The sequence below is a fragment of the Stenotrophomonas sp. YJH_SMC_101-4 genome (assembly GCF_059370395.1).
This window is the reverse complement of record NZ_JCAFTP010000001.1, coordinates 225,541-281,239: the sequence shown is the minus strand read 5'-3', so window position 1 is coordinate 281,239 and position 55,699 is coordinate 225,541. Positions and strand designations below refer to the sequence as shown.

The window sequence follows — 55,699 nt, the reverse complement described above, 5'->3', positions numbered from 1 at the left end:
GAGAATGCGGAAGGCAACTTCGGCATCGCCAACGCGCTGTTCGAGCACTTCAGCGCGAAGCTGCCGATCAGCCGCTGGCAGCGTGACCTGACCGATTCCACCGTGCTGCGTGCACTGGGCACCGCGTTCGGCCACAGCCAGGTGGCGCTGGATTCGCTGGCCAAGGGCCTGGGCAAGCTGGAAGTGAACCCGCAGCGCCTGGACGCGGATCTGGACGCGGCCTGGGAAGTGCTGGCCGAAGCCGTGCAGACGGTGATGCGCCGCCATGGCCTGCCGAATCCGTACGAGCAGCTGAAGGCGCTGACCCGTGGCCAGGGCATCACCGCCGAGTCGATGCGTGCGTTCGTGCAGGGGCTGGAGCTGCCGACGGATGCGAAGCAGCGCCTGCTGGAGATGACCCCGGGCAGCTACACCGGTCTGGCGGAATCGCTGGCGAAGAAGATCTAAGGGGTTTCCTTTGCGGCGGCGGCCGCGGGCGCTGCCTGCGGCAGGCAACGGCAACAGCAACATAAACGTCAAGAGCGGCTCTGGATTGCTGCTAGCTGGGCGGGTCGGGATGGGCCAGCGGGACACGCCGTGAACCCGTCCCTGGGGGCTCGATGGCGCCATCCATGGCGCCAACGGTCCCGCTGGCCCATCCCGACCCGCCTCTGACAGATTCCCGGTGACGGATCGAAGAGCACTGGGTTGTCGGGACGGAATTTGAGAGGGACGCGGCTTCGCCGCGTCCCTCTTTGTCTTGGGATAGCTGTAGAGCCGAGCCCACGCTCGGCTGCCTTTCGCAATGGCAACGGCAAGCCGAGCGTGGGCTCGGCTCTACACGAGCAAGCGCAGCGCGCGACCCGCTTTTGCCTTTGATTTTCCTCTTCCATTCCGTGGCGGGCCGCGCAGGAAATTGTCAGGGGCCGGGCGGGTGGGCTGCGCGGGGGTGTCCGCCGCATGGATGCGGCGGCCAAGCTTACAGGGACGTACTTGCAGCGTCCCCCGCGCAGCCCACCCGCCCGGCCAAACCCGGCTTTTGCTTTCAGCGACCCACCCAGCCCCCGCCACGAGGGGCTCAGCCGTTGGCCGGACACCCCGCGACAAACCACCGCACGTGCGCAATCCCAACGAACGTCGGACAATGGAGACCTTGGCGGCCCGCCGCGCCGCCCCTCCCGCTTTCCGCTGCAAGGATTCCCCCATGGCCGCCCGCAAGTCCTCCGCCCCCCTCATCGAAGTCACCGCCCGTCCCGGCCAGCCGCTGGGCATGGCGCCGGCCACCTTCCTGCGCGATTTCTGGCAGAAGCGCCCGCTGCTGATCCGTAACGCCTTCCCGGACTTCCAGACCCCGGTGCAGCCGGAAGACCTGGCCGGGCTGGCCTGCGAGGAAGGTGTACTGGCGCGCCTGATCGAGCACGACAAGGCCCAGGACGGCTGGCGCGTGCGCACTGGCCCATTCCAGGAAGACGTGTTCCCCGCCCTGCCCGACCACGACTGGACCCTGCTGGTGCAGGACGTGGACAAGTGGGACCCGGACGTGCGCGCCCTGATCGAGCACTTCAGCTTCCTGCCGCGCTGGCGCATGGATGACGTGATGATCAGCTTCGCCGCTACCGGTGGCTCGGTCGGCGCCCATGTCGACCAGTACGACGTATTCCTGCTGCAGGCCCACGGCCACCGCCGCTGGCAGATCGATGCCAGCGAATCGATCAAGGGCAAGCAGCCGCCGCTGGGCTTCCGCCCGGACGTGGAGCTGAAGCTGCTGAAGGTGTTCAAGCCGACCCACGACTGGGTGCTGGCACCAGGCGACATGCTGTATCTGCCGCCGAACGTGCCGCACCACGGCGTGGCCGAAGACCCCTGCCTGACCTTCTCGTTCGGCATGCGTGCGCCGTCCTCGGCCGAGCTGATCAGCGACTATCTGGACACCCTGATCGCCGATGCCGACGAGAACATCCGCTACCAGGATGCCGACCTGAAGGTGCCGGCCGACCCGAACGAAATCGACACAGTGGCGATGGCGCGGGTGATCACCGCGCTCAATGCCATCCGCATGAACGACCCGGACAAGCTGGGCGACTGGTTCGGCCGCTTCATCACCACCTACCGTGCAGCGGGCGAAGTGATGGCCCACCAGGCCGCACCGGCACCGGAGGAAGTGGCCCAGGCGCTGGCCTCGGGCCTGCTGCTGCAGCGCCACCCGTGGGCGCGACTGGCCTGGCGCCGGGCCAAGCGTGGCGCCAGCCTGTATGTCAGCGGCCAGGACTTCGCGTTGCCGGTGAAGGACGCACAGCGCCTGGCCGGTGCCGAGCAGCTCGACGCCACCGCCTATCGCGGCCTGTCCGACAAAGGCCGCGCGGTGGTCCAGCAGCTGCTGGTTGGTGGCGTGTTCCAGTTGATCGATCCGAACGAGGTGTATGACGCCGAAGACGAGGACGACGGCGAAGACGCCGTGGTGCTCGGCGAAGTGGTCGAAGGCCGTGACCGCGTGGATGCGATAGACGCCGATGCGGTGTCCGACGATGTCCACTCCGTGACCGTGCACGACGACGGCATCGAGGTCATCGTCAACTTCGAGGACGACGAGGAAGACGACAGCGACGCCGGCCGCGTCTGAGCCGCCGCCATGATCCGGGTCCAGCAGGTCAGCCACGCCGACGCCCACGTCGCCATCCACGACGTGCGCCAACGCGTGTTCGTGCAGGAACAGGGCATCGCCGCCGAACTGGAACGCGATGCGCTGGACCCGGTCAGTGCCCATGTGCTGGCGCTGGACAGTGACAACCAGCCGGTCGGCACCGGCCGACTGGCCCCGGACGGCCGCATCGGCCGCATGTCGGTGCTGGCCAGCCATCGCAGCCAGGGGGTCGGCGAGGCCCTGCTGGAGGCACTGGTCGAGGCCGGGCGCCGCCTCGGCCTGGCCGAACTGCACCTGCACGCCCAGCTGCCCGCCCGTGACTTCTATGCCCGCCAGGGCTTCCTGCCCGAGGGCGAGGTGTTCGAGGAAGCCGGCATCGGCCACCAGCAGATGCGTCGCCGGCTGGGCGCGGCCAGCGCCATCGACGGCCGCGCCGAGGCGGTGGCGATCACCACCGCCATCATCCACCGCGCCCGCCGCCAGCTGTGGCTGCACAGCCGCCAGCTGGACCCCGGCCTGCTTGACACACCGCCGGTGCAGGCCGCCCTGCGCCGCTTCGTCACCGCCCGCCACGACAAGCAGCTGCGGGTGATCGTGCACGATGCGGCTGCCGTTGCCTCTGCCGGGGCACCGCTGCTGGCGTTGGCCCAGCGCCTGCCAAGCGTGATCCAGTTCCGCGAGGTCACCGACCCGGTCGACCGTGCGTTGGCCTCGGCCTGCCTGCTCAACGATGCGGGCGACTTCTACTTTCGTCTGATCGGGCATCGCCTCGACGGCGAGGCCGGCATCGCGCTGCCGGCACGTTCGCAGCCGTTCGAGCAGCAATTGCAGCGTGTCTGGGACCGTTCGCGCGATTGCAGCGAACTGCGCGCGCTCGGCATCTGAGCGCGGGCCACCGCGCCAACCTGTCTGGAAGCGGCACCGGGGGACGCGCGATGCCTCTGGTGGTGCCCCTTCGTGTCCGGTTGGGGGTACAATTTGGCTGTTTGAACGCGCCCGTGCATGGCTATTCATCTTCGTGCCGGGTCCTTCTGAAGCCATACCCCACAAAGCGAATCAGCACCCTCCATCGTGGACAATCAACTGAAGCAGTTTGCGCAATCTTCGCAACTCGCCGGCGGCAACGCCTCCTATGTCGAGGACCTGTACGAGCAGTACCTGGTCTCCCCGGATAGTGTCGATCCCAAATGGAAAACCTACTTCGACGGCTTCAAGGGCCGCGAAGCAGGTGACATCCCGCACTCGGCTGTCATCTCCCACATCGCGGACGCGGCCAAGGATGCGCTGAAAGCCGGCACCGGTAGCGGTGCGGGCGACGAGCGTGAGCGCAATGTCGGTCGCCTGATCACCGCCTACCGCTCGCGTGGTCACCTGGACGCGCGCCTTGATCCGCTGGGGCTGGCCGCACCGGTCAACACCCCGGACCTGGGCCTGCCGTTCCACAGCCTGTCCGATGCCGACCTCAACAGCGAGTTCAGCACCGGCGGCGTCGGCGGCCAGCCGCGCATGAAGCTGCGCGACCTGCTTGCACGCCTGAAGGCGACCTACACCGGCTCGATCGGTGCGGAGTTCATGCACATCTCCGAGGTCGAGCAGCGCCAGTGGATCTACAAGAAGCTGGAAGCGGCCGGTGGCAACTACCAGCTGGACGCTGACACCCAGCGCCGCACCCTGGAGCGCCTGACCGCGGCTGAAGGCCTGGAGCGCTACCTGCACACCAAGTACGTCGGCCAGAAGCGCTTCTCGCTGGAAGGCGGCGACTCGCTGATCCCGATGATGGACACCATCATCCGCAGCGCCGGCAAGGATGGCGTCAAGGACGTGGTGATCGGCATGGCCCACCGCGGCCGCCTGAACGTGCTGGTCAACACCTTGGGCAAGAACCCGCGCAAGCTGTTCGACGAGTTCGAAGGCAAGTTCGAGCACGACGAGCACGCCTCGGCCGGTGACGTGAAGTACCACATGGGCTTCTCGGCCGACGTCGCCACCGAAGGCGGCCCGGTGCACCTGGCGCTGGCGTTCAACCCGTCGCACCTGGAAATCGCCGACCCGGTCGTGGCCGGTTCCGTGCGTTCGCGCCAGGAGCGCCGCAAGGACACCGCCCGCAAGCAGGTCATGCCGATCCTGATCCACGGCGACGCGGCCTTCTCCGGCCAGGGCGTGGTCATGGAGCTGTTCCAGATGTCGCAGGCCCGCGGCTTCGCCGTCGGCGGCACCGTGCACATCGTGGTCAACAACCAGGTCGGCTTCACCACCTCCAACCCGCTGGATACGCGTTCCACGCGCTACGCCACCGACGTGGCGAAGATGATCGCCGCCCCGGTGCTGCACGTGAACGGCGATGATCCGGAAGCGGTGGTGTTCGCCGCGCAGCTGGCCTTCGAGTTCCGCCAGAAGTTCGCCAAGGACGTGGTCATCGACCTGATGTGCTACCGCCGCTGGGGCCACAACGAGGCCGACGAACCGGCGATCACCCAGCCGCTGATGTACCAGGTGATCCGCAAGCACGCCACCACCCGCGAGATGTACGCCGAGCAGTTGGAAAAGGCGGGCGTGATCGCCGCCGGCGCCGGCAAGGCGATGGTCGATGCCTACCGCGAGAAGCTGGACGCCGGTGAAGTGACCACCGAGCTGGCCAAGGTCGAGAAGACTCCGCCGACCAGCCCGCTGTTCGTCGATTGGCCGAAGCTGCTGGAAGGCAAGCTGTCCGATCCGATCTCGACCAAGGTCGAGAAGAACAAGCTGGTCGAGCTGGCCAAGCTGATCAACACCATTCCCGAAGACGTGCAGCTGCACTCGCGCGTGGCCAAGGTCTACGACGACCGCCGCAAGATGGCCGCCGGCGAGATCCCGGGCGACTGGGGCTTTGCCGAGAACCTGGCCTACGCCACCCTGCTCGATGAAGGCCATGCACTGCGCCTGGTCGGCCAGGACGTGGGCCGCGGTACGTTCACGCACCGCCACGCGATCCTGCACGACCAGAAGACCGACAACTACTACATGCCGCTGCGGCAGCTGGTGGATTCGCCGGAGAAGGCCACCGTCATCGATTCGCTGCTGAGCGAAGAAGCGGTGATGGCCTACGAGTACGGCTTCTCCACCACCGATCCGAACACGCTGTGCATCTGGGAAGGCCAGTTCGGCGACTTCGCCAACGGCGCCCAGGTGGTGATCGACCAGTTCATCGCCGCCGGTGAAGCCAAGTGGGGCCGTATTTCCGGCCTGACCCTGCTGCTGCCGCATGGCTATGAAGGGCAGGGCCCGGAACACAGCTCGGCGCGCCTGGAGCGCTTCCTGCAGCTGTGCGCGCTGGAGAACATGCTGGTTGTCGTGCCGTCGACCCCGGCGCAGGCCTTCCACATGCTGCGTCGCCAGCTGCACATGACCACCCGCAAGCCGCTGGTGGTGATGTCGCCGAAGTCACTGCTGCGCCACAAGCTGGCCGTGTCGACCCTGGACGAGCTGGCCAATGGCGAGTTCCAGCACCTGATCGGCGACGCCAGCGCGGACGCCAAGAAAGTCAAGCGCGTGGTGCTGTGCTCGGGCAAGGTCTACTACGACCTGCTGGAAGACCAGACCAAGCGTGGCCAGGACGACGTGGCGATCATCCGCGTGGAGCAGCTGTATCCGTTCCCACGTGCACTGCTGGCTGCCGAACTGAAGAAGTACGGCAAGGCCACCGACGTGGTGTGGACGCAGGAAGAACCGCAGAACCAGGGTGCGTGGTACCAGATCCGCCACCACCTGCAGTTCTGCCTGGCCGATGGCCAGAACCTGCACTACGCCGGTCGCGCACGTTCGGCTTCGCCGGCTGCCGGTCACATGGCTGACCACGTCCGCGAACAGCAGCAGCTGGTCGCCGACGCACTGGTCAACCCGTTCAACGACACGTTCGCTGAATAATCCTCCCCCTATTTAGAAGACAAACCAGGAAGCTCCCGCAATGGCCACCGAAGTCAAAGCCCCGGTACTGCCCGAATCCGTCGCCGACGGCACCATCGCCACCTGGCACAAGAAGGTGGGCGACGCCGTCAAGCGCGACGAAAACCTGCTTGACCTGGAAACCGACAAGGTCGTCCTGGAAGTGCCGTCGCCGGTCGACGGCGTGCTCAAGGAAATCAAGTTCAAGGAAGGCGATACCGTGACCTCCAGCCAGGTCGTGGCGATCATCGAAGAAGGCGCCGTGGCTGCTGCCCCGGCTCCGGCTGCTGAAGCCGCTCCGGCGGCTGCCGCTGCCCCGGCCGCCGCTGCTCCGGCCGCAGCCGCCGCTCCGGCCCCGGCTGCCAAGTCGGCCGCCGACGCCCTGCCGCCGGGCGCCCGCTTCACCGCCATCACCGAAGGCGTGAACCCGGCCGACGTCGACGGCACCGGCCGTCGCGGCGCGGTGACCAAGGAAGACATCGTCAACTTCGCCCGCAACGGCGGCGCCGGCAAGGCCGGTGGCGCACGTCCGGAAGAACGCGTGCCGATGACCCGCATCCGCAAGCGCATCGCCGAGCGCCTGATGGAGTCGAAGAACTCCACCGCCATGCTGACCACCTTCAACGAAGTCGACCTGTCCAAGGTCTCGGCGGCGCGCAAGGAACTGCAGGACGAGTTCGTCAAGGCACACGGCATCAAGCTGGGCTTCATGAGCTTCTTCGTGAAGGCCGCGGCCAATGCCCTGCAGCGCTTCCCGCTGGTCAACGCCTCGATCGACGGCGACGACATCATCTATCACGGCTACTCGGACATCTCGATCGCCGTGTCGACCGAGAAGGGCCTGGTCACGCCGGTGCTGCGCAACGTCGAGCGCATGTCGTTCGCCGACATCGAGAAGACCATCGCCGACTACGCCAAGAAGGCCCGTGACGGCAAGCTGAGCCTGGAAGAACTGCAGGGCGGCACCTTCACCGTGACCAACGGCGGCACCTTCGGTTCGCTGCTGTCGACCCCGATCATCAACCCGCCGCAGAGCGCCATCCTGGGCATGCACGCCATCAAGGAGCGTCCGATCGCCCAGAACGGCCAGGTCGTGATCGCGCCGATGATGTACCTGGCGCTGTCGTACGACCACCGCATCATCGACGGCAAGGATTCGGTGCAGTTCCTGGTGGACATCAAGAACCAGCTGGAAAACCCGGGCCGCATGCTGTTCGGCCTGTAAGACACCTCCCGCCCCTCCGCGCCTGCGCGGAGGGGTTCTGGTAATGCATCAAGGAATAATTCAATGGCTGAACAATTCGACGTCGTCGTCATCGGTGCCGGCCCGGCCGGTTACCACGCTGCCATCCGCGCGGCCCAGCTGGGCCTGAAGACCGCCTGCATCGACGCAGCGCTGGGCAAGGACGGCAAGCCGGCCCTCGGCGGCACCTGCCTGCGCGTGGGCTGCATCCCGTCCAAGGCGCTGCTGGATTCCTCGCGCCAGTTCTGGAACATGGGCCACATCTTTGGCGACCACGGCATCAGCTTCAAGGATGCCAAGATCGACGTCGAGGCGATGATTGGCCGCAAGGACAAGATCGTCAAGCAGTTCACCGGCGGCATCGGCATGCTGTTCAAGGCCAACAAGGTCGCCGCCTATTACGGCTTCGGAGAGCTGCAGCCGGGCAACGTGGTCAAGGTCACCCAGCATGACGGTTCCATCGTCGAGCTGAAGGGTACCAACGTCATCATCGCGGCCGGTTCGGATTCGATCGAACTGCCGTTCGCCAAGTTCGACGGCGAGACCATCGTCGACAACGTCGGCGGCCTGGACTTCACCGAAGTGCCGAACCGCCTGGCGGTGATCGGCGCCGGCGTGATCGGCCTGGAACTGGGCAGCGTGTGGAAGCGCCTGGGCGCTGAAGTCACCATCCTGGAAGCACTGCCGGAGTTCCTGGCCGTGGCCGACGCCGAAGTGGCCAAGACCGCTGCCAAGGAATTCAAGAAGCAGGGCCTGGACATCCGCCTCGGTGCCAAGGTCTCCAAGACCGAGATCACCGGCAAGGGCAAGAAGAAGGAAGTCGTTGTCACCTACACCGACAGCGAAGGCGAGAAGACCCTGACCGTGGACAAGCTGCTGGTGGCCGTCGGCCGTCGCGCCGCCACCAAGGGCCTGCTGGCTGAAGGCACCGGCGTCAAGATCAACGAGCGCGGCCAGATTGAAGTCGACGCGCACTGCCACACCGGCGTCAACGGCGTGTGGGCAGTCGGCGACTGCGTGCGCGGCCCGATGCTGGCGCACAAGGGCTTCGAGGAAGGCATCGCGGTGGCTGAGCTGATCGCCGGCCTGCCGGGCCACGTCAACTTCGACACCATCCCGTGGGTCATCTACACCGAGCCGGAACTGGCGTGGGTCGGCAAGACCGAGGCCCAGCTGAAGGCCGAAGGCATTCCGTACAAGGCCGGCAGCTTCCCGTTCGCCGCCAACGGCCGTGCGGTGGCGATGATCGAGCCGGCAGGCTTCGTGAAGATCCTGGCCCATGCCGAAACCGATCGCATCCTCGGCATGCACCTGGTCGGCGCCAACGTCTCCGAGCTGGTGCACGAAGGTGTGCTGACCATGGAGTTCAGCGGCTCGGCCGATGACCTGGCCCGCATCTGCCACGCCCACCCGTCGCTGTCGGAAGTGATCCACGACGCGGCGATGGCGGTCAGCAAGCGCGCCATCCATAAGGCGAACTGATCTGCATCCAGGTAGGTGCCGACCGTTGGTCGGCACGCGCCTGCAAACGAAAAACCCCGCCTCGGCGGGGTTTTTTGTTGCCCTTCTTCATGTAGAGCCGAGCCCACGCTCGGCTGCGCACTTGGCGGTCCGAGAAGGCCCAGCCGAGCATGGGCTCGGCGCTACACCTTTTCAGCTGGCTTCTTCGGCGGATCGTCACAGACCCTGTGCTGCACCACCGTCTCGCCAACCTTCCATTCCTTCGTGACCCGGCAGTGCGCCTTGGCCTCCGGCACCTTCGAAGCCGTCGCCCCCGCAGCATTCGCCTCGTCGGCACCGGCTGCCTGCTGGCGCTCCAGCCACGCCGATGGCGGCGCGGGCGGTGTGGCCAGCACCGGGCCTGACAACAGGACCAGGCCCATCAGCAACACGGCCCTCATGCCGCCACCGCCCGGCCGCCGAGCAACCGTGCCGGCAACATGAACAGCGCACGCAGGAACGCAAACAGCGCCGAGAAGGTGATGCCGACCAGTCGGAACGGCAGGCTCAGCAGCCAGACGAACGGCCAGGCGATCAGGGCGAGGATCGCCAGCGGCCAGCACAGCACGAACAGCAGGCACCACACACCGAGCGCGAACAGGGTCTTCATCACGGTCTCCTTGTGGCGGCACCTTGCCGCCTGCGGACACCTTGGCGCCCTGCCCTTGCCACGCACAAACGGTTTGCGACGAAACCGGGCTGGGGGCGATGAAACCGGTCCACCGCCGTTGTAGAGCCGAGCCTGCGCTCGGCTTTCCAGAAGCAGCCGAGCGTGGGCTCGGCTCTACAGGAGCTGCGATGCGCCCGGGCGGCCGTGGGTCACCTGGAAGCGCGCCGCGGTGCGCACTGCGGCATCCGCACGCAGCACGCTGTCGGCGAAGCGCAGCTCCGCCTCAACGGTCTGCCGGTTCAGCTGCAGCTTCCACCAGCCACGGCGGTCGCCATCGAAATAGCGGATATGCGGGTTCTGCGGTATCGATGGCCCGTAATACGGACCATACGGCGTATCGTCGCCGCCGCTGCTGATCGCCGGGGCGATGAATTCGGTCGCCACGACCGGCGCACTGGCCGCGTCGAAATCCAGTTTCAGGTCGTTGACGAAGGTGGAATGCCAGTCACCGCCCAGCACAATGGCATTGCCCTGCCCGCCCGCCTGCAGGGCCTGCAGCAGGCGGTTGCGTGCGGTGGGATAGCCATCCCAGGCGTCGTTCCAGAAGCGCTCGCGCGGTGTGCCACCGTCCAGCCGCAGCTGCGCCATCAGCAGCTGCTGTACCACCACGTTCCAGCGCGTGCCCCGCGCGACGGCCATCGACTGCGCGAACCACGCCTCCTGGCCCGTGCCGAGCATGCTCATGCGTGGATCCAGCGCCGCCTCGCAGCGCGGTGACTCACCCACACCGCAGGGATTGGCCGGGCGGAACTGGCGGCAGTCGAGCAGCGTCAGCTGTGCAAGATCGCCGTAACGCAGGCGCCGATGCACGCGCAGGCCACCGTTGCCCGCAGGCGTGCTGCGCATCGGCAGGTGCTCGTAGAACGCACGATACGCGGCCGCGCGGCGGATGATGAAATCCTCCATTGAGACGCCGGGCTTCTCCGGGTGGATGCCGGAGTAATCGTTCTGCACTTCGTGGTCATCCCAGATCACCGCGAACGCGTGTGCGGCGTGCGCGGCCTGCAGATCGGGATCGAGTTTGTACAGCGCGTACTGGTCACGGTAACGTTCCAGGCTCACCGTCTCGCCACTGAACCGCGCCGCATCCAGCGTGCTGTCGCGCGCGTTCTGCAGCGGGCTGTATTCATACAGGTAGTCGCCGGCATGCAGCACCAGGTCGACATCACTCTGCGCGATGTCACGCAGCACCGGGTAGTAGCCGCTGTTCCACGCCTGGCAGGTACACAGCGCCAACCGCAACTGCTGCAACTGCGTGTCCAGCAGCGGCGCGGTGCGGAAGTGGCCGACCACGCTTTCCTCATCGCCGTCGCAGGCGAAACGATAGTAATAATCGCGGCCGGGACGCAGGCCGTTGACCTCCACATGTACCGAATGGGCCAGCTCCGGCACAGCCGCAGCAACGCCCCGCTGCACCAGCCGGCGCATGCCGGGGTCTTCGGCCACGAACCAGCGCACGGGCACCGCCCGCGACGGCATGCCGCCGCCGTTGAGTGGGTCCGGCGCGAGCCGCGTCCACAGCACTGCCCCCTGCGGATCCGGATCACCGGCGGCGACACCGAGGGTGAACGGATCACGCCCCAGCCGCGGCCGTGGGCCGGCCGTGGCCAGCCCCGGCATCGCCGCCAGTGCGATCGCCGCCCCCGCGCCCTGCCACGCCATGCGCAACAGGCGACGACGGCTTTCCGGATCGACAGGCCCGCGCATCAGAAGTGCACGGTGGCAGTGGCCATCACCTGCCGCGGCGCGCCGACCTGCATGGTCGCCAAGCTGCGGGTCGGGTCGGCGGCGTAGGTGCCGTTGGTGTTGATCGAAGACAGGTAACGCTTGTCGGTCAGGTTGGTCAGGTTAAGCGCCACGGTCAGGTTCTGTGCCGGGCCGAGCGTGCCGAAGTCATAGGCCACCGACGCATTGACCAGCCAGTAGCTCGGCACCGACACATCGTTGGTATAGGTCACGTAACGCTTGCCGACATGGTTGGCGGCCAGTCGCAGGTCCCACGGGCCCGGGGTCCAGGCCAGGGTGCTGGCGAACATCCACTCCGGTGTGTCGACGGTCGTCTTGCCGCGGGTCGGCACCACGCCGTTGTTCACGTAGTCGTTGTCGTAGGTACTGTCATTCCACGACAGCGCATTGGACCAGATCAGGTCCTGCATCGGCTTCAACTGCAGGGTCGCCTCGGCACCGCGGCTGGTCACCGAACCGACGTTGGAGAACAGCGCCGGGCAACCGAGGATGCCCACGCACTGCGCGATGGCCAGCAGGCGGTTGTCGAACTTCACGTCATACACCGCCACCGAGGCTTCATAGCCCTGGCCGTAGCCGCGCCAGCCCAGTTCGAGGGTGCGCGACTGTTCCGGCTTCAGGCTCTTCGCGCTGGCATCGAACGCGGCCTGCGGCACGTTGAACGGGCTGCCCACGCCCAGCGCGTACGCGGCCACGTTCTTGGCGAACGAACCGAAGATCTCGTTGCCTTCGTTGAGCTTGAAGTTGAAGCCGGCCTGCGGCAGGAAGCCCTTCTTCGAGGTCAGGCTGCTGTTGTTGGCATAGCTGCCCAGCGGTGTGCGCACGCGGGTGCGGGTGTGCGGCGACTTCGCACCGATGTCGATGGTCAGACGGTCATCGAACAGGCGGAAACGGTCCTGCACGTAGAACTGGCGGGTGATGGTGGTGTAGCGCTGGTGCCACACGCGCTGGTCCGGATTGCGCAGGAAGAAATCGTCGGTGATCGGGCCGTCGATGTAATAGAAGTTGCGCTGCACGCTGTGGCCGTTGTCCTCGTACCACAGGCCCGCTTCCAGCTCGTGGCCCGCCACGCTCCAGGTGAACGCCGAGGTCACACCGGTGCGGTCGATCGCGTACTCGGTGGTGCGGATCGAGATCGGGATCTCGCGGCTGGTACCCGGGTTGGACGGATTGGACGGGCTGAACCAGTGGCCCTGGCCGCGGTTGCTGTGGTTGTAGACGTTGACCTTCAACCGCATCGACTCGTTCAGGCCGAAATCGCCGGCGATGCTGGACAGGTCGTCGTTGCGCAGGCCGTGGCCGGAGTAGTACGCATCCCACGGGCTGTTGACGCCGCCGCTGAACGTGCCGCGTGCAGCGGCCACGGCACGGTTCCAGTCCGGCGCGTAGTTGTCCCAGTCCCAGCCGAGACGATCGATCATCTCCAGCGACAGGTCCTGGTAATCGGCCTCGACGCGGCGCGAGGCGTTGAACAGCGCGGTAATCCTGCTGTCCGTTCCGAAGTTGTAGGTGGCCTTGCCGTTGAACTGCTTCAGCTCCTGCGAGCCCTTGCCCTTCCACTTGTCGCCTTCCGAGTATGCGCCGGACAGGTAGGCCGCGAAGCCCTGATGTTCACCAGTCTCCAGGCGCGCATAGCTGCGGCGCGCGTTGTCGCTGCCGAAGCTCTGTGCCAGCACTACCCCGTATTCGGTGGACGGGTCGATCGAATAGAACTGGAACACGCCGCCAAGGTTGCTGGTGGACGGCGTACCCAGCGCGCCAATGCCGGTGGAAACCTCCGCGCCGCCCAGGTTCTCGCTGATCACCGCGCGGCTGATGTGCAGGCCGTTGCTGTTGCCGTAGGCCATGTTGCCCAGCGGGATGCCATCAAGGGTGTAGCCCAGGCGGTTCTGGTTGAAACCACGCAGGCTGATGCTGGTGGACCATTCGTAGGCGCCGGTGGCATCGGCCGATTCGAAGTGCACGCCCGGCTTGCTGGCCAGCAGCTTCAGCGGGTTGGCACCCGGCGGCAGGATCTTCATGTCCTCGGCGGTCACACGCTGCACCTGGCGGGCTTCGCCGCGGCCGATCACCGAGATCGAATCGAGGGTGGTGGCCGACGGCGCGTCGGTCGTGGGGGCGGTTTCAGCGACAGCCAGCGACGGCAGCGAAGCACAGACCAGCAGGGCCAGCAGATTGCGGCGGAGCGGAGCGTGGGACGGCATGGGGGCGGATTCCTTGGGCACGCTGGACGCCGAAGGGCGGCGTCGAAGGGCAGCAGCGGCGGAATCGTAGAAGCGTCGCGTTACATGTCATTTACACGCCACATACGGACGTTTGGTGTTTGGAATGGTTTGCCGGCCAGGAGGAGATTGCCGGCCAGCGGCCGGCACGCCTGTTACTCGAACGAGCCGACCGAATCGTGGGCCAGGTTGTCGAAGCGGGTGTATTCGCCGAAGAACTTCAGCTTGCACGAACCGGTCGGGCCACCACGGTGCTTGCCGATGATGATCTCGGCCAGGCCCTTGTCCGGCGAATTTTCCTTGTTGTAGTAATCGTCGCGGTAGATGAAGACGATCATGTCCGCATCCTGCTCGATTGCGCCCGATTCGCGAAGGTCGGCCATCACCGGGCGCTTGTCGGTGCGTGTTTCCAGCGAGCGGTTGAGCTGCGACAGCGCGATCACCGGCACGTGCAGTTCCTTGGCCAGGCCCTTCAGCGAACGCGAGATCTCCGAGATTTCGGTCGCGCGGTTTTCACTGTTGCCCGGCACGCTCATCAGCTGCAGGTAGTCGATCACCACCAGGCCCAGGTCATGCTCGCGCTTGAGGCGGCGGCACTTGGAACGCAGCACCTCCGGCGACACGCCCGGCGTATCGTCGATGAAGATCTTGGTTTCCTTCAGCATCTTGATCGCGCTGGTGACGCGGCTCCAGTCCTCGTCCTCCAGCTGGCCGGTACGCAGGCGCTGCGCGTTGATGCGGCCATTGGAGGAAATCAGGCGCATCGCCAGCTGCGATGCCGACATTTCCATCGAGAACACCGCCACGCCCTTCTTCGACTTGATCGCCGCGTACTCGGCGATGTTCAGCGCGAAGGTGGTCTTGCCCATGGCCGGGCGCGCAGCCAGGATGATCAGGTCGGTCGGCTGCAGGCCGGAGGTCATCGCATCGAAATCGTTGTAGCCGGTCGGCAGGCCGGTGATGTTGCCGCCGTTCTCGAAGCGGCTGCGCAGCTCTTCGAAGGCATCCTTCAGTGCACCGGGCATCGCCACAAAATCGGTACGGCCGCGTGCGCCCTGTTCGGCGATGGCGAACACGCTCTTTTCCGCCGATGCCAGCAGCTCGCTGCTCTCACGGCCCTCGGGCTGGAAACCATCGTTGACGATGTCCGTGCCCACCTGGATCAGCTGCCGCAGCACTGCCTTGTCACGCACGATCTCGGCGTAGGCCACGATGTTGGCCGCCGACGGCGTGGTACTGGCCAGCTCGATCAGATAGGCACCATCGCCCACCAGTTCCATCTTGCCCTGCGATTCGAACCACTCGCCCAGGGTCACCGCATCGAACGGCCGCTCGCGCTCGGACAGCTCACGGATCGCGCGGTAGATCATCTGGTGGTCGCGGCGGTAGAAATCGCCTTCGGTCAGCTGGTCATTGACCCGGTCATAGGCCTCCGGAGCCAGCATCAGGCCACCCAGCACCGCCTGCTCGGCTTCCACCGAATGGGGCGGTACCCGCAACTGGTCGATGCGCGATTCGTCGCGATCGCGATCGAAGCCATCACCGCGCTCTCTGCGGTTGGAACGGAAGCCGGGGCGAGCGGACATGCTGCGGTGTTTCCTGCAAAAGTGGGCCGGACGAGTGTAGGCATGCGCCGACCCCGGCGGCCATGGACAAGCCTGTGGATAAGCCGTGGAGAAACGGGGGATATCCGCCGGTGCCTGGCCAGATTGGCGTGGGGGCGTCGCACTGCCTGCGACGGGCGCCGTTGCGGCACCCGAGCGGGCATTATCGCAGATGGGGGTGGCAACCGCTGGCGTCAATCGCCTTTGACGTGAACCGCGATCAGCGCCAGGAACCGGTCCACATAGCCTTGCAGGAACTTCTGCGTGCCTTCGTTGTGGACCGTGCCGTCGGCATCGATCAGGCCGTCCTTGAAATGGATGAACGCCTCGGGTTGGCCGAGCACGTGCATGTCCAGGAAGGCCAGGCTGTTGCGAAGGTGCTGCTGGGCCACGGCGGTACCGATCTGGCCGATGGAGGCGCCGATCACCGCCGCCGGCTTGCCGGCAAACGCGCTGTCACCGTAGGGGCGCGAGCCGATGTCGATGGCGTTCTTCAGCACGCCCGGCACCGACCGGTTGTACTCGGGGGTCACGAACAGCACCGCGTCGGCGGCGCGCACCTGATCCTTCAGCCGGGTGCCCTGCGGCGGGTACTGGCCATCGAAATCCTGGTCGTACAGCGGCAGATCACCGATCTGCACGTACTGGAAGCGTGCACGGTCGCCGGCGATCTTCTCCAGCGCATGGGCCAGCCTGCGGTTGCAGGACTCCTTGCGCAGGCTGCCGACGAACACGGCGATGGTGGGGACGGACATCGGGACATACTCCTCATGGTGCGGGAGACCCAGCCTAGTCGCCGGGCCCTTGCAGACCGGTGAAGATCAGCCGCCCGTGACGCCCGCGCGCACCTGCCGCCAATGTGCCTGCCAGGCCTGGAACATCAGCACGTTCCACAGATGGGTATGCCACTTGCGCTGGCCGCCGAGGAACTGCTGCCACAGCGGCTGTACCGCGGCCGCTGACAGCACGCCCTCCCGCTCCAGCCGCGCCGGCTGCAGCAGGTCTTCGGCCCATGGCCGCAGGTCGCCCTTCAGCCAGTCACTGACCGGCGCGCCAAAGCCACGCTTGGGCCGGTGCACCATCGACTGCGGCACATAACGACCCAGCACGCGCTTGAGCAGCACCTTGCTGGTGGTTTCGCTGCGCTTGAAGCCCAGCGGCAGCGACCAGGCGAACTCGGCCACGCGCCAGTCCAGCAGCGGCGCGCGTGCCTCCAGGCTGACTGCCATCGAGGTGCGGTCGACCTTGCACAGCAGGTCATCCGGCAGGTAGGTCACGTAATCGGCCAGCATCATCGCGTCGGCCGGTGTGCCGGCGCCGTGCAACGGATCGGCCAGGTCGTAGAAGCTGCCGGCAGCCTGTGCGCCCGGCACTGCCGCCGTCGGGTCGCGCCAGCGCGAGATGCGGTTGCGGTACACGTCACCGATGCCACGCGCGCCGGACTCGGCCAACAGCGCGGCCAGGCCGCCGGTACGCGAGGCCTCGCCCTGCTGCTGGGAGCGCGCGCCCATCCAGCGCCGCAGCGGCCCCGGCACGCGGCCCAGCATCTGCCAGTTGCGCAGCGCTCGCACATAGCGGGTATAGCCGAAGAACAGCTCGTCACCACCATCGCCGGACAGCGCGACGGTTACGCCCTGCCGCGCCAAGCGGGCGACCAGCGCGGTCGGCACCTGCGAGGCATCAGCGAAGGGTTCGTCGAACATCGCCGGCAACTGCGGCACCACCGCCAGTGCATCGGCACCGCTGACGTAGAGTTCGGTGTGGTCACAGCCCAGATGCGCGGCCAGTTCCTTGGCCAGCGGCGCCTCGTCGTGGCCCGAACCGGTGAAGCCGATACTGAAGCTGTGCACCGGCTGACCGCTCTGTGCCTGCATCAGCGCGGCCACCAGCGATGAATCGGTGCCGCCGGACAGGAACACGCCCACCGGCACGTCGGCCACCATGCGCAGCGCCACTGCGTCGCGCAGCAGCCCGTCCAGCTGTTCCTCGGCCTCCTCGATGCGGCCCTGGAACGGCGCAGCCAGCGCCGCCTGCATGCGTGCTCGCGCATCCCAGTAGGGGCGCTGCGCCTGCTCCGGGCGGTGCGCCGATGCCCCCGCCGCGACGGCTTCGGCATCCAGGCGCAGCACGCGCCCCGGCATCAGCTTGTAGCAGCGCTGGTGGATGCTGTGCGGGGCCGGAATGTAGTCCAACCGCAGCAACAGGGTCAGTGCGTCGCGATCGATGTCGTTGTCGAAGGCCGGGTGCTGCCACAGCGCCTTCAGTTCGGAACCGAACACCAGGGTGTCACCGGCCCAGCCGTAGTACAGCGGCTTCTTGCCAACACGATCGCGGGCCAGCCACAGGCACTGCTGCTGGCGGTCCCACAGCGCGATGGCGAACATGCCGTTGCAGCGCTGCAGGGTGTCCTCGATGCCCCACTGCAGGATCGCTGCCAGCAGCACCTCGGTGTCGGAGTGGCCACGGAAGGCATACCCCAGCGGCTCCAGTTCGGCACGCAGGGCGGCGAAGTTGTAGACCTCGCCGTTGTAGGCCATCACGTAGCGACCATCGGATGAGGCCATCGGCTGGTGGCCCAGCGGCGACAGGTCGAGAATGCTCAGCCGACGGTGCGCCAGCGCGATGCCTGCCCCGGCATCGGCCCAGCTGCCGCCATCATCCGGCCCGCGGTGGTGAAGCGCCTCGCCCATGGCCAGAACCTGCGCCTGCAGCACTTCGGCCGACGCCACAGGCGCCGGCAACAACATTCCCGCCAATCCACACATGCATCAAGGTTCCTGCGCCAGTTCAAGGGCGGCGCCAATCACCGCATTGTCGCTTGGAAGCCCGAACATTGCTGCCCCCGCCAGCGGGGTATAGGTATCGGCACCGCAGACCCGGCGCAGCGGCAGGTGGCCGAAACCGGCCTCGACCAGTGCCGTGACCACGCCCTCGCCCACCCCGCCACTGTGGCGGCCCTCGTCCAGCACCAGTACCCGCCGTGCACTGGCGGCCTGGCTGGCGATGAAGCCGGCATCCAGCGGCACCAGCCAGCGCAGGTCGACCACCCGCACCTGCCAGCCCAGCTGCTGCTCGATCGCCCGCGCCGCGCGCAGCGCCATCGGCACGCCGTTGCCATAGGTGTAGACCACCAGGTCGCCTGCCTCCGGCGCATAGACCCGGCCTTCACCCGGTACCAGCGCCTGGCCCTGGTCCGGGTAGTCGAACAGCCACTGGCCATCGCCCGGCTCATGCAGGTCCTTGCTCATGTACAGTGCAATGGGCTCCAGGAACACCGCCACACGTCCATCCACCCGGGCCAGCGCCGCCAGCGTGCGCAGCATCATCACCGCATCGTCGCCACGCGACGGGCAACCGACCACCAGGCCGGGAATGTCGCGCAGCGCCGTGATTGAATTGTCGTTGTGGAAGTGGCCACCGAAGCCCTTCTGGTAGCCCAGCCCGGCCACCCGCACCAGCATCGGATTGCGGTACTGGTCATTGGAGAAGAACTGCAACGAACACGCTTCGCCGCGCACCTGGTCGATGGCGTTGTGCAGGTAGGCCAGGTACTGGATCTCCGGAATCGGCAGCATGCCCATGTTGGCCAGGCCCTGCGCCATGCCCAGGATCATGGTCTCGTCCAGCAGGGTGTTGAACACCCGGCGTGGGCCGAAGCGGCGCAGCAGATCCTTGGTGACGGTGTAGACACCGCCCTTCTGCGCGACGTCCTCGCCGAACAACAGGCTCTGCGGATACTTCGCCAGCAGTTCCTGCAGGCCGTGGTTGATCTGGATGGCGAGGTGCCGTGGCGCCTGCCGCTCAGGCAGGGTCTCCGCACCGCCATACAGCGCTTCGCGCATCTCGGCGGGCACCTCGCGCCGCGCTTCAGCCTGCACCGCCGCCGGTGTGTACGGCGCCAGCGGCGCCATCACGTCCTGCAGCGACTGCAGCGTCGGGTGGCCTTCGGCGTCGGCGGCCGCCGCCATGCAGCGCGCGCGCATCGTTTCGTAGGCCACTTCGATGGCGGCTGCATCCATCCAGCCCGATTCCATCGCGATCTGCGCCGAGCGCAGCAGCGGATCCTGCGCCTCGGCCGCGCACAGCTCCGGCAGCGCGCGCCATTCCACTTCAAAGTCGGTGCCGGCATGGCCCATCAGGCGCGTGGTACGCAGATGCAGGAAGGTCGGCCGCCGCGTGCGCCGGCAATGTTCCACCGCGGCCTGCACCTGGGCATGCCCGGTGGCCAGGTCCAGGCCATCGGCGAAGAAATAGTCGAGCCCCGGCTGCCGGCTGAAGCGCTCGGCAATCCAGCCGTCCGGCGTCTTCACCGAAATGCCCAGCCCGTTGTCCTCGCAGACGAACAGGATCGGCGCCGGCAGCTTCTGGTAGGCCGACCACATCGCGGTATTGAACGCGGTCTGCGCGGTGGCATGGTTGGCCGAGGCATCCCCGAACGAGCACAGCACGATGCTATCGGTGGGAACCGGCAGCGCCTGCCCCAACCGCTTGCCGCTCTCGATGGCCAGCGCGGTGCCCAGCGCCTTCGGCAGGTGCGAAGCAATCGTCGAGGTCTGCGGCAGCACCCACAATGGCTTGCTGCCCCACACCTTGTGGCGGCCACCGCTGGCCGGATCATCCGCGCTGGCGGCGAAGGACAGCGCGGCATCGCGCAGCGGGTCGATACCCGGCACCTGGCGTGAACGCTCGGCCATGAAGGCACCGGAGCGATAGTGCAGGAAGGCGGGATCGGTATGCCGGCAGGCCCGCGCCAGCAGCGCATTGCCTTCATGGCCGGAGGAACCGATGGTGTAGAAGACCTTGTTCTGCACGCGCAGCACGCGTGCCATCAGGTCCAGCTGGCGGCTGGCCAGCTGCGAGTCGAACAGCTCGCCGAAAGCAGCGGCGGTGAGCGTGCTGCCCGACAGGATCGGCGCATCCGGTGCCGGGCGCGGACGCGGGGTGCCGCGCCAGCCACGCACCGCATCGAGGAAGTTGACGTCGCACACTTCGGCGCGGTTGAGCACGCGCATGCGTGCGGGAATTGGATCTGGAACCACAGCGAACATCGAACACCCTCCGTGTCGTTGTTGCATTCGGCCGGGCATGGCCCGGCGCTACCCTGTGGGAGTCACCCTGGTGAGAGTCACGCGGCCTCGAATCGCGAGCGCACTTCGGCGGTCACCGCCGGCATCGGCAGGAAGCGCGGCTGCTCACGCACGCGCTGCAGCCAGGCGCGAACTTCCGGGAACGGCTCCAGGCTGATACCGCCCTCGCCCGCCACATCGGTATAGGCAAACAGGGCGATATCGGCGATGCCGTATCCGCTGCCGGTGAACCATTGCGCCTGGCGCAGGTGCTGCTCCATCACCGCCAGCGCGGTGGCGGCGCGCTCGTGCAGGCGTGGCAGTTCGGCGCGGCGCGGCGATTCGGGCGCGGTCCAGCCGCGGATGAAGCGCGCCACTGCCACGCACGGCTCGTGCGTGTACTGCTCGAAGAACATCCAGCTCAACGCCTGCGCGCGCTCCCAGCCATCAGTGGGCAGGTACGGCGTGCCTTCGGCCAGCCAGAACAGGATCGCGTTGGATTCGGTCAGCACGCGGCCATCGTCGCGGACGATCAGCGGCACCTTGGCATTCGGGTTGAGCGCCAGGAATTCCGGGGTATGGGTCTGGCCGTGGGCACTGTCCACTTCCACCCAGCGGTAACGGCTGCCGAGCTGCTCCAGCAGCAGGCGGACCTTGTGGCAATTGCCCGAGACCGACATGCCATGCACCGTCAGCGGGACGCGCTCTTCCACCATTGCCTGCTCCATCACGTCCGGCCGGCGGCCGGCTGCGTGCAGTCTGGCAAGCACGCCGGTGAATGCCAAGCGCGGGTGCAGCATGCGGACAATCTGTAGAGCCGAGCCCATGCTCGGCTGCATTTGGCGAACGGCAGCCGAGCGTGGGCTCGGCTCTACAACCGTTAACGGCGCTGCCGCCACTGCTCGCGCGACTGGCCCCAGATCTGCATCGGCTTGTCGTTGTACGGCGCTGGCAGCTCCCCCATGCGCAGCATCGTGCTGCCGAGCTTGCGCGCGACCGCCCGCGAGTTGTCGTTGTTCTCGGCGATGGTGTGGATCACCTCATCCCACCCGAGCGTGTCGAACGCCCAGTCGATCGCGGCGACCGCAGCTTCCGGCGCATAGCCCCTGCCCCAGCTGGCATGGCGGATGCCCCAGCCGACCTCGGTACCGGGCCAGTCCTGCGGTTGCCAGGGACCCATGCGCCCGATCCAGTCGCCGCTGGATTTCTCGATCACGCTGAACATCGAGAAGCCGAACAGCTGCCAGGCGCCAGCCAGGCTGCAGAAGCCACGCCAGGCCACCGAAGGCGGCTGCACGCCACCGAGGGTGCGCATCGTTTCCTCGTCGGCGCAGAACGCCAGGTAAGGTTCGTAGTCCTCGCGCAGCAGCGGGCGCAGGATCAGGCGCTCTGTTTCGATGCGCAGGTCGAAGATGCTCATGCCGACTCCATGTCGAAGGGGCCACCATGATGGTGGATTCCGCGTCCACACGGATGAATGCCCGCGCTCACAAAAGAACGGGCCGGCATGAGCCGGCCCGTCGGGTACAGCAGGGTGTTCTGGATTACTGGCGCGTGGCCGCAGTGGCGCCGGCAGCAGCGGTCTGCGTGACCAGCTGGCCATCGACCACCGGCAGGCGATCGCTGGCCGGCTTGTTGTCCATGCGCACGGTCTTCTCGGCGCCGTCGTAGCGGTAGGTCACGTTGTAGCCCTTCACCACGTCGTTGGTGCCCATGGCAATGCGGTTGCCCGGCTTGCTGGCCATGCGCATGGTGCCGGTGGTGCCGTCCTCGTTGCGGTAGGTCACGTTATAGCCGGTGACGCGGCTCGACTCGGAGGTCGCGGTCTCGGTGTGGCACTGGCGCTCGGTGCGGTTGACCACGCGGCCACCCACATGGCGCTTGTCGATCTGGTTGCCGATGAAGCCACCGGCCACGGCACCGGCCGCGGTCGCGGCCTTCTTGCCGTTACCACCGCCAACCTGGTTGCCGAGCAGGCCGCCGACCACCGCGCCGACCACGGTGCCGCCGACGTTGCCGTCACGCTCCGGCAGGCGCTCCTGCACGGTCACGTCCTGGCAGACTTCATGCGGGGTCTGGGTCGTGGAGGTCTCGCGCACCGCATCGGTGCCGATCACGGTGGCGTAGGCCTTCTGCTTTTCGGTGATCGGGTCGACCTTCAGCACATCGGCATATTCCAGCCCACGCGGTGCCGACGGGTCGAGCGTGTCACCACGCGCGCCATCGTCAGTGGCGTTGCCATCGACCAGGCGCGATTCGCCATTGGGGGTTCCGGCGCTGATGGAATCAGGCGACGTGTCGCCGCTCTTCATGAAGGCGGCGGTGGCGATACCACCGACCAGCAGCGCGCCCGCTGCGACCAGGACAGTTGTAGTTGTGCTTTTCATGACCTGCTCCTTGCGGACCATCCGCAACGTTCTCGGACCAGATTGCAGCATGCGCTGCCTGAACGGAATCTCCACATTTCCTGCTCATTCCCGTAACCCATTCAGCATCGGGAAATGCTGGGCCCGTGGTAGCGTTTGCATATTCCCCAGGAGGACCCCCGCCATGGCCAACCCGATGCTGCTGCCGGTACTGCAATGGGCGCGCCGGCTACGCTACCCCACCCTGTTCAAGCTCACCGCAGGCCTGTTCGTGCTGACCCTGTTCATCCCCGACCCGATCCCGTTCGTCGATGAACTGGTGCTCGGCTTCGGCACCCTGCTGCTGGCCAACTGGAAAAGCCGCAACACCGCCACGGCGCCGCCGTCGCTGGAACAGCGTTGAGCCTGCTGGTCGACAGCCACTGCCACCTCGATGCCGGCGAGTTCGACAGTGACCGCGCCGCCGTGATCGCACGCGCGCAGGCCGCTGGCGTGCGCCTGCAGGTGGTGCCGGCGGTGACCGCGGCCAGCTGGCCGAAGCTGCGCGAGGTCTGCCAGCAGGCGCCGGGGCTGTACCCGGCCTACGGCCTGCACCCGATGTTCCTGTCCGAGCACCGGCCCGGCCACCTGCCGCTGCTGCGCGAGTGGATCGAGCGCGAACGCCCCTGCGCGATCGGCGAATGCGGCCTGGACTTCTTTGTCGAAGGCCTGGATGCCGAGACGCAGCAGGCGTACTTCATCGGCCAGCTGCAACTGGCCCGTGAGTTCGAGCTGCCGGTGATCGTGCATGCGCGGCGCGCGGTGGACGTGGTGATCGCCGCGATCCGTCGCATCGGCGGCCTGCGCGGCGTGGTGCACAGCTTTTCCGGCAGTCCGGAACAGGCGGCACAACTGCACCGGCAGGGCTTCCTGCTCGGGCTCGGCGGCCCGTTGACCTACGAACGCGCGCAGCGCCTGCAGCGGCTGGTGCGCGACATGCCGCTGGAACAGCTGCTGCTGGAGACCGACGCGCCCGACCAGCCTGACGCCGGCATCCGCGGCCAGCGCAACGAACCGGCACGGCTGGGGGTCATCGCCCGCCACGTGGCCACGCTGCGCGGGATGGAGCTGGACGCAGTGGCCCAGGCCACGACGGAGAATGCACGACGCCTGTTCGCGCTGCCGGCAATGTAACGGTAGGTGCCGGCCGCTGGCCGGCACGATCCATCACACCTCGCTGGCCTCTACCGCTTCGGCCTTCACTTTCTTCGGCTCCAGCAGCATTTCCAGCGCCTTGCCCACCGCCGCGAACGCGAACGCGCCAGTGATATGGGTCGCCGCACCCAGGCCGGCGCCGCAGTCCAGCTTCAACGCCGCATCGGCGCCGAGGTTCGGGCGGATGCCACAGACGCTGCCATCAGCCTGCGGATACTTCACGTTCTCCAGCGAATACACTGCCGGCACACCGAAATAGCGCTTGGCGTTCTTCGGGAAATTGAACTCGCTGCGCAGCTTCTTGCGGATCAGCGCCAGCATGGCGTCGTGCTCGGTGCGCGAGACGTCGCGGATGCGCACCAGGGTCGGGTCGGTACGGCCACCGGCGGCACCGACGGTCAGCAGCGGCAGCTTGCGGCGACGGCACCAGGCAATCGTCTCGACCTTGACCCGGAAGCTGTCGCAGGCATCGATCACCAGATCGAAGCCACGGTCCAGCAGCTCCGCCATGTTCGACACGGTCAGGAACGCCTGCACGGCATCGACCTCGATGTCCGGATTGATCGCGCGGCAGCGCTCGGCCATCGCCTCGGCCTTGTTGCGGCCGTAGTTGCCTTCCATCGCCGGCAGCTGCCGGTTGGTGTTGGAGACGCAGATGTCATCGGCATCGATCAGGGTCAGGTGGCCCACCGCCGAGCGGGCCAGCGCTTCCACCACCCATGAGCCGACGCCGCCCATGCCCACCACCGCCACGCGGCTACCCTGCAGGCGCTCGAGCGCACCCACGCCATACAGCCGTTCGATGCCGGCGAAGCGTTGTTTGACCTGTTCATTCATCCCGCTATTTTAACGTGCAGGCGCCAGCGCCTGCAGCGCGCCGGCATCGAACCCACCGTTGCACGCCCGGAGAGCCCGCCATGAACGCCAGCCCACCCCGCCGCCCGTCCACCGCCTACCGCTATCTGTTCGTGCTCGGCCTGGGACTGTTGATCGGCCTGATCGCCACGGTGATGGTGGGCCGCGCCCTGCAGGCGCGCCGCGACCCGTTCCCGGACAGCCTGATGCAGGTGATGCAACGGCAATCGCAGCTGCTGCAGCAGGCCCAGCAGCAGAACCGCTGCAGCCTGGCCGACAGCGTGCCGCGCCTGCAGGCCCTGCGCCTGCTGTCCAACGACCTCGATCTGGCCTTTCCCGGGCTGAAGGACAACGCGCAGTTCCAGCAGCACGCCAGCCAGCTGCGTGGCAACCTCAACGCCGCCCTGGCCGCGCCGCCCAGCGACTGCACGGCCCTCGCCCAAGTGGTGGAAACCGTGCAGGCCGACTGCCGCGCCTGCCACCAGGACTTCCGCTGAGCCGCATTCATCCTGCAGCCGGGCAAGGCACGCACGGTTGGCGCGTCGTTCACGTTCGAAAGGAGACGATTCGTCCACCCTGCTGCATGACGCAGTACCACCCCAGACACCCGCCTTCACGGCCAGGAGACGCCCCATGAAGATCCAGCTCATTGCCGCCAGCGCCATCGCTACCCTCGCCCTGGCAGGCTGTGCCACCTCGCCTGGCTACGGCGGTGGTGGTTACAACAACGGCTACAACAATGGCGGCTACGGCAACAACGGCGGTTACAACCAGGGCCGCTGCGCTGACTGCGGCATCGTCACCCGCATCAATACCGTGCAGTCCGGCCGTACCGCCCCCAGCGCGACCGGCGCGATCCTGGGCGGCATCGTCGGCGCCGTGGCCGGCCACGAGATCTCCGACCACACCGGTGGCAGCCGTGGCAACAAGAACATCGCCGCCGCTGCGGGCGCAGTCGGTGGCGCGCTGGCCGGCAACCAGATCCAGAAGAACGTGACCAGCGACACCTACGACATCAGCGTGCGCATGGACGATGGCCGCACCATCGTGGTCAACCAGCGTGACCTCGGCGGCATCCGCGAAAACACCTACGTGCGCGTGGTCAACGGCAAGGTCATCCTGCGCTGACCCGCACCGGGCCATGCGCAACGAAAAAGGCCCGCTTGCGCGGGCCTTTTTCATGCCGACAGGCGGCGGGCATTACACCGGCTGCACCTTGTCAGCCTGCAGACCCTTCTGGCCCTGCACGACTTCGAAGCTCACAGTCTGGCCTTCCTTGAGGCTCTTGAAGCCCTGGGTCTCGATGGCGCGGAAGTGCACGAACACGTCCTCGCCATTCTGCCGGCTGATGAAGCCGAAGCCCTTCGCATCATTGAACCACTTTACGGTACCGGTCTCGCGATCAGCCATCTCACTAACTCCCTTTGACTCTCTCTTGTTGTTGGAAACGCCTGGTGGGCGGCTGACAAGCAAGGGGGAAGCGAGGTGCATCGATGCAGCGGATCGGGAAGATCTTGCTTCATCAGGCCACGATCCACGGTGACCTTGCCAAGCTCAGCGACTGCAACTTAACCCGCCCAAAACGAAAAAGCAACTGGCAAAATCTTTCACTGTCAACCCCAAAACGGCCACCATACGGGACAGCATGGGACTCTCATTCATCTTATATCTGCTAGCGGTCATTTTTGTCCTCCTCGGCGTCGCCGGGATCATCCTGCCAGCCCTCCCCGGCATCCCGCTGGTATTCATCGGACTGCTGCTGGCGGCCTGGGCCGACGGCTTCGCCCATGTGGGCTGGCCAACCCTGGTCGCACTGGGTGTACTGACCGTGCTCTCGCTGCTGGCGGACGTGCTGGCCACAGTGGTGGGCGCACAACGGGTGGGCGCCAGCCGGAAGGCGCTATGGGGCACGTTCCTCGGCAGCATCGTCGGCCTGTTCTTCATGCCGATCGGCCTGTTCGCCGGCCCGTTGATCGGCGCCCTGCTCGGCGAGTACTGGCACACCCGCGAGCTGGGCCGCTCGACCAAGGTCGGCCTGGCCACCTGGCTCGGCATCCTGCTCGGCCTGGCGCTGAAGCTGGCGGTGGTGATCGCGATGCTGGGGCTGTTCGCCTTCGCCTGGTTCCTGTGACCGGTGCAGCCTTCACGCTACACGCACGCAGTGGCCGTGCATAAACCGTAGGGGCTGGCCGCGATCCGGTACAGCCGCCACACTGTGCGATTCCCGTATTCACCGAAGGGCCTGCTGGAATGACCCTCCCCCCGCTGCTTCCCCGCCTCGCTCCGCTGGCGCTGGCCCTGGCCAGTGCGCCGCTGGCCGCGCAGGAATTCGTGCCCAGCACCGACACTTCGCCGGCGGCGTGTGCCGCCATCACCACCGACGCCGCGCGCCTGGCCTGCTATGACCGCCTGTTCGCGCACACCCCGCAGGCCACGGCGGCTGCCGACGCCGCTGCCGAGGCGGCCGCGCAGGCCCGTCGCGAAGAGCGCCAGACCGCACGCGTGAGCCAGGGCGAAGAGAAACTGCGCGAACGGGTCAGCGACCTGTTCCGTCCGGCAGCACCGGACAGCGCGCTGGCCAACGCCGGACGCGGTTCGCTGCTGGACAGCCGCTGGGAGCTGGCCGAGGACTCCAAGCTGGGCCCGTTCCAGCTGCGTGCCTACAAGCCGGTATACCTGCTGCCGGCGTTCTGGACCAGCGACCGCAACACCACGCCGCATTCGCCGAACCCGGCCAACACGGTCACCACCCCGCAGGTGCTCGACAGTGCCGAACTGAAGTTCCAGATCAGCTTCAAGACCAAGATCGCCGAGAACCTGTTCGGCGACAACGGCGATATCTGGGCCGGCTACACCCAGAGCTCGCGCTGGCAGGCCTACAACGGCGAGGATTCGCGCCCGTTCCGCGAAACCAATTACGAGCCGGAAGTGATGATGGTATTCCGCAACGGCTACTCGATCGGTGGCTGGCGCGGGCGCATGACCGGCATCGCACTGAACCATCAGTCCAACGGCCGCGCTGATCCGCTGTCGCGCAGCTGGAACCGGGTGATGCTCAACATCGGCCTGGACCGTGAGAACTGGGCACTGGTGCTGCGTCCGTGGTACCGCATTCCCGAGACCCGCAGCGACGACAACAATCCGGACATCGAGGACTACATGGGCCGCGGTGACGCGACCCTGACCTGGAACCGCAACGGCCATGAAGTCTCGCTGATGGCGCGTCATTCGCTGCGCACCGGCAGCCGCTCGCACGGCGCCCTGCAGCTGGATTACGGCTTCCCGATCAGCAACCTGCTGCGCGGCCATGTGCAGATCTTCGACGGCTACGGCGAAAGCCTGATCGACTACAACCACAAAGCCACCTACGTGGGTGTGGGCGTGTCGCTGCTGGAGTGGTTCTGATGGACGTGACGATCTGGCATAACCCGGCCTGCAGCAATTCGCGCGGCGCCCTGAAGCTGATCCGCGATGCGGGCTTCGAGCCGGAGGTGATCGAGTACCTCGGCAATCCCCCCGATGTGGCCACACTGCGCCAGGTGCTGGCCGAATCCGGATTGAGCGCGCGTGATCTGGTGCGCAGCAAGGAATCGCAGTTCGCCGAACTGGGCCTGGAAGATGCGGACGAGGCCACGCTGCTGGCCTCGATGGCCGAACACCCGCGCCTGATCAACCGCCCCGTGGTGCGCACGCCCAAGGGCACACGGCTGTGCCGCCCGCCGGAAACGGTGCTGGAGATCCTCTAGCCCGAAAAAGGGGACGGAGGGAATTAAGTCGTTTGTGCACAAACGACTTAATTCCCTCCGTCCCCTTTTTTGGTTATCGCCAGTCGGTGATGCCCTCGCGGCGATACACCTCGGCGAACGCCGGGCGCGCCTTCATCGACGTGGCATGCGCCTTCAGCACCGGCCAGGTGTCGCTGGGCTTCGGCATGCCGCGCGACCAGCGCATCAGCATCACCAGCATGTAGTCGACCACGCAGGGCGTGGCGCCCAGCAGGTAGGGACCATGCACCTGCAGGTGCGTGGCGACATGCTGCCAGGCCGCTTCAAGGCGCTGACGGGCCATCTCGCGGCTCGCCTCGATATTCGCCTCCCCCGCCATTTCATGCGGGTAGAACCAGGCGCGATAGGCGGGCTGCAGCGTATTGGCACACCAGAACATCCATCGGTAGGCCTCGGCACGCTGTGGCGTACCCACCGGGGGCAGCAGGTTGGCGTCCGGATGGCGATCAGCCAGGTACAACGCAATGGCCGCCGCTTCGGTCAGTACCAAGCCATCGATCAGCAGCGTCGGCACCACACCGGCCGGATTCAGCGCCAGGTACTCCGCCGACTTGTGCTCGCGCGCGTCGAAATCCAGCAGCACCAACTCGTGCTCGATGCCCAGCTCGATCAACAGCCAATGCACCACGAGGGCGGCAGTACTGGTCGAACCATACAGCGTGGTGCTCATGCGGAAGATCCTGTGCAGGTGGATCCGCCGATTATGCGCCCGCGCGCGCGATCGTTGCTCAGCCGCAGCTGCTCATGCAGGAATCCCGGCGTTCGCCACAGGACATCATCGGCGCGCGCATCGTGCAGTCATGCGCCTTCAGTTCGCAGGCACGGCGCAGTTCGGGGTTGGCAACGTCCTTGCAGCGCTTGTCCGGCGCAGGCACCGCCTGCTGCTCGCAGCTGAAGGCACTGTTGCCGGTGCTGCCCCGCGCCATGCAGCTGCGATAGTCGGCCTGGCACTGCATGCGGCACTGCGAGGAGGCGGAGAAATCCGCACCTTCATAGGATGACATTGTGCTGCAGCCGGCCAGGACCAGCAGGAACACAGCCGCGACGGATCGATGCAGGCGCATGGGCACATCCAGTGCAGGGGAGTGCCGACCCTAGCAGACTACGGTTACTCGTGCAGGCACCTACGCGTGCCGCGATCAGTACACGGGAATACCGGTGTCGGTGCGGACGTCATTCACGGTACCGCCGCAGGAGAGCAGGCACTGGGCGTACGGGGCACTGCATGAAGGAAGCGCCGGGGGACCGCAGTAGTTGCCGGCACCGTTGCCCCCTTCGCAGTTGTGCCGCTGCTTGTCGTCGGCGATACCACTGCAACGGCTGATGATCCGGCTCTTCTCGCTTTCGCAGCTCCGCTGATCCGATTCGGCACGGGCGCGGTTGTGGAAGTCGCACGTCGCCTTCTGGCTCTCGCAGACCGACGCGCAGATCTTCCCCGCTTCGTGGGTGGGTGGCTCGACGAAATAACGTGGCCCGCAGGCGCTGCACGCCAGCGTAGCGACCAGCAACACGAAAACACGCGACCACTGCAGCACGATGGACTCCCTTCCAGTACGCCGGCCAGTACGTTGGCAGAGCAGGCCGCGCGCGGGCAGGCTGCACACAACAACGGCGCCACGCGGGCGCCGTTGCCTGAAACGGAAGCGGAAGACTTACTCCACCACCACCGGAATCTTGCCGATGCGGGCCTGCCATTCGCGCGGGCCGGTCTTGTGTACCGATTCGCCAGTGGAATCCACTGCCACGGTCACCGGCATGTCCTGCACGGTGAACTCGTAGATCGCTTCCATGCCCAGATCAGCGAAACCGACCACCTTGGCCGCCTTGATCGCCTTGGACACGAGGTAGGCCGAACCGCCGACCGCCATCAGGTAGGCCGACTTGTGCTTCTTGATCGCCTCGATGGCGGCCGGGCCGCGCTCGGCCTTGCCGACCATACCCAGCAGGCCGGTCTGCGCCAGCACCTGCTCGGTGAACTTGTCCATACGGGTCGCCGTGGTCGGGCCGGCCGGGCCCACCACTTCGTCGCGCACCGGATCAACCGGGCCCACGTAGTAGATGAAACGCCCCTTCAGGTCGACCGGCAGTTCCTCGCCCTTGTTGAGCATGTCGACCATGCGCTTGTGCGCGGCGTCACGGCCGGTCAGCAGCTTGCCGTTGAGCAGCAGGGTCTGGCCCGGCTTCCAGCTGGCCACGTCCTCCGGCGTGATCGTGTCCAGGTCCACGCGGGTGCCCTTGGACGAATCGTAGGTCAGCTTCGGCCAGTCTTCCAGCGACGGCGGGTCCAGCATCACCGGGCCGCTGCCGTCCAGGGTGAAGTGCGCGTGGCGGGTGGCCGCGCAGTTCGGGATCATCGCCACCGGCAGGTTGGCCGCATGGGTCGGATAGTCGTTGATCTTGATGTCCAGCACAGTGGTCAGGCCGCCCAGGCCCTGCGCGCCGATGCCCAGCGCATTGACCTTCTCATACAACTCCAGGCGCAGCTCCTCGATGCGGTTGGAGGCACCACGGGCCTGCAACTCGGTGATGTCGATCGGCTCCATCAGCGCTTCCTTGGCCAGCAGCATCGCCTTTTCGGCGGTGCCACCGATGCCGATGCCGAGCATGCCCGGCGGGCACCAGCCGGCGCCCATGGTCGGCACGGTCTTCAGCACCCAGTCGACGATGGAGTCGGACGGGTTGAGCATGGCGAACTTGGTCTTCGCTTCCGAACCACCGCCTTTGGCGGCAACGATGACGTCGACCTTGTTGCCCGGCACCACCTTGACGTTGACCACGCCCGGGGTGTTGTCCTTGGTATTGATCCGCTTGCCGGCCGGATCAGCCAGCACCGAGGCGCGCAGCTTGTTGTCCGGGTGCATGTAGGCGCGGCGAACGCCTTCATTGGCCATGTCTTCCACGCCCATGGTGGCGTCATCCCAACGCACGTCCATGCCGATTTCCAGGAACACGGTGACGATGCCGGTGTCCTGGCAGATCGGACGGTGGCCTTCGGCGCACATGCGCGAATTGATCAGGATCTGCGCCATCGCCTCCTTCGCGGCCGGCGACTCCTCGCGCTCGTAGGCGGCGGCAAGGTTCTTGATGTAGTCGACCGGGTGGTAGTACGAGATGTACTGCAGCGCGTCGGCGATGGACTGGATGAGGTCTTCCTGCTTGATCGATGTCACGTCTTGCTCGCTTGCTCGAGGCTGGCGGGGGTAATCCGCCCATTTTACCCCCTCCCCCGGCCGCGGGGTGGTAGTGCCGGCCGCCGGCCGGCACTATCCGCGCAAGCCCTCTGTCACGCCATGCGCCACTGCGGCGTCCTTGCCCACATGAACGCTGAAACCGCTTTCCAGACCCACCGCCCGCGCCTGATGGCCCTGGCCTACCGCCTGCTCGGCAGCCGCGCCGACGCCGAAGACGTCGTCCAGGATGCCTGGCTGCGCTGGTCCGGCGTCGACCCGGCGGCCGTCCGCGACCCCGAAGCCTGGCTGGTCACCACCACCACCCGGCTTGGCCTGGACCGGCTGCGCGCGGCCAAGCGCGAGCGCGTGCACTACGTCGGCCCGTGGCTGGCCGAGCCGCTGGCGGTCACGCTGGAGCCCGACCCGGCGCCCGGCCCGGCCCAGCTGCACGCGCTGGCCGACGATGTCTCGGTCGCCTTCCTGACCCTGCTTGAGCAGCTGGGCCCTGAAGAGCGCGCCGCTTTCCTGCTGAAGGAGGCGTTCGACCACGACTACCGCGAAATCGCCGACCTGATCGGCCACAGCGAAGCCAACTGCCGGCAGCTGGTGCATCGGGCCCGGCAGCGCCTGCAATCCGGGCGCCCACGCTTCAATGCCGATGCCAGCCAGCACCGGCAGCTGCTGGCGCGCTTCATGGACGCCTCGCAGCGCGGCGACAGCGAAGCGATCCAGGCCCTGCTGCACGCCAACGCGCAGCTGGTCTCCGACGGTGGCGGCGTGGTTACCGCAGCAATCCGCCCGCTGCTTGGCGCCGAGCGCATCGGCCGCCTGTTCTGGGCGATCGCCCGCCGTGGTGCCGCGCACCCGGCGCAGCTGGGTTACGTCAACGGCGAACCGGCGATCCTGCGCTTCCATGGCGATCGGCTGCACTCGGTCACCACCATCGAAGTGGTCGATGGCCGCATCGCCAATGTGTACAGCGTGCTGAATCCGGAAAAGTTGCCGATCGTTGTCACGCGCGGTGACGGCACGGCGTCCTTGTAATGAAAGGCGGCCATCGTGGCCGCCGTGGAGCCGAAAATGTCCGACCACACCTCTCCCCGCGTCCCCTACACCCGCCTGGCCGCCGAGGCCTTCAAGGGCCTGCTGGCCACCAGCAAGGCGGTGCACGAAAGCTCGATCGACCCGACGTTGATGGAGCTGCTGTTCCTGCGTGTTTCCCAGCTCAATGGCTGCGGCTACTGCATGGACATGCACGCCACCACGCTGCGCAAGGGCGGCATCGAGCCACGCAAGCTGGACACCCTGCCCGCCTGGCACGAAAGCCGCTTCTTCGATGCCCGCGAACGCGCGGCGCTGGGCTGGGCCGAGGCACTGACCCGGCTGACCGACGGTGCGCCGTCGCAGGCGGCGTTCGATGCGTTGGCACCGCACTTCGACGAGAAGGGCATCAGTGACCTGAGCATGGGCATTGCGGTGATCAACGCCTGGAACCGGCTGGGTGCGGGCCTGCTGCCGCCGCTGCCGTAAAAGGGTTCTGTGGCCGGGCTGCCGCCCGGCACCCACAGAGGCCAGAGCAACAGCTGGAGCAACGGCAAAAGCTGGCTCTTCTGCGGGTTGGCAGGGTGGGTCAGGTCGCAGCGGAGGCTGCAAGTACGTCCATGCAAGCTCGGTCGCCGCATCCATGCGGCTCACGCCCCTACGACCTGACCCACCCCGCCCTCGACAGGCTTCTACTGCTGTTGGTAGGTGTCGACCTTGGTCGACACGGCAGATCCACGCCGTGCGTGGATGCGGGAGGGCTGGATCCCTTCGCTTTGCAAAGGGATCTGACCCCGGTGCCGGCCACACGGCTGCACTGACCCCCTCTGCACGTATCAGGCGCGCACAATACGGGCATGCCTGCTTCCCCCACCGCTGGCGCTGCCGCCGCGAAGAAACCCAGCCTGCGCCAGCGCTTCAAGGCGATGCGCAACCTGCCGCCGTTCCTGCGCATGGTCTGGCAGACCAGTCCTGTGCTCACCCTGGCCAGCTTGGGGCTGCGCCTGATCCGCGCGCTGCTGCCGGTGGCGATGCTGTACGTCGGCAAGCTGATCATCGACAGTGCCCTGCACCTGAGCCAGCACGATGCCGGTTTCCCGCCGCTGGGGGAGGCGCTGTCCAGCGGCGTGCTCAATCCACTGCTGGGCCTGCTGGCGCTGGAGTTCGGCCTGGCCATCGCCTCGGACCTGCTCGGCCGGTTGGTCAGCTACGCCGACGCCCTGCTTTCCGAACTGTTCGCCAACGTCACCAGCATCCGCCTGATGGAACACGCGGCAACGCTGGACCTGGAGGATTTCGAGGACCCGGACCTGCAGGACAAGCTGGACCGTGCGCGGCGCCAGACCATGGGCCGGATGAACCTGATGAGCCAGCTGTTCGGCCAGGTGCAGGACGCGATCACCGTGGCCAGCCTCGCCGTTGGCCTGCTGGTCTACGCGCCGTGGCTGATCCTGCTGCTGGCGCTGGCACTGGTGCCGGCCTTCATCGGCGAATCGCACTTCAACGCGGCCGGCTACAGCCTCAACTTCCAGTGGACGCCCGAGCGCCGCCAGCTCGACTACCTGCGCCAGTTGGGTGCCAGCGTGGAAACGGCCAAGGAAGTGAAGATCTACAACCTGCACCGCTTCCTGGTGGAGCGCTACCGGCGCCTGTCGGTGGCGCTGTTCCAGGCCAACCGGGCGCTGGCCCGCCGCCGCGCGTTCTGGGGCACGCTGCTGGCTGCACTGGGCACCCTGGGGTATTACACCGCCTACGCCTACATCGCCTGGCGCACGGTGCGCGGCGATTTCTCGATCGGCGACCTGACCTTCCTTGCCGGCAGCTTCCTGCGCCTGCGCCAGCTGCTGGAAGGCCTGCTGATCGGCTTTTCGCAGGTGGCCAGCCAGGCGCTGTACCTGGATGACCTGTTCTCGTTCTTCCAGATCCAGCCGGAAATCCATTCGCGCGAAGGGGCCGTGCGCGTGCCGCAGCCGATCCGCCAGGGTTTCGTGTTCGAGAACGTCGGCTTCCGCTACCCCGATGCCGAGCAGTGGGCGGTGCGCCATCTGGATTTCCAGCTGCGGGCCGGCGAAGTGCTGGCCCTGGTCGGCGAGAACGGCGCCGGCAAGACCACGCTGGTGAAGCTGCTGGCGCGGCTGTACGAGCCGGACGAGGGCCGCATCCTGCTCGATGGCCGTGACCTGCGCGACTACGACCTGGACGACCTGCGCGCCAACCTCGGGGTGATCTTCCAGGACTTCGTGCGCTACAACCTCAGCGCCGGCGAGAATATCGGCGTCGGCCAGGTCGAGGCGATGGACGACCAGGCACGCATCGCCGACGCCGCGCGGCGCGGCATGGCCGAGGACGTGATCGACGACCTGCCCGGCGGCTACGACCAGCTGATCGGCCGCCGCTTCAAGCAGGGCGTGGACCTGTCCGGTGGCCAATGGCAGAAGATCGCCATTGCCCGCGCGTGGATGCGCAATGCGCAGGTGATGATCCTGGATGAGCCAACCGCAGCGCTGGATGCCCGAAGTGAGTTTGAAGTGTTCCAGCGGTTCAGGGAACTGGCGGATAATCGCACCGCAGTATTGATTTCCCACCGTTTTTCCTCGGTACGCATGGCCGATCGCATCCTGGTGCTGGCCGATGGCCGCATCGAGGCCAGCGGCACCCATGAGCAGCTGATGGCCCAGGGAGGACGGTACGCCGAGCTGTTCGAGCTGCAGGCGGCGGGTTACCGCTGAGAACGCCTCTCGTTCCGCCTAATGAGAACCCGTCTCATTTGAGATAGAATCACCCCCGACGACTTTCGATAGATACGCCCATGTCCTCCGCTTTCGGCGCCGAAACGGTGCTTGAGGTCCGTCACTGGACCGACGCCTACTTCAGCTTCACCACCACCCGCGACAGCGGCTTCCGCTTCGAGAACGGCCAGTTTGTGATGATCGGCCTGGAAACCGAGGCGCGGCCGTTGCTGCGCGCCTATTCCATCGCCAGCGCCAACTGGGAAGAGCATCTGGAGTTCTTCAGCATCAAGGTGCAGGACGGACCGCTGACCTCGCGCCTGCAGCACATCAAGCCGGGCGACAAGGTGCTGGTTGGCAAGAAACCCACCGGCACCCTGCTGATCAGCGACCTGCACCCGGGCAAGAACCTGTATCTGCTGGGCACCGGCACCGGCATGGCACCGTGGCTGTCGGTCATCAAGGACCCGGAAACCTACGAGCGCTTCGAGAAGGTGATCCTGTGCCACGGCGTGCGCTACGAAAAGGACCTGGCCTACCGCGATTACTTCGAGAAGGAACTGCGTGAGCATGAGTTCCTGGGCGAGATGATCGGCGACAAGCTGCTGTACTACCCGGCCGTCACCCGTGAACCGTTCGCCAACCAGGGCCGCCTGACCCAGCTGATGGAGAGCGGCGAGATGCAGCGCACCCTGGGGCTGCCGGAGCTGAGCCCGGAAAACGACCGCGCGATGATCTGCGGCAGCCCGCAGATGCTGGCCGACCTGCGCACCGTGCTCGACGCGCGTGGCTTCCAGGTCTCGCCGCGCATCGGCCAGCCGGGCCACTACGTGTTCGAGCGCGCGTTCGTCGAGAAGTAAAGCGCGGGGCACCGCCCCCGCCTCTGCACCCGACCTGTTGCATGCCCTGCGCATTGCCGGCATGGTCCGCCACACACGGGCCGATGGCCCTCCTGGGGAATACACGGATGATGGACACATGGATCCCGCACCGGATGCGGGCGTGGGCGATTGCCGGTCTTCTGCTGGCGGCGGCTCCGGCGTGGGCTGCGCCGCCCGCCCGTGGCGACGTGCCGCCGCAGGCACTGGGCAACGACCGCAAGGGCAATCCGGTCAATCTGGCCGAGCAGCGCGGCAAGGTCGTGATCGTGACCTTCTGGGCCTCCTGGTGCGGCCCCTGCCGCAAGGAACTTCCGATCCTGGCCCATCTGCAACAGGTGGTCGGCGAGGACGCGTTGAAGGTCTACGCGGTCAACTGGGGCGAACCCCGACTGGAAGTCAGCCGTCTGATCCGTCAGCGCGACTGGCCGAAGCTGGAGTACCTGCATGATCCCAGCGGCGCGCTGGCCGAGCAATTCGGCATCGTCGCAGTACCCCACATGTTCATCGTCGGCCGCGACGGCACCATCGCCCATGCCCACCGCGGCTACAGCGAGGCCAGCCTGCCGCAGATCATGCAACAGGTGATCGATGCACTGCCCGAAGATGTGCGCAACCGCGAGGCAGGGGCGGCGCCGCTGGGGCACTGACGCCGTACATCGCCTCCAGCGCGAACAAGGGCGTGTTACAACACCGCTTCGATCTCGTCGCGCAGCTGCTCCGGCTTGGTGGTGGGCGCATGACGCGACACCACCCGCCCCTGGCGATCGACCAGGAACTTGCTGAAATTCCACTTGATACGGGCACTGCCCAGGAGGCCGCGCTTCTCGCGTGACAGCCAGGCCCACAACGGATCAGCCCCCTCGCCGTTGACCTCGATCTTCTCCGACAGCGGGAAGCTGACCGGATAATCCAGCGAACAGAACTGGCGGATCTGCGCGGCGTCGCCGGGCTCCTGCGCGCCGAACTGGTTGCACGGGAAGCCGATCACCACCAGGCCACGCTCACGGTAGTCCTGCCACAACTGTTCCAGCCCGGTGTACTGCGGGGTGAAGCCACAGCGGCTGGCGACGTTCACCAGCAGCAACGGGTGGCCCTGATAACGGGCCAGGGCCTGCGGCTGGCCGTCGAGGTCGCGGAAGCTGAAATCGTAGGCAGTGGTCATGGCAGCGGGCCGTGGGCGGTGGATGCATGGTACCCGCGCCCGGCCCCGGCAACATGCCTTTTGACACAAGTGCAGCCGCGCCGGACCGGGTTACCCTCGGGCCCTTGTTTGCCTTACCGGAGCTACTACCTTGACCACTCGCCTTGCCCTTGCCGTGGCCATGACCCTCGGCCTTGCCCTGCCCGCCTACTCGGCCGGTGCCGCCACCCCGGCTGCCAGCACCGCCGCGCAGCAGGCCAACCCGTTCTTCGCCGAAAGCCCGCTGCCGCTGCATTTCCCGCAGTTCGACAAGATCAAGGACAGCGACTTCGCCCCGGCCTTCGACGCCGGCATGGCGCAGCAGCTGAAGGAAGTGGAAGCGATCGCCAACAACAAGGCCAAGCCGACCTTTGACAACACCATCATCGCCCTGGAAAAGAGCGGTGATGTCCTCGACCGCGCGACTACCGTGTTCTTCAGCCTGGTCGGCGCCGACACCAACGACACCCGCAAGAAGCTGCAGGCCGACTACTCGGCCAAGTTCGCCGCGCACAGCGATGCGATCGCGCTGAACGGCAAGCTGTTCGCGCGCATCCAGGCACTGTACGACACCCGCAGCCAGCTGGGCCTGGACGCCGAAGGCGTGCGCCTGGTCGAGAAATACTACGACAACTACGTGCGCGCCGGCGCCAAGCTGTCCGACGCCGACAAGGCCAAGCTGAAGGAAATGAACGCCGAGCTGGCCAACCTGGGCACCAAGTTCAGCCAGAACGTGCAGTCGGAAGTGAACGCTTCGGCAATCACCGTCGACGACGTCAAGGAGCTGGACGGCCTGTCCAAGGAGCAGATCGCCGCCGCTGCCGAAGCCGCCAAGGCCCGCGGCCAGGACGGCAAGTACGTGATCACCCTGCTCAACACCACCGGCCAGCCGCCGCTGACCAACTTGGCCAACCGCGCCCTGCGCCAGAAGATCTACGAAGCGTCGGTCAGCCGTGGCAGCCGTGGCGGTGAGTTCGACAACACCGCGCTGGTCTCGCGCATCATGCAGCTGCGTGCCGACAAGGCCAAGCTGATGGGCTTCCCGAACTTCGCCGCCTACAACCTGACCAACCAGACCGCCAAGACCCCCGAAGCAGTCAACGCGATGCTGGGCAAGCTGGCCCCGGCCGCCGTGGCCAACGCCAAGCGCGAAGCCGCCGACCTGCAGGCGATGATCGACCAGGAACAGAAGGCCGCGCGCAAGCCGACGTTCAAGCTGGAACCGTGGGACTGGGCCTTCTACAGCGAGAAGGTGCGCCAGGCCAAGTACAACTTCGACGAGTCGCAGCTGAAGCCGTACTTCGAAATGAAGAACGTGCTGGAGAACGGCGTGTTCCATGCCGCCAACCTGGAATTCGGCCTGACCTTCAAGCAGCGCACCGACCTGCCGGTCTACCACGATGACGTCACCGTCTACGACGTGTTCGACGCCGACGGCAGCCAGCTGGCGATCTTCATCTTCGACCCGTATGCACGCGCCTCAAAGCGCGGTGGTGCGTGGATGAATTCCTACGTTTCGCAGTCCAAGCTGACCGGCTTCAAGCCGGTGGTCGCCAACCACCTGAACATCCCGAAGCCGCCGGCCGGCCAGCCGACCCTGCTGACCTGGGATGAGGTGAACACCACCTTCCACGAGTTCGGCCATGCCCTGCACGGCATGTTCTCCAACGTGAAGTACCCGTACTTCTCGGGCACCTCGGTGCCGCGTGACTTCGTCGAGTTCCCCTCGCAGGTCAACGAGATGTGGGCCGACAACCCGGTCATCCTGAAGAACTACGCCAAGCACTACCAGAACGGTTCGGCGATGCCGCAGGCGCTGCTGGACAAGGTGCTGGCGGCGGCCAAGTTCAACCAGGGCTTCGCCACCACCGAGTACCTGGGTGCAGCCATGCTTGATCAGCGCTGGCACCAGATCGGCGCCGACCAGGTGCCGGCCGCCAAGGACGTGATGGCCTTCGAGCGCGCCGCGCTGGAGAAGGACGGCATCTACTACGCGCCGGTTCCGCCGCGCTACAAGACCCCGTACTTCAGCCACATCATGGGTGGCTACTCGGCCGGCTACTACGCCTACATCTGGTCCGAAGTGCTCGACGCCAACACCCAGAAGTGGTTCAAGGACAACGGCGGCCTGAGCCGCAAGAACGGCGACCACTTCCGCGCCACGCTGCTGTCCAAGGGTGGCAGCGTGGATGCCATGCAGCTGTTCCGCGATTTCGCCGGCCACGAGCCGCAGATCGAACCGCTGCTGGAAAAGCGTGGCCTGACCGGCGCCGGCAACTGATCGCCGCTGCGGCAGCCTGAAACGAAAACCGCCCGGGAAACCGGGCGGTTTTTTGTTGGGTCATCCACGCATGGCGTGGATGCTCTTGCAGATCAGCGTGGCGCCACGTACCCGCCCGGCACGCCTTCCGGCGACAGCACCAGCTGCCACAACTGCGCATGCCGGCAGCGGAAGGTGGCCATCGATCCGGCCAGGTAGAACCGCCACATGCGGCGGAAATGCTCGTCATAACGCGCATCCAGCCGTGGCCATGCCGCTTCCACGTTGCGCCGCCAGGCTTGCAGGGTCAGGTCGTAATCGGTGCCGAAGTTGTGCCAGTCCTCCAGCACGAAACGGCCTTCGAACGCCCGGGTGATCTGCACTGCCGACGGCAGCATCGAGTTGGGGAAGATGTAGCGCGCGATCCACGGATCGGTGCGATGCCGCGAGATGTTGGTGCCGATGGTATGCAGCAGCAGCAGGCCACGCGGCGACAGGCAGCGTTTGGCCACTTCGAAGAAGCTGGCGTAGTTCTTGTCGCCGACGTGCTCGAACATGCCGATCGAGAAAATCGCATCGAACGGTTCGTCCAGTTCCCGGTAGTCCTGCAGGCGGATTTCAATCGGCAACCCCGCGCACAGCTCGCGGGCAAACTCGGCCTGTTCCTGCGAAATGGTCACGCCGACGCCGCTGACGCCGTAGCGCTCGGCAGCGAACTTCAGGGCTTCGCCCCAGCCACAGCCGATGTCCAGCACACGCTGACCCGGGCGCAGCCCCAGCTTGCGGCACACCAGGTCGAGCTTGGCTTCCTGCGCGGTGTCGAGATCGTCGGCATTGCGCCAGTAGCCACAGCTGTAGACCAGGCGCTGGCCGAGCATGGCCTGGTAGAGATCGTTGCCGAGGTCGTAGTGGCGGCGGCCGACTTCGTAGCTGCCCTGCCCCACCTGCAGGTTGAACAGGCGCGCCTTCAGCGCATCGGCCACTTCGCGCCAACCGTGCACCCGTTCGTCCAGGTGCGCCTGCATCAGGTGGACGAGGAATTCATCCAGGACGTTGGCATCCCACCAACCCTCCATGTAGCTCTCGCCGAGGCCGAGCGAGCCTTGGCCCATGACCCGCGCGAAGAAGCGCGGGTCATGCACCTGGATATCCTGTGGCTGGGTACCGCCAATGCGGACCCCGGCTTCCTGCAGCAGGCCGGCGACCCGCTCCTGCAACCCTGTATCCACGCCACCTCCTCGACTGCGGTCAACCGCGTGCGAACAGCTCCACGTAGTCCTTGGCCACGTGCGGCAACAGCACCGCCGCCGGAACATCGGCGGTCTGGGTGCCGTCCGAGTATGGACCCACCTGGTAGGGCGGGAAAACAAAGCGCAGTGCCGTGATCTGCCCCTTGTCGTCGGTCAGCGGCTGGAACTGGCTGAAATTGTCGGCCTGCGGGCCGGTACCGTCGGCGATCATGCGCGATGCGTTGCGCAGCGATTCCTGCAGCTGGGCCGGGTCCATGTCCTCGCCGCTGAGCCGCGTGGCCACGCGTTCGCGCAGCTGGTCGGCAACGAAATCACTGATCGCCTTCCAGCCCTTGGCATCGGCCACCAGCTTGTCGGCGCTGAGCATCTGCTGCTGCGCCGGCAGCCACACGAAACGCGCCACCAGCGGCTCGCCGTGGGCGCCACCGGTATAGCGGCTGCCATCGGCACTGACCACCACCAGCTGTGACGTTTCCAGCAGCTTCTCGAAACTCAGCGACAGCTCGTAGGGCATGGTCGGCTTGTCATTGCCCAGCCCGTCCAGTGCCTGCTGCAGGTCGCTGCGAGCGCTGGTGGCATAGTCCTGCAGCGCGCGTGCCAGGCCCGGGTAGCGGTCGATGCCGGCTGGGTAGCTGATGCCCACCACTTCGCGTTCGTTGTTCTCGATCACGTCGCGCAGGTCCAGCGGCGCTTCCGTGGCCCGCGTTTCGCCTGCGGCGGTGGTCTCGGCGGCAGGTGCCCCGTCGGCCACCGGTGCCTTTTCGCTCTCACGCTGGCAACCGGCCAGCAACAGCACGCCCACCACGCCGGCCAGCACGCTGCCGTGCAATGGCCGGTTGTTTCCAATCTTCATCGGGATCCCCTGTTCATGTTTGTACATCATCGCCTGCCATGGCTGAAGCGTGGCCCGCTGGCATTCAGCCAACGAGCAGGTCGTGGTACTCCTCATGCCGCTGCAGGAAGGCCTCGGCGTAGGAACACGCCGGCACCACCTTGTACTTCTGCTCACGGGCAAAACGCAGCGCCACACGGGTCAGCTCACCGGCAATGCCCCGGCCGGCGATCGGCTCGGGCACCTCGGTATGCGTGATGACCATGCGCCTGCGTTTGATCTGGTAATCCAGCACCGCCAGCTGTCCGCGCACACGGGCGGTGAAGCGATGGTTGGCCAGGTCGTGTTCGACCTCGTAGGCCAGACCGGGGGGCGTGACCGAAGCCATGGAACTGTCTCCTGCGGCGACTGCGTGGATGGTGCGCAGCCGGGCGCCATGATCGCGTGAAGCCTGAACAGGGGCAAGTCCAGTCCGTTCACGTCAGTTTTCGACCCTCAAGCTGGAGGGCCGGCGGCCGCTATCGCCTGTGGAGGGGTACGGCCAGGCTGGCACGGCCCTTGCGACCGTTGATCATGCGCACCACCGCGGAGGCACCGATGCACCCCAGCGATCCCCATTCCGATACCGACCGCGCCCTGCTGGAGGGCCTGCTGCAACTGGCGGTGGAAGGGCAGACCGAAGACCAGGATTTCCAGCGCATCGGCGAGGAAGTGTTCGCCCGCCTGCTGGACACCTACGGCCAGCAGACCGCGATCTGAGCCTGCCGGGGCGGATCGCTGCCGATCCGCCCCGCTCCCGCCATCAACCGCCGCCGAGGCGGAAGGTCGGGTTGGAAAGCTCGCGCAGGAAGTGGGTGAAGATGCTCGGCTGCATGGCCAGCATGAAGATCACGCCGAACGCCGCGCCCGCCAGGTGGGCGCTGTGGTTGATGCGGTCACCGCCGCGCTTGTCCATCCAGATGCTGTAGCCGACGTAGAACGCGGCGTAGACGATGGCCGGCGCCGGGATGAAGAACACCAGGATGATCGACCACGGCTTGATCAGGATGAAGGCGAACAGCACCGCCGACACCGCCCCGGACGCACCCAGGCTGAGGTAGTTCGGGTTCTTCTGGTTCTTCAGGTAGCTGGGCAGGATCGAGACCAGCAGCGCACCGATGTAGAACGCCGGGTAGGTCAGGTAGCTGCCGGTCAGCTGCACCATCACGCTCTCGATGAATCCCCCGAAGAAGAACAGGGTGATCATGTTGAAGATCAGGTGCGACCAGTCGGCATGGATGAAGCCATAGGTCACCAGCCGGTCGTACTGGCGGTGACGGTCGATGGCCGGCGGCCACAGGATCAGGCGGTCGGCCAGCTTGCGGTTGTTGAACGCCATCCACGACAGGATGGCGGTGATGGCGATCAACAGCAGATTGACGGGGGTCATGTCAGGCTCAGGCGCTACGGTAGTTGTCGACCATACGATAGCGTTTTGCGTACCAACCGAAGGCCAACGCCGCGACGAAGGCGAAACCGGCGAAGAAGAACATCAGGAATGCCGCCTCGCTCAGGCCGGTACTGGCGATCTTGTGGGTCACGGCATCGTTGCGCACGGCGGCATTGGACAGCAGCACCCACAGGTTGCCGATGGTGGTGGTCAGGTTCCAGAAGCTCATGACCACACCCTTCATGGCCTGCGGCGCCTGGCTGTAGGCGAACTCCAGGCCGGTGGCCGAGACCAGCACCTCACCGAAGGTCAGCAGCGCGTACGGCAGCATCTGCCAGAAGATCGACATGGCGTTGCCCCCGTCCATCACCACCTGGATGCCGCCGACCACAATCCAGGCCAGGCCGCTGAAGGCGATACCGGCGGTCATGCGGCGCAGCGCGGTCGGCTCGAAGCCGAAGCGGCGCAGGGCCGGGTACAGCACCAGGTTGTTGAACGGGATCAGGATCATCACCAGCAGCGGGTTCAGCGCCTGCATCTGCGAGGCGGTGAACCAGCTCGGCATCTGCATCTGCTGGCCCTGCAGGACCCAGGTCGAGGCCTTCTGGTCGAACAGCGAGAAGAACGGCGTGGTCAGCGCGAAGATCACCAGCACGCGCAGCACCGAGCGCACGCCTTCCACGGCTTCGGCCGGATGCTGGCCACGGGCACGCTCCAGCTGCAGCCAGGTGCCGCCGCCGATGCCCGCCAGGATCGACACCAGCGCCAGGCACAGGCAGATGACGATGCCCAGCGAGCCGACCAGGCTGAACGAGGCTGCTGCCAGCACCAGTCCGAGCACGGCGATCACCAGGCCCGGACGGCCCTGGCCGGTCACGCGCGTGGTCAGTGCGGTACGCACCACGTTGGCGAACGAATGCGGATCCTTCGGCGGCAGCGGCACCAGCACGTAGCGCTTGCGGCCCAGCCAGAACACGAAGGTGGCGATGAACATCAGGATGCCCGGGATACCGAACGCCCACTGCGGGCCCCAGTTCTTCAGCACCAGCGGGATCAGCAGCGAGGCGAACAGCGAGCCGAAGTTGATGATCCAGTAGAAGGCGTCGAAGACGATCTTGGCCAGGTGCTTGTTGCTCTGGTCGAACTGATCACCCATGAACGAGGCCACCAGTGGCTTGATGCCGCCGGCACCGAGCGCGATCAGGCCCAGGCCGAGGAAGAAGCCCTCGCGGCTGTTCTCGAACAACGCCAGGCACAAGTGGCCGGCGCAGTAGACCAGGCTGAACCAGAGAATGGTGTGGTACTTGCCGAAGAACCTGTCGGCCAGCCAGCCTCCGAGCAGCGGGAAGAAATACACGCCGATCATGAAGCTGTGCATGATGTCCTTGGCTTCACCGGCACGGCCTTCCGCAGTGATTTCCTGCAGCAGCAGCGAGGTGATCAGGAACTGCACCAGGATGTTGCGCATCCCGTAGAAACTGAACCGCTCGCAGGCCTCATTGCCGATGATGTACGGGATCTGGCGCGGCATCTTTCCCTGGCCGGCGATGGGGGCAACTGCGTCGTGGCTCATCCTGTAAGGCAATCCTGCAAAGCGAAAGGCGCAAGATTACCGGAAGCAGGGCTTGCGAAGCACGCTGCAGGGCTGCATGACAACGGTGCCAATCCATGGCAGACACCGCATGCCATGCCGGAAGTCACGGCACCTGCACGACAAAAGCGTAAACTTATCGTTATGCGCCCCCTCGCCCCCGCCCGTCTCCTGCTCAGTTGCCTGGTGCTGCTGATGGCGTTGCAGGCGCAGGCGCGGCCGCAGGCACCGGCCACAACGGCCAGCGAAAGCGAGCCCCGCCAGCTGACCGTGGCCGCGCTGGAACTGCCCAGCCGCGATGATGCGCAATGGAAGTTGCGCCGCGAACAGGTCGCACAGTTGCTGACCGACCTGCAACCGGACGTGATCTCGGTGCAGCAGGTGCTGCAGCAGCAGGGCCGCAACCCGGCCTGCTGGCTCGCCACCCGGCTGCGCTACAGCTGCGACTTCGTTACCGCCGATCCGCCCAGCCAGCCGTTGCGGCATGGCAACGCGATGCTGACCCGGCTGCCGGTCAGCGAGGATGGCGTGACCCTGCTGCACCCACCCGGCATCTTCAGCGCCGCCGGCATGATGCGGCTGAAGCTGGGCGAGGCACTGGTCAACATCTATGTGGCACGGCTGCGCCCGGACCCGGACGAGGCCACCGCCCGCCAGCATCAGACCAGCGACCTGATGACCTGGATCGGCGCCACCGCCGAGGGCATGCCCAGCCTGATCGCCGGCGATTTCTCGGCAACCACCGTCGAGCTCGTGCGCAGCACCCCGGGGTTCCAGCCCGCCCGGCGCAATCCCGGCGGTCGCGTCGAGGCGCCTGCGGCCAGTGGTGGCGGCAGCAGCGGTCATGGCCTGGATGTGCTGTTCCAGGTCAAGCACTTCGGCGGCATCCGCCAGCAGCCGATCCTGCTGCCGGCCGACGGCGACCTGCCCGGCCTGCGCCTGGGCGTGATGGCCACCCTGCGCCTGCAGGGTGATACCGCCACTACCGAATGACTCCTGCAACAGAAAAGGCCGGGTTTTCCCCGGCCTTCTCCGTTCATCCCATCACCGCGATCAGGCGATCGCTTCCTGGTAACGGCGCTCGACCTCGTTCCAGTCGATGACGTTGAAGAACGCGCCGATATATTCCGGACGGCGGTTCTGGTACTTCAGGTAGTACGCGTGTTCCCACACGTCCAGGCCGAGGATGGGGGTGTTGCCTTCCATCAGCGGGCTGTCCTGGTTACCGGTGCTCTCGACCACGACCTTCTTGTCCGGGGTCACGCTCAGCCAGGCCCAACCGCTGCCGAAACGGGTCAGCGCAGCCTTGGTGAAGGCGTCCTTGAACTTGTCGAAGCCGCCCAGGTCCTTGTCGATGGCCTTGGCCACGTCGCCCACCGGGTTGCCGCCAGCATTCGGAGCCATCACGGTCCAGAACAGCGAGTGGTTGGCATGGCCGCCACCGTTGTTGCGCACCGGACCCTGCAGGTTCTCCGGCAGCGACTTGAGCTTCTTCACCAGTTCCTCGACCGGCAGGTCAGCGTACTCGGTGCCTTCCAGCGCCGCGTTGACGTTGTTGATGTAGGTCTGGTGATGCTTGGTGTGATGGATTTCCATCGTCGCCGCATCGATATGCGGTTCCAGCGCGTCGTAGGCGTAGGACAGCTTGGGCAGGGTATAGGCCATGATGCATCTCCTGATTGCGAGGGCACCCGACGGTGTCGGGCGTTGCGCGGTGAATGATGGGGACAGACCGCCAGATTACCAAGGGGGATGTAAAGGAAATTGCGTCCTGCCAGTGAGCACGACGGCAATTGTTACGCAGCAGTGACGCGATGCCATCCTCATGCACCGTGCAGCGCACAGGCGCTACAGTGCCTGCACCGCCCTCGCCCGCTCCTTGCCCATGCGCAACCCCCGGCTGCTGATCACCGCCATCGCCCTGCTGCTGCTCGGCCTGGTCGTCAACCATTTCATGCAGCGCCCGCCGGCGCCGCAGTTCGCGCCGGACCTGCAGGGTGCGCCTGCCGCGCGCGCGCCGGCCACCGCCTCGCCCGGCAAGGACAGCGGACTTCCGGCGTTCCTGCCCGCTGAAGCCCGGCAGACCATCGCCCTGATCCAGCGTGGTGGCCCGTTCCCCCACCGCCAGGACGGCAGCACGTTCGGCAACCGCGAGCAGCAGCTGCCGCAGCGCCCGCGCGGCTACTACCGCGAATACACCGTCGATACTCCCGGCGCGCGCACCCGTGGCACGCGCCGCATCGTCACCGGCGGCGATCCGCCGGAGGCGTGGTACTACACCGACGACCACTACGAATCGTTCCGCAGCTTCACCGTACCGGCCCAGGGAGCGCAGTGATGAGCCACGATGATTTCGGCCTCGGCCTGCACGACATCAACAATGCTGGCGTCTACGCCATCGACAGCGACGACATCGGCGCACTGGCCGCAGCGATGCGCGATGCCGGGCTGAAGGTGATCCGCATCGATCTGGAAGGCGTGGGCGACAAGCGCACCCTGCTCGCCCGGCTGGCCGCGCAACTGGATTTCCCGACCGGCTTCGGTGGCAACTGGGATGCGCTGTCGGACAACCTGCGCGACCTGCAGTGGCTGCCGGCCAACGGTTACGCGCTGTTCCTGGCCGACGTGGACACGTTGCGCGCCTCCACGCAGAAGGACTTTGACACCCTGCTGGACGTGATGGACGAAGCCAGCCGCGACTGGGTCGGCCGCGACGTGCCGTTCTGGGTGTTCCTCTCGCAGAGCGCGTAAGGTCAGTGCCCTGGTAGAGGCCGACCTTGGTCGGCGCTTCTGTGCCAACCAAGGTTGGCACCTACCCAAGCGCGAGCCGGCCACTGTGTGGCGCGCCCGCCTTGCCTAGCGGCTCCCGTTGTCTTCCTGCAGTTCCTTCTTGAACGGGATGTCCGGCGGCGGTCGCGCCACGGCCGGCTGGTCCTGCATGTTCGGATTGGTCAGGCCGCAGCCACCACCGGCCTGCAGGATCGAGATCACGCAGGAGATCCTCGTACTGGTACCCGGCAATGGAATCTCCATTGCCTTGACTCCCTTGCGCACCCACTCGGCCAGCAGCGATTCCTGCGGGACCCAGTACTTGTCGAACGAAGTGGGCGTGTAGTCGTAAGGCGGTCGCTTCAACCAGGTGCCCGATTGCGCGATGCGTTCCTTGCTCCAGCCATCGTTGGCGCCCCCGGGCGCACCGCGCTCGGCACGACCCTCGCCTTCCTGGCCCGGCACACGCACGCTGCCATCGGCATTGAACAGGCCACTGCCCTTGCCGGTAGTGCTGGCCTGGCGGGCGCCCTTGTCGGCGCCGTCATGGTTGCGGCTCGATGCACCCCAGTCATCACCCTTGGCGGGGGTGGCCCAGTTGCCCGGATTGGGGGCCGGGCGCGCTCCTGCCTGAGCCGGGGTCGTGCTGGATGCAGCAGGCCGCGCAGTGCTGCTGCTCGCCTGCGTCGCGCTGCCATTGGCTGCCGGCGCGGGTGTTGCCGCGGGTGCATTCCCACTGGAAGACGAAGGGGCTGCGGCCGGTGCCGAGGCTACTTCGCGCTCGCGCACCTGTACGTCACGACCCGCCGGCGCACGCACCGCCGGATCACGACCGGCAACGGTTGCCATCCGCACCTGCGGATCGACCACCGCCTGCACTTCACGCTCGCGCACCTGCACGTCGCGCTGCGGTACCCGCACCTGCACATCGGCCGTGCGCAGCGGCTGCGACACCGCCGGTGCATCGACCGTACTGACTTCGCGCTCCTGCACCTGGATGTCACGCAGCTGCGGCGTCCGCACCGCGATTTCCGGCGCACGCAGTGCGGTTGGGGTTGGCGGCGCCTGCACCGGCTGCACGCTGCGCTCGCGCACTGCGGGCGTGGTGTCACGCGGCACGATGCTGACCTCGGTGCGCGGCACGCTCACCGGTGGCACCACGAAATCCGTACTGGCCTGCGCTACTTCGGTGGCCTGCACCGGCGAGGGTGGCGGGGCCGCAAGCGGGGCCGGCTCGGCTTCGGCCGGCGGCGACGGCACGCTGGCTGTCGGTGCTGGAGCCGGCGCGGGTGCAGGCGCCGACGCGGCCGCAGGACGTGGCTCAGGTGCCGTCGCTGCCCCTGCCTGCTGGCCGGCGGCAACCTGACCCGCCGGTGCAGCCGCAGCCGCTTCGACACCCGGCTGATCGCCACCACCTTCCTGGCTGGCGCGACCGACGAATTCCACCTGCACACGCTCGCCTTCGGCGCCCTCTGCTTCCGGTGCCGTGGTGCGGATCACCGCAACCCACAGCAGCAGCGTGAAAAACAGCAGGTGCAGCAGCGCGCTGGCAAACGCCGAGGTCCAGCGCATCCAGCGCTGATCGCGCGGCGCAGCGTCCCAGTCCTGCCAGAACAGCCGTCGCAGCGACTGCCACGGTGACAGCCGGGGCGATTGACCCGGCGGCCCAGGCAGCGGGCGCGGCAGCAATACCGCAATCACTTCGCGGGCGTGGAACGGCCGCGGCAGCGGGCCCAGCGAGCGCAGCCACAGCGCCCAGCCATAGGGCAGGCGCGTAGACTTCTCGAGGACGGCGCGTGGCTGCTGGCGGGCCAGCAGCAGTTCGATGAGTTGCTCGGCCCGGGTCAGAGGCACGCGTCAGCGGTCAGGCGACGTTGCCGCGCGGGATGTACGGCGCGTGGCCGCTGTCGTGGTCGGTCGCGTCGCGCACGGCGGTCACGCCCGGCACGCGGCCCATCAGAGTCTTCTCGATACCCTGCTTGAGCGTCACGTCGGCCATGCCACAGCCTTGGCAGCCACCACCGAAGCGCAGCAGCACCACGCCGTCGGCCGAAACTTCCTGCACGGCCACCTTGCCGCCGTGCGAGGCCAGCTGCGGATTGACTTCGTTCTCCACCACCCAGTGCACGCGCTCGACCAGCGACGCGGCATCGCCGGGGGCCTCGCCCTTGATGCGCGGTGCCTTGATGGTCAGCTGCTGGGTACCGGCGGTGCCGGCGACGATGTCGATCTCGGCGCCGTCGAGCCAGCCGACGCTGCTCGCATCGACGTAGAGGGTGAAGCCATCGCAGTCCACCGCCCACTCGTCACCGAGCAGGTCGGTCGGTTCGGCGAATTCCAGCCGGGCATCGGCGCGCGGGGTACCGGGGTCGACCGCGCTCAGGCGCACGCCCATGCCGGGCACGCCCTCGCGTTCGATCAGCTTGCGGAAATGGGTCTGGGCAGTGTCGGAGATCTGGATCATCAGGCTATTCTAGCCAAGTAAGCGTCAGCCGCTCATTCGGTTTATACACCGTCCGGCGCATTGTTCAGTCAACACGAGGTGGAGATTCCCATGGCCGACCTGATTCCACTGGCCCAGGCCCGTTGCGTGCCGCGCAAAGGCAGCGACCACAAGCTTGGCGAGGCCCGCCTGGCCGAACTGCTGCCGCAGGTTCCCGGCTGGGAGCTGAGCGAGGGCGGGCAGGCCCTGACGCGCACCTTCCGCTTCAAGGATTACTACGCCACCATGGCCTTCGTGAACGCGCTGGCCTGGATCGCCCATCACGAGGACCACCATCCGGACCTGGGCGTGCACTACGACCGCGCGGTCGTGCGCTTCTCCACCCACGATGTGGGCGGCCTGAGCGAGAACGACTTCATCTGCGCGGCAAAGACTTCGGCCCTGACGGAGCAACTGCCATGAACGTACGTTTGCTGAGCCTGTCCCTGATCGCTGCGACCGGCCTGGCCGGCTGTGGCCCGTCCGAACCACCGGCACCACCACCGCCGCCGCCGACCGAAGTGGCCGCGGTGAAGACGCCGCCGCCGCAGTACCCGCTTGAGCTGGCCTGCATGGGCGTGGGCGGCACCAGCACCTTCAAGGTGACCATCGGCGCCGACGGCAAGCCGAGCGAGGTCGCGCTGTTGACCGGGGCCGGCAACCCGCAACTGGACGAACTGGCCAGGACCGCCGTGCAGGGCTGGCAGTTCAAGGCCGCCACCCGCAACGGTGCTGCAGTGCCGGCCACCATCCAGGTACCGGTCAGCTTCAACCCGCCGCAGCCGAAGCCGGACCAGTGCTTCGCCATCGAAGAACGCCTGCGCCGCGGCGGCTGATCGCCCGCGCCCCGACGAGGCCAGCCGACGCCCGCCTCGCCCTCGCCGCCCCGGCCTTGCCCGGGGCGGTTGTCTATTGACCAGGACCGCGTCGGTACATGCTGCAGATTCCTCCCGAAAACATCTGGATCGCACTGGCGGTCACTCTTGCGGCTGGCCTCGCCACCGCCATCGGCAGCCTGCTGGTGCTGTTCTCACGGCGCCCCAACCCGCGCCTGCTGGCGTTCGGCCTGGCCTTCGCCGGCGGCGCGATGGTCTATGTGTCGCTGTCGGAGATCCTCAACAAGTCCATTGCTTCGTTCGCGCTGGCCTATGGCGAGCGTACCGGTTTCACCTACGGCACCCTGGCCTTCCTGCTGGGCGTGATCGTGATCGTGCTGATCGACCACTTCATTCCCAACCCGCACGACAGCCTGGACAAGCAGGACCCCGCGTTCCGCGAGAACAGCCGCGAGTACCTGAAGCGGGTCGCACTGCTGACGTCGGTCGCGATCACCGCGCACAATTTCCCGGAAGGGCTGGCAACCTTCTTTGCCACGCTGGAAAGCCCATCGGTGGGCATGCCACTGGCCTTCGCCATCGCCATCCACAACATTCCCGAGGGCATCGCGATCGCGGTGCCGGTGTACTTCGCCACCCAGAACAAGTTCTATGCGTTCAGTGCCAGCCTGCTGTCCGGCCTGGCCGAACCGGTGGGCGCGGCGCTGGGCTACTGGTTGTTGTCAGGATCGCTGTCGCACGCCACGTTCGGCTGGGTGTTCGGACTGATCGCTGGCGTGATGGTGTTCCTTGCGCTGGATGAGCTGCTCCCGGCGGCCAAGCGTTATGCCAAGGGCCACGAAACCGTGTATGGCCTGGTGGCCGGCATGGGCACCCTGGCGATCAGCCTGGTGTTGTTCAAGTGGTGAGGGGTTTGCAGCCAACGGGCTGAGCCCCCTCGTGGCTGGTACGTCCTGCAGTATCGAGAGGTCACGGGAGGGGTCGGCTTGCAGGGGTGTCCGCCGCTTGCTCGTGTGCGCTGTCCTGCGCACACGGCAAGACCGGGGGTGGGCGTCCTGCCCAACCCGCCCGAGGCATGCCTCGGGCCCATGCGGCGGACACCCCTGCAAGCCGACCCCTCCCGTGCCCCGTCATTTTTCCGTGCGTGCCAGCCGCGCGATGAAAGAACAAGAAAGCGAAGCCCGCGCTGCGCGCGCGAGTCGAGCGTGGCTCGACTCTACCCGGGCCGCCACGCGGCCCGGGTCTGCTCTTCTTTTGATGTTCCGTGGCTGACGCACACGCGATCTGTCGAAGGGCGGCCCGGATGGGTTGGCGGGGGTGTCCGCGGCATGGATGCCGCGGCCAAGCCCCCAAGGATGGGTTCACGGCGTCCCCCGCCAACCCATCCGGACCGACCAAAACCGGAATCCCGCTTTGGAGGCCAGCCGCGAGGGGGCTCCGCCCGTTGGCCGGTCAGCCCCTCGCAGAGGCTACTTCAGCCGGTCCAGCGCCTCAACCAGCTCATCCGCCAGCGGCGCGTTCAGCACGTATGGGCTCTTGCCGTCATCCAGCGCGAACTCCAGCGACGCCGCGTGCAGGAACAGGCGCTTCAACCCGATCTGCTCACGAAGCCGCTTGTTGACCGCCGGATCGCCGTATTTGTCGTCACCGGCCACTGGATGCCCCAGATGCTGGGCATGCACGCGGATCTGGTGGGTACGGCCGGTCTCGATGCGCACCTCACAGTACGAATGGCCGCCGCGGCGCTCCAGCACCCGGAAGTGGCTGATCGATTCCTTGCCGATCGCGTTCACCTGCACATGGCGCTCGCCGCCCTGGCGCAGGCCCACGTGCAGCGGCGCGTCGACCGTCATCACGCCGTCGGGCATGCGCCCGGCCAGCAGGGTCAGGTAGCGCTTGCGGATGCCGGCGCCATGGTCTTCACGCAGCAGCGCCTGCAGTTCGCTCAGTGCCGAGCGCTTCTTGGCCACGATCAGCAGGCCCGAGGTGTCGCGATCCAACCGATGGACCAGCTCGAGGGTCTGGCCCGGGCGCAACGCGCGCAGGGTCTCGATAGCGCCGAAGCTGATGCCGCTGCCGCCGTGGCTGGCCACGCCAGTGGGCTTGTTCAGGGCCAGCAGGCGGGCGTCCTCGAAGACGATGGCCTGCTCCAAGCGGCGCATGAACGCCTCCGGCGGGCCGGCCTTGTCTCCTTCTTCACTGAGACGAACCGGCGGCACGCGCACCTCATCGCCCGCCTCCAGCTTGCGTTCGGCCTTGGCACGGCCGCCGTTCACCCGCACCTGGCCGCTGCGTACCAGCTTGTAGACCAGGCTGCGCGGGGCGCCCTTCAGCTGGCCGAGCAGGAAGTTGTCCAGGCGCTGGCCGGCGCGGTCGGCGGGAACGGTGATCATGCGCACGGAAGGCTTGTCGCCAGCGGGTTTGGTCGGGTCTTGGGCGGTCATCAGGCTGTTTATTCTGTTACACTCGGGGGGCGAGATAAGGGATTGATTTCGTTGGAAGTTACTCAGGGCCAGAAGCCCAGCTTCCGACGAATCCGGCACAGTGCGCGACCACCGCCCGCGGGGCGGCCATGTTAGCGGCTCACCGGCCTTCCCGGCCATCGCCGGATGCCTGACACGCAACCGTGCTGAACATGTCCCGCGTGGCGCTCCAGCCTGGCTGACAGCTGCCTGCGGCCTGTAACACCCCAAAACCCATAAGAGTGAAGCGCTCCCGCGGCCTGCCGTGGTGTCGTAGCGCTGGAAACCCAAGCCGCCCTCCCCGCGCTTGCGCGAATGGGCGGCGAACCGTGTCCAGAGGCGAAACCCCATGGCGTTCCGCGCGGTAGCCGCTTGCGAGGAACGCAACAATGAAGCGAATGCTGATCAACGCCACGCAGGCTGAAGAGCTGCGTGTTGCCATCGTGGATGGCCAGTCGTTGTATGACATCGACATCGAACAGCCGTCGAAGGAACAGAAGAAGTCCAACATCTACAAGGGCCGGATCTTCCGCATCGAGCCCTCGCTGGAAGCGGCCTTCGTCGAGTACGGTGGTGGCCGCCATGGCTTCCTGCCGCTGAAGGAAATCTCCCGCGACTACTTCCAGGCCGGTGTCGACCACAACAAGGCCGGCATCCGCGAACTGCTGAAGGAAGGCCAGGAGATCGTCGTCCAGGTCGACAAGGAAGAGCGTGGCAACAAGGGCGCTGCCCTGACCACGTTCATCTCGCTGGCCGGCCGCTACATGGTGCTGATGCCGAACTCGCCCAGCGCCGGCGGCGTGTCCCGTCGCATCGAAGGCGAAGACCGTGCCGCCCTGAAGGACGCCCTGGACAAGCTGAACATCCCCGACGACATGGGCGTGATCATCCGTACCGCCGGCGTCGGCCGCGATGCGGAAGAGCTGCAGTGGGATCTGGACTACCTGCTCAACGTCTGGCGTGCCATCGCCGAAGCCGCGCTGAGCAAGCCGGCCCCGTTCCTGATCTACCAGGAATCGCGCCTGATCGTGCGCGCCCTGCGTGACTACCTGCGCGCCGACATCGGCGAGATCCTGGTGGACACCGAGGAGATGTACGAGCACGCCCGCGAGTTCATGCAGCAGGTGATGCCGCAGACCCTGCGCAAGCTCAAGCATTACAAGGACGACATCCCGCTGTTCAACCGCTTCCAGATCGAATCGCAGATCGAAGGCGCCTACGAGCGCAACGTGCGCCTGCCGTCGGGCGGCTCGATCGTGGTCGACCAGACCGAAGCGTTGACCGCCGTCGACGTGAACTCCTCGCGCGCCACCAAGGGCAGCGACATCGAGGACACCGCGTTCCAGACCAACCTGGAAGCGGCCGAAGAAGTGGCCCGCCAGCTGCGCCTGCGTGACCTGGGCGGCCTGGTGGTGATCGACTTCATCGACATGGCCTCCAACAAGCACCAGCGCGAAGTCGAGAACCGCCTCGCCAACGCGCTGAAGTACGACCGCGCGCGCGTTCAGGTCGGCCGCATCTCGCGCTTCGGCCTGCTGGAAATGAGCCGCCAGCGCCTGCGCCCGAGCCTGGGCGAGTCCAGCCAGATCGTCTGCCCGCGTTGCGACGGCCACGGCCGCATGCGCAGCGTCGAGTCGCTGTCGCTGTCGATCATCCGCGTCGCCGAAGAACATGCGATGAAGGAAAACACCGGGCAGGTGCTGGTCCAGGCCCCGGTGGAGATCGCCAACTACCTGTTGAACGAAAAGCGCAGCGCCCTGCGCGAGATCGAGCAGCGCCACGAGGCGCCGATCGTGATCGTCGCCGACGAGCAGTTGCACACCCCGCACTACACCGTCACCCGCCTGCGCGAGAACGAGCTGGGTGAAGAGAGCAACAAGCCCAGCTACCAGCGCGGCACCCCGCGCAAGTTGCCGGTGCACGCGCTGACCAAGGGCCAGCTGAACATCCCGCCGCCGGCGGTGACCCAGGTCAAGCACACCTCCCCCGCCCCGG

The 55,699-nt window shown here is 66.6% G+C and carries 54 protein-coding genes (2 of these 54 running past the window's edge); 27 read left to right on the top strand and 27 right to left on the bottom strand.

Annotated elements, in window-relative coordinates; translation table 11 throughout:
- The 6 genes from purB to lpdA form a co-directional block, all read left to right on the top strand.
- Positions 1-447, top strand: the 3' end of a protein-coding gene (gene purB, locus AC5P8D_RS01345) for an adenylosuccinate lyase (protein WP_495203009.1). The gene continues 921 nt to the left of window position 1, outside the view; the window shows 447 of its 1,368 coding nt (coding positions 922-1,368); the start codon falls outside the window, past its left edge; the stop codon is at positions 445-447.
- A 736-nt stretch (positions 448-1,183) separates the two neighbouring features.
- Positions 1,184-2,599, top strand: coding sequence for a ribosomal protein uL16 3-hydroxylase (locus AC5P8D_RS01340; protein WP_134959380.1), 1,416 nt, complete (start codon positions 1,184-1,186; stop codon positions 2,597-2,599).
- Between the two features lie 9 nt (positions 2,600-2,608).
- The gene (locus AC5P8D_RS01335) at positions 2,609-3,505 is read left to right on the top strand and encodes a GNAT family N-acetyltransferase (protein WP_191863165.1); all 897 of its coding nucleotides are present in this window, start codon (positions 2,609-2,611) and stop codon (positions 3,503-3,505) included.
- 186 nt (positions 3,506-3,691) lie between these two features.
- Positions 3,692-6,523 (top strand): 2-oxoglutarate dehydrogenase E1 component, encoded by a 2,832-nt coding sequence (locus AC5P8D_RS01330; RefSeq protein ID WP_043401613.1) that lies wholly within the window; start codon positions 3,692-3,694, stop codon positions 6,521-6,523.
- 40 nt (positions 6,524-6,563) lie between these two features.
- The gene (gene sucB, locus AC5P8D_RS01325) at positions 6,564-7,766 is read left to right on the top strand and encodes a dihydrolipoyllysine-residue succinyltransferase (RefSeq protein ID WP_049409293.1); all 1,203 of its coding nucleotides are present in this window, start codon (positions 6,564-6,566) and stop codon (positions 7,764-7,766) included.
- 63 nt (positions 7,767-7,829) lie between these two features.
- Complete coding sequence (gene lpdA / locus AC5P8D_RS01320) at positions 7,830-9,266, top strand: dihydrolipoyl dehydrogenase (RefSeq protein WP_010486837.1); 1,437 nt, start codon at positions 7,830-7,832, stop codon at positions 9,264-9,266.
- 161 nt (positions 9,267-9,427) lie between these two features.
- Here lpdA and AC5P8D_RS01315 read toward each other — a convergent pair whose 3' ends face one another.
- The 11 genes from AC5P8D_RS01315 to AC5P8D_RS01265 form a co-directional block, all read right to left on the bottom strand.
- Positions 9,428-9,685, bottom strand: a complete 258-nt coding sequence (locus AC5P8D_RS01315; RefSeq protein ID WP_032952780.1) for a hypothetical protein — start codon at positions 9,683-9,685, stop codon at positions 9,428-9,430.
- A complete protein-coding gene (locus tag AC5P8D_RS01310; RefSeq protein ID WP_010486834.1) occupies positions 9,682-9,894 on the bottom strand; it encodes a hypothetical protein in 213 nt (70 codons plus the stop codon). Before AC5P8D_RS01310 ends, AC5P8D_RS01315 begins: the two co-directional genes overlap by 4 nt.
- A 174-nt stretch (positions 9,895-10,068) precedes the next feature.
- Positions 10,069-11,661: an alkaline phosphatase D family protein gene (locus AC5P8D_RS01305; protein WP_495203008.1), complete on the bottom strand. Its 1,593-nt coding sequence runs from the start codon at positions 11,659-11,661 to the stop codon at positions 10,069-10,071.
- Entirely contained in the window at positions 11,661-13,904 is a 2,244-nt protein-coding gene (locus AC5P8D_RS01300) for a TonB-dependent receptor family protein (RefSeq protein ID WP_414614791.1), read from the bottom strand. Before AC5P8D_RS01300 ends, AC5P8D_RS01305 begins: the two co-directional genes overlap by 1 nt.
- Before the next feature lie 173 nt (positions 13,905-14,077).
- The gene (locus tag AC5P8D_RS01295; RefSeq protein WP_010486827.1) at positions 14,078-15,508 is read right to left on the bottom strand and encodes a replicative DNA helicase; all 1,431 of its coding nucleotides are present in this window, start codon (positions 15,506-15,508) and stop codon (positions 14,078-14,080) included.
- Between the two features lie 212 nt (positions 15,509-15,720).
- Positions 15,721-16,281 (bottom strand): NADPH-dependent FMN reductase, encoded by a 561-nt coding sequence (locus AC5P8D_RS01290; RefSeq protein ID WP_053443285.1) that lies wholly within the window; start codon positions 16,279-16,281, stop codon positions 15,721-15,723.
- 66 nt (positions 16,282-16,347) lie between these two features.
- On the bottom strand, positions 16,348-18,291 hold the full coding sequence (gene asnB, locus AC5P8D_RS01285) for an asparagine synthase (glutamine-hydrolyzing) (RefSeq protein ID WP_495203007.1): 1,944 nt from the start codon (positions 18,289-18,291) through the stop codon (positions 16,348-16,350).
- A 3-nt stretch (positions 18,292-18,294) separates the two neighbouring features.
- Positions 18,295-20,574: a thiamine pyrophosphate-dependent enzyme gene (locus AC5P8D_RS01280; protein WP_495203006.1), complete on the bottom strand. Its 2,280-nt coding sequence runs from the start codon at positions 20,572-20,574 to the stop codon at positions 18,295-18,297.
- Between the two features lie 77 nt (positions 20,575-20,651).
- Positions 20,652-21,308: a glutathione S-transferase family protein gene (locus AC5P8D_RS01275; protein ID WP_043401620.1), complete on the bottom strand. Its 657-nt coding sequence runs from the start codon at positions 21,306-21,308 to the stop codon at positions 20,652-20,654.
- A 164-nt stretch (positions 21,309-21,472) separates the two neighbouring features.
- The gene (locus AC5P8D_RS01270) at positions 21,473-22,012 is read right to left on the bottom strand and encodes a GNAT family N-acetyltransferase (RefSeq protein ID WP_010486816.1); all 540 of its coding nucleotides are present in this window, start codon (positions 22,010-22,012) and stop codon (positions 21,473-21,475) included.
- Between the two features lie 124 nt (positions 22,013-22,136).
- Complete coding sequence (locus AC5P8D_RS01265) at positions 22,137-22,979, bottom strand: glycine zipper 2TM domain-containing protein (protein WP_100447141.1); 843 nt, start codon at positions 22,977-22,979, stop codon at positions 22,137-22,139.
- Positions 22,980-23,142: 163 nt separating this feature from the next.
- Between AC5P8D_RS01265 and AC5P8D_RS01260 the strand changes: the two genes are divergently transcribed.
- Positions 23,143-23,361, top strand: a complete 219-nt coding sequence (locus AC5P8D_RS01260) for a DUF6116 family protein (protein ID WP_010486812.1) — start codon at positions 23,143-23,145, stop codon at positions 23,359-23,361.
- The gene (locus tag AC5P8D_RS01255; RefSeq protein ID WP_049453106.1) at positions 23,358-24,131 is read left to right on the top strand and encodes a TatD family hydrolase; all 774 of its coding nucleotides are present in this window, start codon (positions 23,358-23,360) and stop codon (positions 24,129-24,131) included. The genes AC5P8D_RS01260 and AC5P8D_RS01255 overlap by 4 nt, the downstream gene beginning before the upstream one ends.
- Positions 24,132-24,164: 33 nt before the next feature.
- Here AC5P8D_RS01255 and AC5P8D_RS01250 read toward each other — a convergent pair whose 3' ends face one another.
- A complete protein-coding gene (locus AC5P8D_RS01250; RefSeq protein ID WP_010486808.1) occupies positions 24,165-24,989 on the bottom strand; it encodes a tRNA threonylcarbamoyladenosine dehydratase in 825 nt (274 codons plus the stop codon).
- 80 nt (positions 24,990-25,069) lie between these two features.
- On the opposite strand from AC5P8D_RS01250, the gene AC5P8D_RS01245 reads away from it, so the two are divergent.
- Both AC5P8D_RS01245 and AC5P8D_RS01240 read left to right on the top strand, forming a co-directional pair.
- Entirely contained in the window at positions 25,070-25,504 is a 435-nt protein-coding gene (locus AC5P8D_RS01245) for a cytochrome c (protein ID WP_043401586.1), read from the top strand.
- 136 nt (positions 25,505-25,640) lie between these two features.
- On the top strand, positions 25,641-26,135 hold the full coding sequence (locus AC5P8D_RS01240; RefSeq protein ID WP_010486804.1) for a glycine zipper 2TM domain-containing protein: 495 nt from the start codon (positions 25,641-25,643) through the stop codon (positions 26,133-26,135).
- A gap of 72 nt (positions 26,136-26,207) precedes the next feature.
- Here the strand turns inward: AC5P8D_RS01240 and AC5P8D_RS01235 are convergent, their stop codons facing one another.
- Positions 26,208-26,417, bottom strand: coding sequence for a cold-shock protein (locus AC5P8D_RS01235; protein WP_010486802.1), 210 nt, complete (start codon positions 26,415-26,417; stop codon positions 26,208-26,210).
- Between the two features lie 235 nt (positions 26,418-26,652).
- On the opposite strand from AC5P8D_RS01235, the gene AC5P8D_RS01230 reads away from it, so the two are divergent.
- The 3 genes from AC5P8D_RS01230 (at position 26,653) to arsC (ending at position 28,753) form a co-directional block, all read left to right on the top strand.
- The gene (locus AC5P8D_RS01230; RefSeq protein ID WP_329759221.1) at positions 26,653-27,138 is read left to right on the top strand and encodes a DUF456 domain-containing protein; all 486 of its coding nucleotides are present in this window, start codon (positions 26,653-26,655) and stop codon (positions 27,136-27,138) included.
- 119 nt (positions 27,139-27,257) lie between these two features.
- Positions 27,258-28,412 (top strand): phospholipase A, encoded by a 1,155-nt coding sequence (locus tag AC5P8D_RS01225; protein ID WP_019337376.1) that lies wholly within the window; start codon positions 27,258-27,260, stop codon positions 28,410-28,412.
- The gene (gene arsC / locus AC5P8D_RS01220) at positions 28,412-28,753 is read left to right on the top strand and encodes an arsenate reductase (glutaredoxin) (protein ID WP_019337377.1); all 342 of its coding nucleotides are present in this window, start codon (positions 28,412-28,414) and stop codon (positions 28,751-28,753) included. Before AC5P8D_RS01225 ends, arsC begins: the two co-directional genes overlap by 1 nt.
- A gap of 73 nt (positions 28,754-28,826) precedes the next feature.
- Here arsC and AC5P8D_RS01215 read toward each other — a convergent pair whose 3' ends face one another.
- The 4 genes from AC5P8D_RS01215 to AC5P8D_RS01200 all read right to left on the bottom strand — a co-directional run bounded on the left by AC5P8D_RS01215 (position 28,827) and on the right by AC5P8D_RS01200 (position 31,962).
- Positions 28,827-29,462 (bottom strand): glutathione S-transferase family protein, encoded by a 636-nt coding sequence (locus AC5P8D_RS01215; protein WP_057504161.1) that lies wholly within the window; start codon positions 29,460-29,462, stop codon positions 28,827-28,829.
- Between the two features lie 58 nt (positions 29,463-29,520).
- The gene (locus tag AC5P8D_RS01210) at positions 29,521-29,856 is read right to left on the bottom strand and encodes a hypothetical protein (RefSeq protein WP_143994009.1); all 336 of its coding nucleotides are present in this window, start codon (positions 29,854-29,856) and stop codon (positions 29,521-29,523) included.
- A 75-nt stretch (positions 29,857-29,931) separates the two neighbouring features.
- The gene (locus tag AC5P8D_RS01205) at positions 29,932-30,327 is read right to left on the bottom strand and encodes a hypothetical protein (protein ID WP_010486790.1); all 396 of its coding nucleotides are present in this window, start codon (positions 30,325-30,327) and stop codon (positions 29,932-29,934) included.
- Positions 30,328-30,444: 117 nt separating this feature from the next.
- Complete coding sequence (locus AC5P8D_RS01200) at positions 30,445-31,962, bottom strand: fumarate hydratase (RefSeq protein ID WP_143994008.1); 1,518 nt, start codon at positions 31,960-31,962, stop codon at positions 30,445-30,447.
- A 147-nt stretch (positions 31,963-32,109) separates the two neighbouring features.
- On the opposite strand from AC5P8D_RS01200, the gene AC5P8D_RS01195 reads away from it, so the two are divergent.
- From AC5P8D_RS01195 to AC5P8D_RS01175, 5 genes are all read left to right on the top strand, one after another.
- Entirely contained in the window at positions 32,110-33,006 is an 897-nt protein-coding gene (locus tag AC5P8D_RS01195; RefSeq protein WP_495203005.1) for an RNA polymerase sigma-70 factor, read from the top strand.
- Positions 33,007-33,042: 36 nt separating this feature from the next.
- Positions 33,043-33,492, top strand: a complete 450-nt coding sequence (locus tag AC5P8D_RS01190; protein ID WP_054172155.1) for a carboxymuconolactone decarboxylase family protein — start codon at positions 33,043-33,045, stop codon at positions 33,490-33,492.
- A 368-nt stretch (positions 33,493-33,860) separates the two neighbouring features.
- Complete coding sequence (locus AC5P8D_RS01185; protein WP_495203004.1) at positions 33,861-35,732, top strand: ABC transporter ATP-binding protein; 1,872 nt, start codon at positions 33,861-33,863, stop codon at positions 35,730-35,732.
- An 80-nt stretch (positions 35,733-35,812) separates the two neighbouring features.
- A complete protein-coding gene (locus tag AC5P8D_RS01180; RefSeq protein WP_010486777.1) occupies positions 35,813-36,592 on the top strand; it encodes a ferredoxin--NADP reductase in 780 nt (259 codons plus the stop codon).
- 110 nt (positions 36,593-36,702) lie between these two features.
- Positions 36,703-37,260 carry a TlpA disulfide reductase family protein gene (locus AC5P8D_RS01175; protein ID WP_236565076.1) on the top strand — a complete coding sequence of 186 codons (558 nt, stop codon included), beginning with the start codon at positions 36,703-36,705 and terminating at the stop codon, positions 37,258-37,260.
- A gap of 35 nt (positions 37,261-37,295) precedes the next feature.
- Here AC5P8D_RS01175 and AC5P8D_RS01170 read toward each other — a convergent pair whose 3' ends face one another.
- Complete coding sequence (locus AC5P8D_RS01170; protein ID WP_049434839.1) at positions 37,296-37,775, bottom strand: glutathione peroxidase; 480 nt, start codon at positions 37,773-37,775, stop codon at positions 37,296-37,298.
- 130 nt (positions 37,776-37,905) lie between these two features.
- Between AC5P8D_RS01170 and AC5P8D_RS01165 the strand changes: the two genes are divergently transcribed.
- Positions 37,906-40,074, top strand: a complete 2,169-nt coding sequence (locus tag AC5P8D_RS01165; RefSeq protein WP_495203003.1) for a M3 family metallopeptidase — start codon at positions 37,906-37,908, stop codon at positions 40,072-40,074.
- A gap of 92 nt (positions 40,075-40,166) precedes the next feature.
- Here AC5P8D_RS01165 and cfa read toward each other — a convergent pair whose 3' ends face one another.
- From cfa to AC5P8D_RS01150, 3 genes are read right to left on the bottom strand one after another with little or no spacing between them, the layout of a single operon-like run.
- Entirely contained in the window at positions 40,167-41,282 is a 1,116-nt protein-coding gene (cfa, locus tag AC5P8D_RS01160) for a cyclopropane fatty acyl phospholipid synthase (protein WP_049409326.1), read from the bottom strand.
- A 19-nt stretch (positions 41,283-41,301) separates the two neighbouring features.
- On the bottom strand, positions 41,302-42,183 hold the full coding sequence (locus tag AC5P8D_RS01155; RefSeq protein WP_495203002.1) for a DUF3298 and DUF4163 domain-containing protein: 882 nt from the start codon (positions 42,181-42,183) through the stop codon (positions 41,302-41,304).
- Between the two features lie 37 nt (positions 42,184-42,220).
- Positions 42,221-42,523, bottom strand: a complete 303-nt coding sequence (locus tag AC5P8D_RS01150; RefSeq protein WP_006455911.1) for a GNAT family N-acetyltransferase — start codon at positions 42,521-42,523, stop codon at positions 42,221-42,223.
- Between the two features lie 185 nt (positions 42,524-42,708).
- Between AC5P8D_RS01150 and AC5P8D_RS01145 the strand changes: the two genes are divergently transcribed.
- Positions 42,709-42,894 carry a hypothetical protein gene (locus AC5P8D_RS01145; RefSeq protein WP_049453088.1) on the top strand — a complete coding sequence of 62 codons (186 nt, stop codon included), beginning with the start codon at positions 42,709-42,711 and terminating at the stop codon, positions 42,892-42,894.
- A 43-nt stretch (positions 42,895-42,937) separates the two neighbouring features.
- On the opposite strand, the gene AC5P8D_RS01140 is transcribed toward AC5P8D_RS01145, so the two are convergent.
- Complete coding sequence (locus AC5P8D_RS01140; protein ID WP_010486760.1) at positions 42,938-43,564, bottom strand: rhomboid family intramembrane serine protease; 627 nt, start codon at positions 43,562-43,564, stop codon at positions 42,938-42,940.
- Positions 43,565-43,571: 7 nt separating this feature from the next.
- Positions 43,572-45,137: a POT-type proton-dependent oligopeptide transporter gene (locus AC5P8D_RS01135; protein ID WP_049453086.1), complete on the bottom strand. Its 1,566-nt coding sequence runs from the start codon at positions 45,135-45,137 to the stop codon at positions 43,572-43,574.
- A gap of 162 nt (positions 45,138-45,299) precedes the next feature.
- On the opposite strand from AC5P8D_RS01135, the gene AC5P8D_RS01130 reads away from it, so the two are divergent.
- Entirely contained in the window at positions 45,300-46,148 is an 849-nt protein-coding gene (locus AC5P8D_RS01130) for an endonuclease/exonuclease/phosphatase family protein (RefSeq protein ID WP_029380095.1), read from the top strand.
- 60 nt (positions 46,149-46,208) lie between these two features.
- On the opposite strand, the gene AC5P8D_RS01125 is transcribed toward AC5P8D_RS01130, so the two are convergent.
- Positions 46,209-46,820, bottom strand: a complete 612-nt coding sequence (locus AC5P8D_RS01125; RefSeq protein ID WP_005410310.1) for a superoxide dismutase — start codon at positions 46,818-46,820, stop codon at positions 46,209-46,211.
- A gap of 220 nt (positions 46,821-47,040) precedes the next feature.
- On the opposite strand from AC5P8D_RS01125, the gene AC5P8D_RS01120 reads away from it, so the two are divergent.
- Positions 47,041-47,493 (top strand): guanyl-specific ribonuclease, encoded by a 453-nt coding sequence (locus AC5P8D_RS01120; protein ID WP_043401539.1) that lies wholly within the window; start codon positions 47,041-47,043, stop codon positions 47,491-47,493.
- Positions 47,493-47,906, top strand: coding sequence for a barstar family protein (locus tag AC5P8D_RS01115; RefSeq protein ID WP_010486750.1), 414 nt, complete (start codon positions 47,493-47,495; stop codon positions 47,904-47,906). The genes AC5P8D_RS01120 and AC5P8D_RS01115 overlap by 1 nt, the downstream gene beginning before the upstream one ends.
- 105 nt (positions 47,907-48,011) lie before the next feature.
- On the opposite strand, the gene AC5P8D_RS01110 is transcribed toward AC5P8D_RS01115, so the two are convergent.
- Both AC5P8D_RS01110 and AC5P8D_RS01105 read right to left on the bottom strand, forming a co-directional pair.
- A complete protein-coding gene (locus tag AC5P8D_RS01110) occupies positions 48,012-49,778 on the bottom strand; it encodes a hypothetical protein (RefSeq protein WP_495203001.1) in 1,767 nt (588 codons plus the stop codon).
- A gap of 10 nt (positions 49,779-49,788) precedes the next feature.
- Positions 49,789-50,388, bottom strand: a complete 600-nt coding sequence (locus AC5P8D_RS01105; RefSeq protein ID WP_010486746.1) for an NfuA family Fe-S biogenesis protein — start codon at positions 50,386-50,388, stop codon at positions 49,789-49,791.
- A gap of 90 nt (positions 50,389-50,478) precedes the next feature.
- On the opposite strand from AC5P8D_RS01105, the gene AC5P8D_RS01100 reads away from it, so the two are divergent.
- The 3 genes from AC5P8D_RS01100 to zupT all read left to right on the top strand — a co-directional run bounded on the left by AC5P8D_RS01100 (position 50,479) and on the right by zupT (position 52,150).
- Positions 50,479-50,829: a 4a-hydroxytetrahydrobiopterin dehydratase gene (locus AC5P8D_RS01100; protein WP_005417612.1), complete on the top strand. Its 351-nt coding sequence runs from the start codon at positions 50,479-50,481 to the stop codon at positions 50,827-50,829.
- Positions 50,826-51,242, top strand: a complete 417-nt coding sequence (locus AC5P8D_RS01095; protein WP_010486743.1) for an energy transducer TonB — start codon at positions 50,826-50,828, stop codon at positions 51,240-51,242. The genes AC5P8D_RS01100 and AC5P8D_RS01095 overlap by 4 nt, the downstream gene beginning before the upstream one ends.
- Positions 51,243-51,340: 98 nt before the next feature.
- Entirely contained in the window at positions 51,341-52,150 is an 810-nt protein-coding gene (gene zupT / locus AC5P8D_RS01090; RefSeq protein WP_010486740.1) for a zinc transporter ZupT, read from the top strand.
- Positions 52,151-52,711: 561 nt separating this feature from the next.
- On the opposite strand, the gene AC5P8D_RS01085 is transcribed toward zupT, so the two are convergent.
- Entirely contained in the window at positions 52,712-53,686 is a 975-nt protein-coding gene (locus tag AC5P8D_RS01085; RefSeq protein WP_029550681.1) for an RluA family pseudouridine synthase, read from the bottom strand.
- Between the two features lie 407 nt (positions 53,687-54,093).
- Here AC5P8D_RS01085 and rne point away from each other — a divergent pair, with 407 nt between their 5' ends.
- A protein-coding gene (gene rne / locus AC5P8D_RS01080; protein ID WP_495203000.1) for a ribonuclease E crosses the window boundary here: on the top strand, positions 54,094-55,699 show its beginning. The gene runs 1,667 nt beyond the window's last position; 1,606 of the gene's 3,273 nt are visible here — the first part of the coding sequence; it begins with the start codon at positions 54,094-54,096; its stop codon lies off the right edge, out of view.

What these genes read in the sequence shown, in the direction of transcription:
- AC5P8D_RS01340 (WP_134959380.1), top strand. Translation starts at nt 1,184, where the DNA reads ATGGCCGCCCGCAAGTCCTCCGCCCCCCTCATCGAAGTCACCGCCCGT.
- AC5P8D_RS01335 (WP_191863165.1), top strand. Translation starts at nt 2,609, where the DNA reads ATGATCCGGGTCCAGCAGGTCAGCCACGCCGACGCCCACGTCGCCATC.
- sucB (WP_049409293.1), top strand. Translation starts at nt 6,564, where the DNA reads ATGGCCACCGAAGTCAAAGCCCCGGTACTGCCCGAATCCGTCGCCGAC.
- lpdA (WP_010486837.1), top strand. Translation starts at nt 7,830, where the DNA reads ATGGCTGAACAATTCGACGTCGTCGTCATCGGTGCCGGCCCGGCCGGT.
- AC5P8D_RS01315 (WP_032952780.1), bottom strand. Translation starts at nt 9,685, where the DNA reads ATGAGGGCCGTGTTGCTGATGGGCCTGGTCCTGTTGTCAGGCCCGGTG.
- AC5P8D_RS01310 (WP_010486834.1), bottom strand. Translation starts at nt 9,894, where the DNA reads ATGAAGACCCTGTTCGCGCTCGGTGTGTGGTGCCTGCTGTTCGTGCTG.
- AC5P8D_RS01305 (WP_495203008.1), bottom strand. Translation starts at nt 11,661, where the DNA reads ATGCGCGGGCCTGTCGATCCGGAAAGCCGTCGTCGCCTGTTGCGCATG.
- AC5P8D_RS01300 (WP_414614791.1), bottom strand. Translation starts at nt 13,904, where the DNA reads ATGCCGTCCCACGCTCCGCTCCGCCGCAATCTGCTGGCCCTGCTGGTC.
- AC5P8D_RS01295 (WP_010486827.1), bottom strand. Translation starts at nt 15,508, where the DNA reads ATGTCCGCTCGCCCCGGCTTCCGTTCCAACCGCAGAGAGCGCGGTGAT.
- AC5P8D_RS01290 (WP_053443285.1), bottom strand. Translation starts at nt 16,281, where the DNA reads ATGTCCGTCCCCACCATCGCCGTGTTCGTCGGCAGCCTGCGCAAGGAG.
- asnB (WP_495203007.1), bottom strand. Translation starts at nt 18,291, where the DNA reads ATGTGTGGATTGGCGGGAATGTTGTTGCCGGCGCCTGTGGCGTCGGCC.
- AC5P8D_RS01280 (WP_495203006.1), bottom strand. Translation starts at nt 20,574, where the DNA reads ATGTTCGCTGTGGTTCCAGATCCAATTCCCGCACGCATGCGCGTGCTC.
- AC5P8D_RS01275 (WP_043401620.1), bottom strand. Translation starts at nt 21,308, where the DNA reads ATGGTGGAAGAGCGCGTCCCGCTGACGGTGCATGGCATGTCGGTCTCG.
- AC5P8D_RS01270 (WP_010486816.1), bottom strand. Translation starts at nt 22,012, where the DNA reads ATGAGCATCTTCGACCTGCGCATCGAAACAGAGCGCCTGATCCTGCGC.
- AC5P8D_RS01265 (WP_100447141.1), bottom strand. Translation starts at nt 22,979, where the DNA reads ATGAAAAGCACAACTACAACTGTCCTGGTCGCAGCGGGCGCGCTGCTG.
- AC5P8D_RS01260 (WP_010486812.1), top strand. Translation starts at nt 23,143, where the DNA reads ATGGCCAACCCGATGCTGCTGCCGGTACTGCAATGGGCGCGCCGGCTA.
- AC5P8D_RS01250 (WP_010486808.1), bottom strand. Translation starts at nt 24,989, where the DNA reads ATGAATGAACAGGTCAAACAACGCTTCGCCGGCATCGAACGGCTGTAT.
- AC5P8D_RS01245 (WP_043401586.1), top strand. Translation starts at nt 25,070, where the DNA reads ATGAACGCCAGCCCACCCCGCCGCCCGTCCACCGCCTACCGCTATCTG.
- AC5P8D_RS01240 (WP_010486804.1), top strand. Translation starts at nt 25,641, where the DNA reads ATGAAGATCCAGCTCATTGCCGCCAGCGCCATCGCTACCCTCGCCCTG.
- AC5P8D_RS01235 (WP_010486802.1), bottom strand. Translation starts at nt 26,417, where the DNA reads ATGGCTGATCGCGAGACCGGTACCGTAAAGTGGTTCAATGATGCGAAG.
- AC5P8D_RS01230 (WP_329759221.1), top strand. Translation starts at nt 26,653, where the DNA reads ATGGGACTCTCATTCATCTTATATCTGCTAGCGGTCATTTTTGTCCTC.
- AC5P8D_RS01225 (WP_019337376.1), top strand. Translation starts at nt 27,258, where the DNA reads ATGACCCTCCCCCCGCTGCTTCCCCGCCTCGCTCCGCTGGCGCTGGCC.
- arsC (WP_019337377.1), top strand. Translation starts at nt 28,412, where the DNA reads ATGGACGTGACGATCTGGCATAACCCGGCCTGCAGCAATTCGCGCGGC.
- AC5P8D_RS01215 (WP_057504161.1), bottom strand. Translation starts at nt 29,462, where the DNA reads ATGAGCACCACGCTGTATGGTTCGACCAGTACTGCCGCCCTCGTGGTG.
- AC5P8D_RS01210 (WP_143994009.1), bottom strand. Translation starts at nt 29,856, where the DNA reads ATGCGCCTGCATCGATCCGTCGCGGCTGTGTTCCTGCTGGTCCTGGCC.
- AC5P8D_RS01195 (WP_495203005.1), top strand. Translation starts at nt 32,110, where the DNA reads ATGAACGCTGAAACCGCTTTCCAGACCCACCGCCCGCGCCTGATGGCC.
- AC5P8D_RS01190 (WP_054172155.1), top strand. Translation starts at nt 33,043, where the DNA reads ATGTCCGACCACACCTCTCCCCGCGTCCCCTACACCCGCCTGGCCGCC.
- AC5P8D_RS01185 (WP_495203004.1), top strand. Translation starts at nt 33,861, where the DNA reads ATGCCTGCTTCCCCCACCGCTGGCGCTGCCGCCGCGAAGAAACCCAGC.
- AC5P8D_RS01180 (WP_010486777.1), top strand. Translation starts at nt 35,813, where the DNA reads ATGTCCTCCGCTTTCGGCGCCGAAACGGTGCTTGAGGTCCGTCACTGG.
- AC5P8D_RS01175 (WP_236565076.1), top strand. Translation starts at nt 36,703, where the DNA reads ATGGACACATGGATCCCGCACCGGATGCGGGCGTGGGCGATTGCCGGT.
- AC5P8D_RS01170 (WP_049434839.1), bottom strand. Translation starts at nt 37,775, where the DNA reads ATGACCACTGCCTACGATTTCAGCTTCCGCGACCTCGACGGCCAGCCG.
- AC5P8D_RS01155 (WP_495203002.1), bottom strand. Translation starts at nt 42,183, where the DNA reads ATGTACAAACATGAACAGGGGATCCCGATGAAGATTGGAAACAACCGG.
- AC5P8D_RS01150 (WP_006455911.1), bottom strand. Translation starts at nt 42,523, where the DNA reads ATGGCTTCGGTCACGCCCCCCGGTCTGGCCTACGAGGTCGAACACGAC.
- AC5P8D_RS01145 (WP_049453088.1), top strand. Translation starts at nt 42,709, where the DNA reads ATGCGCACCACCGCGGAGGCACCGATGCACCCCAGCGATCCCCATTCC.
- AC5P8D_RS01140 (WP_010486760.1), bottom strand. Translation starts at nt 43,564, where the DNA reads ATGACCCCCGTCAATCTGCTGTTGATCGCCATCACCGCCATCCTGTCG.
- AC5P8D_RS01135 (WP_049453086.1), bottom strand. Translation starts at nt 45,137, where the DNA reads ATGAGCCACGACGCAGTTGCCCCCATCGCCGGCCAGGGAAAGATGCCG.
- AC5P8D_RS01130 (WP_029380095.1), top strand. Translation starts at nt 45,300, where the DNA reads ATGCGCCCCCTCGCCCCCGCCCGTCTCCTGCTCAGTTGCCTGGTGCTG.
- AC5P8D_RS01125 (WP_005410310.1), bottom strand. Translation starts at nt 46,820, where the DNA reads ATGGCCTATACCCTGCCCAAGCTGTCCTACGCCTACGACGCGCTGGAA.
- AC5P8D_RS01120 (WP_043401539.1), top strand. Translation starts at nt 47,041, where the DNA reads ATGCGCAACCCCCGGCTGCTGATCACCGCCATCGCCCTGCTGCTGCTC.
- AC5P8D_RS01115 (WP_010486750.1), top strand. Translation starts at nt 47,493, where the DNA reads ATGAGCCACGATGATTTCGGCCTCGGCCTGCACGACATCAACAATGCT.
- AC5P8D_RS01105 (WP_010486746.1), bottom strand. Translation starts at nt 50,388, where the DNA reads ATGATCCAGATCTCCGACACTGCCCAGACCCATTTCCGCAAGCTGATC.
- AC5P8D_RS01100 (WP_005417612.1), top strand. Translation starts at nt 50,479, where the DNA reads ATGGCCGACCTGATTCCACTGGCCCAGGCCCGTTGCGTGCCGCGCAAA.
- AC5P8D_RS01095 (WP_010486743.1), top strand. Translation starts at nt 50,826, where the DNA reads ATGAACGTACGTTTGCTGAGCCTGTCCCTGATCGCTGCGACCGGCCTG.
- zupT (WP_010486740.1), top strand. Translation starts at nt 51,341, where the DNA reads ATGCTGCAGATTCCTCCCGAAAACATCTGGATCGCACTGGCGGTCACT.
- AC5P8D_RS01085 (WP_029550681.1), bottom strand. Translation starts at nt 53,686, where the DNA reads ATGACCGCCCAAGACCCGACCAAACCCGCTGGCGACAAGCCTTCCGTG.